At 45.4% G+C, this 57,671-nt stretch carries 46 protein-coding genes (2 of these 46 running past the window's edge); 6 read left to right on the top strand and 40 right to left on the bottom strand.

The genetic code is table 11. The features are described from left to right. From ON006_RS30450 to ON006_RS30415, 8 genes are all read right to left on the bottom strand, one after another. Positions 1-1,599, bottom strand: the start of a protein-coding gene (locus ON006_RS30450; protein WP_310590205.1) for a TonB-dependent receptor. Its footprint begins 1,737 nt before the window's first position; 1,599 of the gene's 3,336 nt are visible here — the first part of the coding sequence; the start codon lies at positions 1,597-1,599; its stop codon lies beyond the left edge, outside the window. Positions 1,600-1,801: 202 nt separating this feature from the next. Continuing rightward, on the bottom strand, positions 1,802-2,923 hold the full coding sequence (locus ON006_RS30445) for a FecR family protein (RefSeq protein ID WP_244822095.1): 1,122 nt from the start codon (positions 2,921-2,923) through the stop codon (positions 1,802-1,804). A 118-nt stretch (positions 2,924-3,041) separates the two neighbouring features. Beyond that, positions 3,042-3,650, bottom strand: coding sequence for an RNA polymerase sigma factor (locus ON006_RS30440; protein ID WP_244822096.1), 609 nt, complete (start codon positions 3,648-3,650; stop codon positions 3,042-3,044). 100 nt (positions 3,651-3,750) lie between these two features. After that, on the bottom strand, positions 3,751-4,785 hold the full coding sequence (locus tag ON006_RS30435) for a T9SS type A sorting domain-containing protein (protein WP_244822097.1): 1,035 nt from the start codon (positions 4,783-4,785) through the stop codon (positions 3,751-3,753). Positions 4,786-5,147: 362 nt separating this feature from the next. Next, on the bottom strand, positions 5,148-6,689 hold the full coding sequence (locus tag ON006_RS30430; RefSeq protein WP_244822098.1) for a sulfatase family protein: 1,542 nt from the start codon (positions 6,687-6,689) through the stop codon (positions 5,148-5,150). A gap of 58 nt (positions 6,690-6,747) precedes the next feature. Further along, the gene (locus ON006_RS30425) at positions 6,748-7,686 is read right to left on the bottom strand and encodes a beta-propeller domain-containing protein (RefSeq protein ID WP_244822099.1); all 939 of its coding nucleotides are present in this window, start codon (positions 7,684-7,686) and stop codon (positions 6,748-6,750) included. Next, positions 7,686-9,134 carry a DUF1501 domain-containing protein gene (locus tag ON006_RS30420; protein WP_244822100.1) on the bottom strand — a complete coding sequence of 483 codons (1,449 nt, stop codon included), beginning with the start codon at positions 9,132-9,134 and terminating at the stop codon, positions 7,686-7,688. Before ON006_RS30420 ends, ON006_RS30425 begins: the two co-directional genes overlap by 1 nt. Before the next feature lie 7 nt (positions 9,135-9,141). After that, positions 9,142-12,126 carry a PSD1 and planctomycete cytochrome C domain-containing protein gene (locus ON006_RS30415; RefSeq protein WP_244822101.1) on the bottom strand — a complete coding sequence of 995 codons (2,985 nt, stop codon included), beginning with the start codon at positions 12,124-12,126 and terminating at the stop codon, positions 9,142-9,144. Positions 12,127-12,254: 128 nt separating this feature from the next. On the opposite strand from ON006_RS30415, the gene ON006_RS30410 reads away from it, so the two are divergent. After that, positions 12,255-12,710 carry a DUF6934 family protein gene (locus ON006_RS30410; protein ID WP_244822102.1) on the top strand — a complete coding sequence of 152 codons (456 nt, stop codon included), beginning with the start codon at positions 12,255-12,257 and terminating at the stop codon, positions 12,708-12,710. A 17-nt stretch (positions 12,711-12,727) separates the two neighbouring features. Next, a complete protein-coding gene (locus ON006_RS30405; RefSeq protein ID WP_244822103.1) occupies positions 12,728-12,889 on the top strand; it encodes a hypothetical protein in 162 nt (53 codons plus the stop codon). 64 nt (positions 12,890-12,953) lie between these two features. Here ON006_RS30405 and ON006_RS30400 read toward each other — a convergent pair whose 3' ends face one another. The 16 genes from ON006_RS30400 to ON006_RS30325 all read right to left on the bottom strand — a co-directional run bounded on the left by ON006_RS30400 (position 12,954) and on the right by ON006_RS30325 (position 37,383). After that, a complete protein-coding gene (locus ON006_RS30400) occupies positions 12,954-14,117 on the bottom strand; it encodes a cellulase family glycosylhydrolase (protein WP_244822104.1) in 1,164 nt (387 codons plus the stop codon). 21 nt (positions 14,118-14,138) lie between these two features. Beyond that, positions 14,139-15,206, bottom strand: coding sequence for a family 43 glycosylhydrolase (locus ON006_RS30395; protein WP_244822105.1), 1,068 nt, complete (start codon positions 15,204-15,206; stop codon positions 14,139-14,141). 23 nt (positions 15,207-15,229) lie between these two features. After that, positions 15,230-17,323: a CehA/McbA family metallohydrolase domain-containing protein gene (locus tag ON006_RS30390; protein ID WP_244822106.1), complete on the bottom strand. Its 2,094-nt coding sequence runs from the start codon at positions 17,321-17,323 to the stop codon at positions 15,230-15,232. Continuing rightward, positions 17,317-18,171, bottom strand: a complete 855-nt coding sequence (locus tag ON006_RS30385; protein ID WP_244822107.1) for a sugar phosphate isomerase/epimerase family protein — start codon at positions 18,169-18,171, stop codon at positions 17,317-17,319. Before ON006_RS30385 ends, ON006_RS30390 begins: the two co-directional genes overlap by 7 nt. 105 nt (positions 18,172-18,276) lie before the next feature. Then, positions 18,277-19,392 (bottom strand): Gfo/Idh/MocA family protein, encoded by a 1,116-nt coding sequence (locus ON006_RS30380; protein ID WP_244822108.1) that lies wholly within the window; start codon positions 19,390-19,392, stop codon positions 18,277-18,279. An 89-nt stretch (positions 19,393-19,481) separates the two neighbouring features. Next, a complete protein-coding gene (locus ON006_RS30375; protein ID WP_244822109.1) occupies positions 19,482-20,204 on the bottom strand; it encodes a ThuA domain-containing protein in 723 nt (240 codons plus the stop codon). Positions 20,205-20,315: 111 nt separating this feature from the next. Next, positions 20,316-23,855, bottom strand: a complete 3,540-nt coding sequence (locus ON006_RS30370; protein ID WP_244822110.1) for a PVC-type heme-binding CxxCH protein — start codon at positions 23,853-23,855, stop codon at positions 20,316-20,318. Positions 23,856-23,905: 50 nt separating this feature from the next. After that, positions 23,906-24,607, bottom strand: coding sequence for a DUF3823 domain-containing protein (locus ON006_RS30365; protein ID WP_244822111.1), 702 nt, complete (start codon positions 24,605-24,607; stop codon positions 23,906-23,908). Positions 24,608-24,633: 26 nt separating this feature from the next. After that, positions 24,634-26,523: a RagB/SusD family nutrient uptake outer membrane protein gene (locus ON006_RS30360; protein WP_244822112.1), complete on the bottom strand. Its 1,890-nt coding sequence runs from the start codon at positions 26,521-26,523 to the stop codon at positions 24,634-24,636. 15 nt (positions 26,524-26,538) lie between these two features. Beyond that, positions 26,539-30,018 carry a TonB-dependent receptor gene (locus ON006_RS30355; RefSeq protein WP_244822113.1) on the bottom strand — a complete coding sequence of 1,160 codons (3,480 nt, stop codon included), beginning with the start codon at positions 30,016-30,018 and terminating at the stop codon, positions 26,539-26,541. A gap of 215 nt (positions 30,019-30,233) precedes the next feature. Beyond that, positions 30,234-31,382 (bottom strand): FecR family protein, encoded by a 1,149-nt coding sequence (locus tag ON006_RS30350; protein ID WP_244822114.1) that lies wholly within the window; start codon positions 31,380-31,382, stop codon positions 30,234-30,236. 88 nt (positions 31,383-31,470) lie between these two features. Then, complete coding sequence (locus ON006_RS30345) at positions 31,471-32,088, bottom strand: RNA polymerase sigma factor (RefSeq protein WP_244822115.1); 618 nt, start codon at positions 32,086-32,088, stop codon at positions 31,471-31,473. A 123-nt stretch (positions 32,089-32,211) separates the two neighbouring features. Continuing rightward, complete coding sequence (locus ON006_RS30340) at positions 32,212-33,132, bottom strand: RpnC/YadD family protein (protein ID WP_244822116.1); 921 nt, start codon at positions 33,130-33,132, stop codon at positions 32,212-32,214. A 71-nt stretch (positions 33,133-33,203) separates the two neighbouring features. Then, positions 33,204-34,277 carry an aminotransferase class V-fold PLP-dependent enzyme gene (locus tag ON006_RS30335; protein ID WP_244822117.1) on the bottom strand — a complete coding sequence of 358 codons (1,074 nt, stop codon included), beginning with the start codon at positions 34,275-34,277 and terminating at the stop codon, positions 33,204-33,206. A 74-nt stretch (positions 34,278-34,351) separates the two neighbouring features. Then, positions 34,352-36,259, bottom strand: a complete 1,908-nt coding sequence (gene serA, locus ON006_RS30330; RefSeq protein ID WP_244822118.1) for a phosphoglycerate dehydrogenase — start codon at positions 36,257-36,259, stop codon at positions 34,352-34,354. A 143-nt stretch (positions 36,260-36,402) separates the two neighbouring features. Next, on the bottom strand, positions 36,403-37,383 hold the full coding sequence (locus tag ON006_RS30325; protein WP_244822119.1) for a YheT family hydrolase: 981 nt from the start codon (positions 37,381-37,383) through the stop codon (positions 36,403-36,405). Between the two features lie 114 nt (positions 37,384-37,497). Here ON006_RS30325 and ON006_RS30320 point away from each other — a divergent pair, with 114 nt between their 5' ends. Next, positions 37,498-37,689 (top strand): cold-shock protein, encoded by a 192-nt coding sequence (locus ON006_RS30320; RefSeq protein WP_026630672.1) that lies wholly within the window; start codon positions 37,498-37,500, stop codon positions 37,687-37,689. Positions 37,690-37,753: 64 nt separating this feature from the next. Here the strand turns inward: ON006_RS30320 and ON006_RS30315 are convergent, their stop codons facing one another. From ON006_RS30315 to ON006_RS30265, 11 genes are all read right to left on the bottom strand, one after another. After that, positions 37,754-38,686 carry a polysaccharide deacetylase family protein gene (locus tag ON006_RS30315; RefSeq protein WP_244822120.1) on the bottom strand — a complete coding sequence of 311 codons (933 nt, stop codon included), beginning with the start codon at positions 38,684-38,686 and terminating at the stop codon, positions 37,754-37,756. A 14-nt stretch (positions 38,687-38,700) separates the two neighbouring features. Continuing rightward, a complete protein-coding gene (locus ON006_RS30310) occupies positions 38,701-40,020 on the bottom strand; it encodes a DEAD/DEAH box helicase (RefSeq protein ID WP_244822121.1) in 1,320 nt (439 codons plus the stop codon). 112 nt (positions 40,021-40,132) lie between these two features. Beyond that, on the bottom strand, positions 40,133-40,513 hold the full coding sequence (locus tag ON006_RS30305; RefSeq protein ID WP_244822122.1) for a co-chaperone GroES: 381 nt from the start codon (positions 40,511-40,513) through the stop codon (positions 40,133-40,135). Between the two features lie 99 nt (positions 40,514-40,612). Further along, on the bottom strand, positions 40,613-42,070 hold the full coding sequence (locus ON006_RS30300; protein WP_244822123.1) for an MBOAT family O-acyltransferase: 1,458 nt from the start codon (positions 42,068-42,070) through the stop codon (positions 40,613-40,615). Positions 42,071-42,074: 4 nt separating this feature from the next. Further along, positions 42,075-43,019 (bottom strand): glycosyltransferase family 2 protein, encoded by a 945-nt coding sequence (locus ON006_RS30295; RefSeq protein WP_244822124.1) that lies wholly within the window; start codon positions 43,017-43,019, stop codon positions 42,075-42,077. 74 nt (positions 43,020-43,093) lie between these two features. Continuing rightward, a complete protein-coding gene (locus tag ON006_RS30290) occupies positions 43,094-44,803 on the bottom strand; it encodes a hypothetical protein (RefSeq protein WP_244822125.1) in 1,710 nt (569 codons plus the stop codon). Then, complete coding sequence (locus ON006_RS30285) at positions 44,790-46,223, bottom strand: DUF6056 family protein (RefSeq protein WP_244822126.1); 1,434 nt, start codon at positions 46,221-46,223, stop codon at positions 44,790-44,792. Before ON006_RS30285 ends, ON006_RS30290 begins: the two co-directional genes overlap by 14 nt. Beyond that, complete coding sequence (locus tag ON006_RS30280; RefSeq protein WP_244822127.1) at positions 46,216-47,166, bottom strand: glycosyltransferase family 2 protein; 951 nt, start codon at positions 47,164-47,166, stop codon at positions 46,216-46,218. The genes ON006_RS30285 and ON006_RS30280 overlap by 8 nt, the downstream gene beginning before the upstream one ends. An 83-nt stretch (positions 47,167-47,249) precedes the next feature. Beyond that, a complete protein-coding gene (locus tag ON006_RS30275; protein ID WP_244822128.1) occupies positions 47,250-48,173 on the bottom strand; it encodes a DMT family transporter in 924 nt (307 codons plus the stop codon). 1 nt (position 48,174) lies between these two features. After that, the gene (locus tag ON006_RS30270; protein ID WP_244822129.1) at positions 48,175-49,257 is read right to left on the bottom strand and encodes an LptF/LptG family permease; all 1,083 of its coding nucleotides are present in this window, start codon (positions 49,255-49,257) and stop codon (positions 48,175-48,177) included. Between the two features lie 13 nt (positions 49,258-49,270). Then, positions 49,271-49,933, bottom strand: a complete 663-nt coding sequence (locus ON006_RS30265; RefSeq protein ID WP_244822130.1) for a metal-dependent transcriptional regulator — start codon at positions 49,931-49,933, stop codon at positions 49,271-49,273. 154 nt (positions 49,934-50,087) lie between these two features. On the opposite strand from ON006_RS30265, the gene ON006_RS30260 reads away from it, so the two are divergent. The 3 genes from ON006_RS30260 (at position 50,088) to ON006_RS30250 (ending at position 55,779) form a co-directional block, all read left to right on the top strand. Beyond that, positions 50,088-51,440, top strand: a complete 1,353-nt coding sequence (locus tag ON006_RS30260) for an Nramp family divalent metal transporter (protein ID WP_244822131.1) — start codon at positions 50,088-50,090, stop codon at positions 51,438-51,440. Positions 51,441-51,529: 89 nt separating this feature from the next. Next, a complete protein-coding gene (locus ON006_RS30255) occupies positions 51,530-53,476 on the top strand; it encodes a KUP/HAK/KT family potassium transporter (RefSeq protein WP_244822132.1) in 1,947 nt (648 codons plus the stop codon). A gap of 92 nt (positions 53,477-53,568) precedes the next feature. Continuing rightward, on the top strand, positions 53,569-55,779 hold the full coding sequence (locus tag ON006_RS30250; RefSeq protein WP_244822133.1) for an alpha-galactosidase: 2,211 nt from the start codon (positions 53,569-53,571) through the stop codon (positions 55,777-55,779). Positions 55,780-55,782: 3 nt separating this feature from the next. Here the strand turns inward: ON006_RS30250 and ON006_RS30245 are convergent, their stop codons facing one another. The 5 genes in view from ON006_RS30245 to ON006_RS30225 are tightly spaced (at most 52 nt apart) and all read right to left on the bottom strand, a layout consistent with a single transcriptional unit that may run on beyond the window. Then, the gene (locus ON006_RS30245) at positions 55,783-56,109 is read right to left on the bottom strand and encodes a type II toxin-antitoxin system RelE/ParE family toxin (protein WP_244822134.1); all 327 of its coding nucleotides are present in this window, start codon (positions 56,107-56,109) and stop codon (positions 55,783-55,785) included. Then, positions 56,099-56,332: a hypothetical protein gene (locus ON006_RS30240; protein WP_244822135.1), complete on the bottom strand. Its 234-nt coding sequence runs from the start codon at positions 56,330-56,332 to the stop codon at positions 56,099-56,101. Before ON006_RS30240 ends, ON006_RS30245 begins: the two co-directional genes overlap by 11 nt. Positions 56,333-56,374: 42 nt before the next feature. Then, complete coding sequence (locus ON006_RS30235) at positions 56,375-56,893, bottom strand: phosphoribosyltransferase family protein (protein WP_244822136.1); 519 nt, start codon at positions 56,891-56,893, stop codon at positions 56,375-56,377. A gap of 52 nt (positions 56,894-56,945) precedes the next feature. Continuing rightward, positions 56,946-57,653: a glutamine amidotransferase-related protein gene (locus tag ON006_RS30230; protein ID WP_244822137.1), complete on the bottom strand. Its 708-nt coding sequence runs from the start codon at positions 57,651-57,653 to the stop codon at positions 56,946-56,948. Positions 57,654-57,659: 6 nt separating this feature from the next. Further along, positions 57,660-57,671 carry the end of an aldehyde dehydrogenase family protein gene (locus tag ON006_RS30225; protein WP_244822138.1) on the bottom strand. The gene runs 1,380 nt beyond the window's last position, so the window shows 12 of its 1,392 coding nt (coding positions 1,381-1,392); its start codon lies off the right edge, out of view — the gene reads right to left on this strand; it ends in the stop codon at positions 57,660-57,662.

Raw genomic sequence — 57,671 nt, 5'->3', positions numbered from 1 at the left:
AATCACATTGGAGCCCCAGGCATATGCTTCGGCCAGTTTCGAATAAGAGCCATCAGGCAATGTGGGAGCGATAGTTGGGTAGCCGGATAGCATTGCCGACATCAAAGTTCCTCCGCGGTTTCCCTTGTCAGAATTCTTACGGTCGGAGTCAATGCGGCTTAATATCGAACTCAGGTCAAATTTAAATTTCTTGCCAATATCTGAGCTCAGGTTGAAACGCAATGCATTGCGGACATAGTTGCTTCCAATAATGATCCCGTCCTGATTGAAATTGCTGGCCGAAAGCGAGAATCTGGTTTTATCAGTACCGCCGCTCACCGTAATGGCGTGGTTCTGAACAGGCGCTTTCTGAAAAACAAGGTCTTGCCAGTCAGTTCCCTTTCCGAAACCATTGATCTGATCTTGCGTAAAATGCGGAGCCAGGCCATCATTAGCAGCTTGTTCATTGTAAAAATTGGCATATTCAGTCGCATTCATCAGATCAAGCTTCTTCCTCACCGTTTGCGTACCGTAATATCCTTCGTAGCTTACATTAACGCGGCCTGCTTTCCCTCGTTTTGTAGTGATCAAAACTACACCATTGGCTCCCCTCGAACCATAAATCGCCGTCGCCGAAGCATCTTTTAATACTTCAATGGATTCAATATCTGCATTGTTGAGTAAGGTAGGGTTACCGGAGTACGGAAATCCATCAACAACATATAATGGCTCATTACTTCCCTGGATCGAATTCGTTCCCCTCACCCGCACACTGATCGGACTTCCCGGCGCACCCGTATTTTGAGATACATACACACCCGCGGCCCTGCCCGCAAGCGACTGCACGAGGTTGGTCGCCGGATATGCATTCACATCCGCAGCTTTAATAGACGCCACAGAGCCGGTAAGGTCACTTTTCTTCACCTGGCCGTAACCTATCACGACAATTTCCTGCAAAGATTTGTCTTCCAGCACCATATTAACGATCAGGCTGGTTTGGCTGCCCAACACAATTTCCTGTGACTGGTACCCCACGAAACTGAACACGAGTACCGAATTGGGGGCCAGATCTTCGGCCATTTCCATCTGAAACTCCCCGTCCGGATTAGTCGTGGTACCCGTCTGGGTTCCTTTCAATACAATGCTCACACCAGGTAAGCCGCCGCCCGTTTCGTCCAGGACTTTACCCGTCAATTTTCGTTTGGGCGCGGTACCGGAGGGAGCTGTCTCTGCCGGTGGGGTTACCAGGGGACTGTTTTCTGATCTTCTTAAAATGATGATTTTACCAGAAACTTCATATTCAAGTCCCAGCGGCGTCAGAATTTCGTCCAGTACCTCATACAGAGGTTTGTTCTGAGAAGAAACCGTTACTTTTCGCGCAGATTTTATAATTTTTGAACTAAAAACGAAGCGAACATCCACCTGCTTTTCGACCTGATTCAGCACCTTCTTCACTTCGCTGCCGTTGGCAACTATTGTTATTTTCTGTGAAAGCAACGACTGGGCGTTACCTTCATGGGCATAACCGGTCCCGATAAACCAGACCGCAAGCATCAATTGTATAGCAGTTATTCGCATTGTCCAAATTAATACCTGGTGGTATTTAAAGGGTTTTTTCATAGATTTGATTGTTTTGTTAAGTTGAAAATTGGCAAAACGATCCCTGCCTCCTTCACGGAGGAAAAATGGCGACAACCAAAAGGGATAAACCGAGTCGGTAATGCGGGAACATTGCCGGCTCTTTTTTTAAATCATTCTTTCTGTTTCGTTTTCAGAGGGTTAAAGTCAACAAATTGATATACTTTATTAAGCGTTTGTAGATTCAGTTTTTGCAGCCTTTGCTATGCACTACGATCTGCCCGTCCAGAATTTCATAGTTAGCTTCCACTGCTTTGCAAATGATCGACAGCTTTTCATGAAGCGTCTGGTTATCGAGTGTCGCCGTTAACGGACAGCCTTTCAATAATTCTTCGTCAAAGAGGATATCAATCCCATAAGCTTTTCCGATCGTTGTGAAAACTTCACTGGCAGGCGTGTCTTCGAATTCAAACTGTGGGGTTTCTGCTTTGGAAACGACTATCTCAGGTTTCTCCACCAGCGTTTTCACCATTCTCACTTCATCCCGTGCGTAGATAATTTTCTGATTTGGATTTAGTACCACACCTTCCAGCTCACGATTGGATGCCTTTTCCTTCACATTCGGATCAGACTGGGCGAACACAGAAACCCTCCCCGTTTTTACCTCGACGGTTACCTCATCCGAAAAATCATAAGCTTTGATCCTGAAACTGGTACCCAGTACTTTGGTGATAAGGCCATTGGAATAAACCAAAAAAGGGCGGTCCGGATCTTTGGCAATGTCGAAAAATGCCTCTCCTTCCAGACGTACCTCGCGTCTCGCCAAAGAAAACTTATCCGCATACCTGATCTTGCCTTTCGGCGCGAGTGTAATGTGGCTGCCATCTTCCAGGCTAATGACAATGGCTTTGTCGGTCGTGTTGACCTTTTCCGTCATCGCACCATCATTCAATATCATTGAATTCTCAGTAGCCGCCTGCTGCCGCGTTTCCTTTTTGATAAGGAATGCATACGCAACCCAGCCTAGCAGGAGGATAACCGCGACGGACGCGGCAAATTGCAGCCAGGGAATGGAGAATACCGGCAACTTGTATTTGGAATGATCGCTGCCAGCAAGTGGCTGCCCGATTTTCGTAATGGTTTGCTTTACGACCTGGTTAATCTCGTCGTCGCCGATTTCGGCTTCATGCAGGCGCAGCGAAAGCACAATGGCTTGCGCCTGCTGAATTTTTTCAAGGATTTCGGGATTACTTTCTATCCAGTCATTCCAAACCATGTCCGTTTCCCGGGTAGGCGATAAAACCCACTGGCGAAAGAATGTGTCCCAGACAAAATCCTCAACCGAAAAATCAATATAGCGATCCATACAAGATATTTGCGTCTAAGGTATGATAGACATAAACCTTTACCGGATACCAATAAATTTTAAATTATTTCTAAAAAAAAGAATAAAGCCCTGGGCCGTATAGGATTATAACCCGGCATTACATGAATAAATGGATCAGAAAAAAGGTAAGGAATTCTGCCTTCCAGTGCTTTTTTAGCTGTCCAATGGCGATTTGAAGAAGGTTGGAAACGGTCTGCGGAGAGATCGCCATGATCTCCGAAATCTGGTCGCGGTTGAGCTCCTGAAAATATTTGAGGTAAACGACTTCTTTTTGTCTCTTGGGCAACTCTTTCAATAATTTTTCAAGCTGGCGGGCGCGTACCAATTTTGATTCCTGGTCAATGTACTCCTGCTCTACTGAAAATTCCAGTTCAAAAACACCTTCTTTTTCTGCCAACGCTTCATTACCTACCCAAGATTTGGCGGCGATGCTCCTGTGCATCAACCTGCGTAACGAGGCCATCAGGTAGGGCTTCACAGCTGCATTGGAGTTAAGGTTTTCACGCTTTTCCCAAAGCAAAAGAAAGAGGTCCTGAATGCTGTCTTTGATGAATTCCTTGTCTTTCGAGAACTTGCTTCCATACTGAAAAAGCGTGCGAAACTGGCTGGACATCAGATACTCGAAAGCCTCTACATCACCGGTCAGAAATTTCTGCCATACCAACTTATCATCCGAAGCTCCTGAAAAATGAGAAGGTAATTTCATAACATGCCGAAAGGGAAATCTAAATAACTCAAACTTAGCGGCAAAGCCAACTTATTTTAAAAGATTAGTTTAATTTAATCCAATTTTCATCCTATCTGATTTATTCCACCATTACCCGCACTGATTTCCTCTTACCCAGCCGGTTCCGAAAGGATAGTACATATATTCCCGACGCCATTGGTAACTGAGGATAAATTTCAATTTGATCCATTGAAACGACCTGCCTTTTTATAGAGATCCGGCGACCTTTCAAATTGACCAGTTGGATCGATAACGGATCGACATCCAGCGATTTCAGCCTGATTACATTGTCTTTGATTGGATTAGGTGTAACCATTACCTCCCCCGGTTTCAGGTCAGACGCCGCCTCTCTGATCAGGATATCGTAAATGCGGATCTTGCCGATACCATTGCGAAACCGGATCTCAAAATTGGAAAGCTTTGATTTCGAGAACATTGAATTTCCCGGATAGGCTTTACTATTACGGCTTACCGGCTCATGGTCCACCCACAAGTCGAAGCTTCCCGGCAAGGTAATGTACTCGTCCTGATCCGATGGAAACAGCTTGTAAGTGTGGAGCTGGTCCGAATTATTGAGTACCCAGGTCAATGTCACATCCTTTTTTGTTTCAATGCTTTTGCTCGTCGCGAGCGTGCCCATGTCTTTCAGGTTAAAAGAATTGCCTTGAAAGTTAATGGCGCATTTGGCAAACATCAGGGCATTGCCTGGAAACGAATTGTGTTCCGGGTCGAAATCCTCGCCGGCGTAAAAGTAAATCGCATTCACAGATGTGGATTGGATGCTTTCAGCGCTGAGCTTAATCTGAATGAACAGTGTTTCAGGATTGGGAGTAAAAGGAGTAGCCCGCATCGCCCTGATGATCCCGCCCGTGGCGGAATCCTGCTGGGTACGCACGAGGTCCATATGTCCTTTGTAAAACTTGGAATAGGAAAGAGCCGGAACAGTCTGTATGATGTGGCTGAACTGCCCGGTATCAGGCTCTGCATTCACAAAAGAACGGCTTTGGGAAAAATCCTGATGAAAGTAAGTGACCTGGGCAACGCCAATTTGAGGGAACAGCAATAAAACAACGGCCCAGAATTTGGCGAAAGTGGAAAGGTGACGTCTAAACATAAACAGATAGCGGTTTATGTTTAGACGTTACAAATTTGTAATGGTCACTTTATGGTTGGGATAAATTTGTAATAGTTTTTTTGGAATGGTAATGTAATCGGATTTAACCTGGCGACGTCTGGCGACGTTGTCGCTACTACCGATATTACATCCCTACGGAATTTACTATTCAGTCCCATCGGGACGTAACATCGGTAGCAATTGCAAATTCCGAACATAAAAGTGCCGTAGGTACGTAACATCATCAAACTAATGCCCCCTGGATCTATATTCTTTAAAGTATACCGAAAACATACCCTAGTTAATGATAAAGTTTGAAGTGTACTTCAAACTTTATTAAACAAAAATACATTGAGCTCAGATTACCGGCTCCGCCCGCCGTCGCGAATCCTCTCCAACTCCGCCGACATCGCTTTCACTTTTGCAGGATACTTATCAGCCAGGTTGGTTTTTTCGCCGAGATCTTTGCTCAGGTCGTAGAGTTGTGGCTTGGGATTGTTACCGGTTTCGGTGTTTGTTAATTCTTGTATGGCTTTCCCCTCGCGCGGTTCAATGTACTTCCAAGTTCCCTGGGTAAGGGACAATGCACCTCCCTGTTTTACCAGAAATGTGCGACCGGTTTTTGTTTTGCCTAACATCGCATCCATTACATTGTAGCTATCTACGCCATCATCAATTCCTATTTTTTGCTGGAAAAAATGTGAGAACGAAGCCATCAGGTCAATCTGGCAGATCAATGCGTCCGACTCTGTTCCTGGTTTGATCGCCTGCGGCCAGCGCGCCAGCCACGGCACCCGGCTTCCGCCCTCGAAGGCGCTATATTTTCCGCCTCTCAATGCACCGGCGGCTTTGTGGCCTTTTGAAAGTTCCACAGCTTTGTCGGCATAGCCATCATCGATCACCGGACCATTATCGCTGGAAAAGATGAGCAATGTATTATCCGCAATTTTCAGCTCGTCTAGTTTTTTCAGGATCTCCCCCACCGTCCAGTCCATTTGCAGGATCACATCTCCCCGTAATCCCATGCTACTTTTCCCTTTGAATTGTGTACTGGGCATTCGCGGTACGTGGATATCATTCAGAGAAAAATAAAGGAAGAATGGATTCTTGCTGTTTTGTTCAATAAACTGCTCTGCTTTGCTTAAAAATACATGAGCGATCTCCTCGTCGGTCCAGCGCGCCTGCTTACCACCGGTCATCCAGCCTATGCGCCCTATTCCATTGACAATGGTATTGTTATGGCCGTGATTCGGTGACGCGGGCAACTTCAAAAGCTCAGGATTTTCCTTTCCGGTGGGTTCATTACCAATCTTTTTGGAATAATCTACCTCAATTGGGTCCTCCCTATCCAAGCCCAAAACATCGTGATTTTCAATAAAAACAGTAGGTACGCGATCCGAAGTAGCCGGGAAGAAAAAGGCGTAGTCGAAACCCGTTTCGTTCGGGCCTTTATTGATTGGCTTGTTCCAGTTAATCTGTTTGTTATTTTCTCCGAGACCCAGATGCCACTTTCCTACTGAAGCAGTTTTGTATCCCGCGTCCTGAAAAACTTTGGGAAGCGTCAAATTTTCGGTCGGAATGATCAGCGATGCGTCACCTGGCAAAACGCCGGTGCCTTTTTGCCGCCAGGGATATTTGCCTGTCATCAAGGCAAAACGCGATGGTGTGCAAGTCGCGGAAGTTGCGTGGGCATTGGTAAACCGGATGCCCTCTTTCGCAAGCCTGTCAATGTTCGGCGTGCTGATCTTGGTGGCACCATAAGAGCTCAGATCGCCATAACCAACATCATCGGCATAGATAAAAATGACATTGGGTTTCTGCTTTTTTTGACCAAAAACGATCGTTGGAATGCTAAGAACTGCAATTAAAATGCAGGCCAAAAATTGGAAGTACTTATTTTTCATAAAATGGTTTAGGATAATGCCGTCGCGAAGATATTCATTAAAAGTATCTGCAAACCGGTCATTTAAGAAGTTTACCAGTCAATGGTTTTCCATTGGTAGTTAAAATTTGCAGTTCGTGTGCCCGATGGCCCATGTATGTCCACACGATCTTTTTGTCACGGGTTACCTCAAAAATCTTGATCCCTTTTTGCGCACCGTAGCTGGCTATCACCGTGTTTCCATTGGGAAGTCGCTGAATACCACAGGGATCCTGAAAAGGTTTTTCTGCAAAATCATCATTCGAAATCTTCCAAACTATATTCCCTTTTGGATCAAACTCCACTACTTTATTGCCATGGGTAAGGCTCACCAATGTATTTCCGTTACCCAGCACAATAGCAGTAAAAGGCCAGTTTTCGGCTTTGATACCACCCAATTCTTCGGTATCTGTTTTGAATGTCTTCACTACCTTACCCTCAGTATCGTATTCCTTGACTGCAAAAGCCAGCAAATGCGGCACTATATAATGGCCATTTTCGAGCTTCCGTGCCATCCTGGTCTGCATATGCACATTATCCGTTTCAGGAAGTAATGGAATCTTTTTGATGATTCCCCCAGAACCGTCAACTTCCAGCAAACATGGATTTTTACCTGATTCGGTAATCAATGTATTTCCATTCCTTAACCGAACAGCAGTACCAAGTTCCTTCCCTTCCGAATCACGTTTGAAAGTGAAAACGACTTTCTTATTTTGGTCAAATTCCAACACTTCGTCCGCCCAACAGATCAGTATATGTCCGTTTTGTAACACAAAACCGTCCCGCGCAGCGGCCTTTCCTGCATTCCAGACCTCTTTTCCGTCCTCTCCGATGATACCGGTAAAATCCGGTCCCGCTATGAAAAAAGAATGCTGTGCCTTCTCTTCCAGGTTTTCAGTCACGATTTGCCTTCTTGCAAAACCGAACAAACAACCGACAACAACAAACAATAGGGATACTTTTTTGATCAGATTCATCATCAGGAAAGGATTTGTTTTATAACATTTCCGTGTACATCAGTTAGTCTGAAATTGCGACCGCTAAATGGAAAGGTGAGGCTCGTATGATCAACACCAAGCAAATGCAGCATGGTAGCGTGGAGATCATGGATGGTCACTTTATTTTCCACGACCCGGTAGCCATACTCGTCGGTCTGACCAAAAATAGTACCGCCTTTGATACCCGCACCCGCCATCCACATACTGAATGCAGACGGATTGTGGTCGCGGCCATCGGTTCCCTGAGCAAACGGCGTACGGCCAAATTCGCCAGTCCATACAACCAATGTCTGATCGAGTAAACCTCTTACTTTCAAATCTTTAAGCAATCCAGCAATCGGCTGATCCACTGCATGTGCATTGTCCTCATGCCCTCGTTTGAGTTCGCTATGCTGATCCCAGCGGTCGGCATTACCGCCCACTCTCGGGCAAGTCAATTCTATAAACCGGACTCCCCTTTCGATAAGTCTTCTGGCCATTAAACATTGCGCACCATAACTCCGGGTGTAGGGGTCTTTGGAAAAAATACCGTACAAATTCTGCGTCGCCACCGACTCCCCGGCAAACTGAGTGAGCTCGGGGATCGATGATTGCATTTTGTAAGCCAGTTCATAATTGGTAATAGCTGCCTCTACGTCATCCGCATGCCCCAAATCCGTCACCAGGCTGTTATCCATTTCCTTAATAAATGCCAGTTTCTGATTTTGCAGTTCCTGCTTTTCCATCGGCTTAATGTTCGCCACCGGTTCAGCGCCGGTACGGAGCATTGAGGCCTGGTAGGAAGCCGGCAAAAAGCCATTTTTGAAATTGTCCAGCCCGCCTGGCGGAATCAGGCCGCCGTCCAGTACCACGTAACCGGGAAGGTTATTATTCTCGCTGCCCAATCCATAATTGACCCAGGCACCCATGCTTGGCCGCCCCTGCAACCCGCTGCCGGTATGCAGGAAGTAATTCGCGTTGGTATGTTCCGGGAAATTGGAGGTCATGGAACGTATCAGCGCAATGTCGTCCACGCAGGTAGCAATGTGCGGAAACAGCTCGCTCACAGGCATACCACATGCTCCATACTGCTTAAATTCCCACGGGCTTTTCAGGATTTTACCTACATTATTAAACTGAGTATCATCTACTTTGAATTTCTTGTTCGGGTCTTCCCCATTCTCTTTTTCCAGTCTCGGTTTGGGATCAAAAGAATCCACCTGGGAAACACCGCCGTCCATGTAAAGAAAAATCACGTTTCGTGCTTTCGGAACAAAGTTGGGTAACTGACCCAATCCTTTGAGCTGGGAAGCAGGATCAGGCGACGTGGTGCAGCCGGGCAAACTTCCAAAAAGGCTCATAAACGCGAGTGTTCCAAAACCTCCTTTGCAGAGGTTCAGCATTTCTCTCCGGCTCAATGGCCTATGTTCGTGATGTTTACAAACACCCATATGCTACTCAGATCAGGTAAATGAATTCTTTCAGGTTAAAAATAGAATGGCAGTAGTCTTTCCATATGCCGGGATCGGTCATGACTTTATTGGCCGATATCTTTTGCAGCGAAGCCAGTTTATTGATAAAATCCTTCCCGTTTTTCAATTCTGCTTCGGTAGCGTTTCTGGAAAGCGTGCGCTTGTAAATCCATTGCAACCTTCCATTCATGTCGAGGTTTTTATTGGCCAAAAGCAACTTTGACATGATTTCAGCCTGCTTAATGACGAAAGGATCATTCATCAGGATCAATGACTGGGCTGGTACATTGGTTACGTTTCTGTTTCCAAATGTCGAAAATGGCGCGGGTCGATCGAATGTCATCATCATAGGCTGCATAAAATTCCGCCTCACTTCCTGGTAAATGCTACGACGTCCCCCACCATCCAGCGGTCCTGATTTGGAGGGTTTTCCACGTCCCTGCATGAATTCCGTCACATAAACCGGGACCGGCGCGCCATACATCGTCAGGTTTAGATTACCTGCGGAAGCCAGTAATGCATCCCGGATATCCTCCGCTTCCAGCCTCCTTCGTGGAAAACGGGCTAGCCACAGATTTTCGGGGTCTTCTTTTTCCACTTCTTTGGTGGTACCAACACTTCTTTTGAATGCGTCCGAGCTGACGATAAACCGTATCATTTTCTTGGTAGACCAGCCTTCTTTTTGATATTTGATCGCCAGATAATCCAGCAATGCAGGGTGTGACGGCAGCTTACCCTGCAACCCGAAGTTATCCACCGTCTCTACTATCCCTTTTCCAAAAAGGTGGTGCCATATCCGGTTCACCATCACCCGTGAGGTCAATGGATTCCGCGGGTTCACCATGGCTTCTGCCAGTTCCATTCTGCCGCTGCCAGGAGATTTAAAAGTAGTATTACTGATCGGAATCGCCGAAATGAATCCTCTCGGAACCTGCTTATCAGAGATTTCCAAATGACTGCCTCTTTTAAAAACAGGGCTATTTATTCCAAAACCTTCGTAAACAGCATTGTAAAATGTGGTGTCCGCCAGTTTCGCGGTCAGTTGCTCACTACGGTCCAGCCAATCGACCATTTGCGGGAATTGTTTTCTAAACTTCTTCTTTTTTAGCAGATCATTGAGCACGCTAATTTGCGCGGGATTTGCTTTACCAGCGGCCCATTCTCCAACCGCCTCAGCAATGGTAAATGTTGCCGAAGAGGCCAGCTGGGCAGGTTCAATCCAATCTTTATCAAAACCCAGAGCATACTGAACGTCGACATAGGCATCACCCGGTAATTTGTACACATGGTTTTCATATACGCCCGGCATGATCTCAACATAGGCTTTGTGTCCCTTCCAGCCAGCCACATTGAATTTGAAATTATTCCAGGCCCCGACATTTACTTTCTGGTCCATTTCACCATAAATCGGGTAGCTAATCAGCTGAAAATTATCGATAATGATCCGTATCGATGCATTCTTCCCTCTTGCCCGTACACCAATAAAGTCATTTGAAATCACAAAATTTGGAGAACGCAAAGCTCCAAAAACACCCATACTCAGCATCCTGCTGGAAGCCATACCATCCTCCAAAGCCACTATCTCCTTCTTTTTCGGGTCAAAAACCGGTTTGCCCAATGTCGTGTTCTGACCAAAAGCACGGCCATCGCTCTTCCATCCCTGCAAATCTCTCGCGCGAAAATCTCCGATCAGCTTGTAATCAGTCTGCTTTGAAGGCTTTCCTTTGGCTGGTTGAGGTAATGTGATAGTAATGCCCCTATTTTCACGCTCCCATTCATCAGCAACCGTTTTCCTGATATAAGTTTTCAGCTCATTCAATTGTCTGAAATCCTTTTCCTTCTGCGTCGTGATTGCAGCGGGCACCGGAGAGAATCTTGTGCTTTCCATTACACCATACAGTGCATAGTAATCTTTGGTCGTAATCGGGTCGAACTTATGATCGTGGCAGCGGGCGCAGGCTACTGTCAGGCTTTGGAATGTTTTGGTAGTAACATCCACCATGTTATCGATTCGATCGGCCTCGTCTTTTCTGACGTCTACCGGACTGTGTGTTCCCTCTCCAAAAGCGTAAAAAGTAGTCGCAATGCGTGATTCGTTCAGGCCTGTGGCGGCGTCTTTTCTTGGTACCGGCAGCAAATCACCAGCCAAATGCTCCTTCACCAGCTGGTCGTAAGGTACATCTTTGTTAAACGCCCTGATCAGATAATCCCGATAGCGCCAGGCCCCCAGAATGGTATAGTCGAACTCGTGCCCTTTTGTTTCAGCGTAGCGCACCACGTCCATCCAATGCCTGGCCCACCGTTCTCCGAAACTTGGTGCGTTCAGATAGCCGTCCACCATTTTATCATAAGCATCGGGGCTTGGATCAGCGACAAATTGATCAACTGCTGCCGGTGTTGGCGGCAAGCCCGTCAGCAAATACGAAACTCTTCTGATCAGTGTGTTTTTGCTGGCGACCGGAGATGGTTGAAGCCCGAACTTGTCCAACTTTTGATTGATAAAAAAATCGATTTCATTGCCGGATTCGGGTACTTCAATGTCCGCAGGTTTTGGCTGTATAAATGCCCAATACGGTTTATACTTGGCACCCTGGTCAATCCATTTGATCAGAATGTCTTTTTCAGACTCAGTTAGTGTAAGATGTGACTCCGGCGTGGGCATTACAAAGTCAGGATCTTTCGACAAAATCCTTTTCACCAGTCCGCTGCTATCCGCATGGCCGGGCACTACGGCTCGTCTACCCTCTTTAAGCAATGCAGTAGCGCCTTCGTACGTATCAAACCGTAAGTTGGCTTTACGGCTGCCAGGGTCAGGGCCGTGGCACAGGAAGCATTTCTGAACCAATACCGGCCTTACTTCAAAGTTAAAATCTACCAATTCCTCGGCAGATGGCGCATTGCCCAGATTGCCACATGCAGTTGTGGCAAAAATAAAAACGAGGACCAGGAAAAGATTGAGGATTCTGCCCATTCTTCTTGAAATCAAACACTCATCAAGCGTAACTTAATAGAATAAAGCCCGTTACCCGTGCTTTATATTCATGTTTTGGTGAGAAAGAATATTAGCCTTAATATTGCCGCACACACATTATAAAATCCATGGATCACCCCTCGTACGAATTGACCGTGCTGAAAGAAGCACATCGTTTTGATTTTGTAAGTATCGGCTGGACAGCTATTCACAAGGCTGTTATTTTCTTTACAACCAAAGCTCCCGGATTGTATAACCTGGTATTAGCCGACATCTTGGCTGACGGCGAATTAGATATCTATTCCGTTAGCGATAATGGCGATATGAAATTTATTTTATCTACTGTTCATCAAACCATTATTCATTTTCTAACATTAAATCCCAAAGCCGTGATCTGGTTCACGGGCAGCACTGAAAGCAGGACTAGATTATATCAAATCGCTATATCATCAAACTTAAAAGCGCTCGAAGAAAATTTTAATGTGTTTGGAATCCTCAAGAAGGAAGGTTCTTCGGAAGCATTTCGTAAGGGAAGCATTTATGAGCACTTTTTTATTTGCAGAAAAAATGTGAGATTCGTGTAGCACTAACATACATACAAATGGAATTTACAATAAAGCACGACAGGCCACCCCGCAAACAAATTAGGGAAGGAACATTTCGCACGGTCGAAGAACTTGGCAAGTTTAAAAATGACAAACTCATGGCTAGTTTAGAAAAAGCAGGGATCTCCATTTTTGACCTGATGAAAAATTTTCAATAAAAATCCCCATCGAGTTGATTCGATGGGGATTTTTATTGAATAACTAAATTCAGAAAACTTCCGACTACTTCGCAGCAGTCAGCTTCTTAATCAAATCAGTCTCTTCCTTCTTATACGGCGTTCCGTCTTTTCTGAAAATATCGTGGAACCATAGATCTGGCTCTTTGGTATAGGTTTTCTTCCAGCTATCCCATGGATAAATCGTTTGCGACTTACCATCCACCAGTCCCCAGTTGATCGCTCCTACATTGTATTTCTTTGCGATTGGAAGGGAACCTGAGAAAAAGCTTCCATTGCCGCGTGACATATATTCTGTGCAAATGATCGGACGGTCGTATTGCTGCAATTGCTTGATGCGCTTTTCAAAATCAGCCGCATCCTCGTAGTTATGGAAAGTAATGATATCAGATTGGTCGATCATCACTTTTTCAATAGGTTTCAAAGTTTCGTGAGATGTCCAGTCACCCGCCCAAACTCCGGCTGTAAGCGGCTGTGCAGGATTCACAGACCGTGCCCATGCAAACGCATTGGTCATCAAAGGCAATACATAATCCACTTTATTGGGTAATTCAACTTTTCCATAAGAGCTGTTATTGGTGTTATCCGGCTCATTCCAGATATCCCAGGCCAGTACACGGTCGTCATTTGCGAAAGCAGCAACGGTACCTTTCACATATTTTTCCAAACGTGGATATTGCGTGCTGTCTTTTAAGGCATCGAAGCCCGGGCTTTGCACCCAGCCCGAATTATGTACGCCCGGCTTTGGGGCACGCTGCGTTCCCAATCTAGGAAAAGGGTCCCAGCAGGAGTCAAAAAGTACCAGTACCGGCTTGATTTTATGCTTTTGGGCAATGTTCAGGAACACGTCCAGACGTTTTAAAAAGCCAGCCGAATCCTGCTGATACAACAAGTCGTGCAGGTAAACGCGCATCGTATTCATGCCAATTTCTTCTGCCCAGCCCAATTCTCTGTCAATTGTTGCGGTGTCGAAAGAAGCTTCCTGGAACATTTCAAGCTGGTTTATCGCCGTACTCGGCAAAAAATCCGCTCCTACCAGCCAGCCTTGCTTGGCATACCAGTCTTTTGCTTGCTCCTTAGTCCAGATTTCACGGCCAGACGATTGCTCGCCAGCCGCAGCTTCCTCTTTTTGTTCCTCTGTCTTTTTCGCACAATTTTGAAATGAAAGGCAAATAACAATTGCCCACAAAGTCGTTTTTAAAAATTTCATTAGTTAAGGATTAATTGTTTGCTATTTAAAAAGTGGTGCGGCAGTATTTTCTATGCTCGGTTCCGCATTTAAAATTTCCGGCCAGCCGTTTTCCCAGGTAATTTTATCAAGCATCAAAACACGCCTGTTCGCGCCTGTTGGAACATAGGGCGTCATTCTGTCGATAGCATGGTACAACAGCCAGTCCGTACCCGAATCGTCCGTGATCCACCTAGAATTATGCCCCGGCCCTGCATACTTAGCATTGGGTTGAATCAAAACAGAACCCGTTCCCCGTTCTTTCAAATCCTTCCCGTCTTTGTCGAGAAATGGCCCGAAGATTGTCTTCGAACGTCCTACTCTAACGTGGTACTTGCTTTTTGCACCTTCGCAGCAGCTTTCTTTCGAACCCAGAAAGTAATAATAGTCCCCTTTTTTCTGGATCATGACCGCTTCAAAATCGCCTGCTGCTACCTTGAATTTTTTGGACAGATCGGGAATGGATTTTCCATCGGCCGACAATTCAACACCGTAAGTACCTTGCGTTGGCACATTGCTGAAACTTCCCCAGAAAACGTACTTTTTGCCATTCTCTTCCAGATAAAACGGATCAATGGAGTTGGGCACATTCACTTCCGAACTAAGGAAAAGCTTCCCATTGTCTGTAAAGGGCCCGGCAGGCGAATCTGCGATGGCCAGCCCAACGCCCGGATTCGGGTCTCCCCAGGTAGAATAGGCATAGTACATGTGATACTTCCCATTCACTTTCACCACTTCCGGCGCCCATATCCCTCCCTTTTCCTTCCAGGCAGGTTTGCTCAGAAATGCGTCTTTAACATAAGTCCAATGCACAAGATCCTTCGACCGTACAACCGGGATCAAATGTGCGCCTTTTCCATCACCCCAATTGTCCATCGTGCCGTACGCATAAAACCAGCCATCATCGGCTTTCACGACCGTCGGATCAGCCAGTATCGGTTCGAAAACCGGATTTTTGTATTTGGTGGAATCTTGCTTGTCTTGCATGACGGCTGGATCGTTGCTGCTTTTGCAACATCCCGTTCCAATAACCGTCAGAGACACAAGTAGTGAAAAGAGTATTCTGATCATAGGAGTTTAGTTTTTAAACATCATTATTCGAGCCAGACAATCTGGGTAAATGCGCCATTGGAAGCCACGTCCCACACTTCAATCCGCACCCATTTTCTATTTTTTAAATTTTGCGTAAACCTGAAATCCTTTTGACCGAAAGCTTCAGTATCATTCAGATTGATCACATCATGAAAAATCTCTTTACCATCACCCGAAATAATTTCAGCCCGGTTCAGCGGGAATGTCCATTTTACATTCAAATTGATATCCACATTACCCTTCGCATCCACTTTGGTTACCTCACCTGCCCCAGCATTATTCACTTTAAATGAAGGTAACAGTACCTCACCGGTGGAAACGAAAAATTTGCCTTTCCGCATTACATCCAGTATTGGCTGCCAGCCTTCTTCGAATCGTGGTAGCTCGTCCAACTGTAAATAATTGACATTCAAATGTCCGTACAGCTCATAGTTGGGTTCAATGCGAAACAAGTCAGCCTCGGCGATCACGTACTTTTTCTGACCCCAATTCGCCATATCGTCCATTAAATCCAGCACACGCTTGCCTAATTTAGGTTGAGAAAGATCCGCCGGCATGGCTTTCCACGCTGCCCCCAGAAATCGGTCTGATTTGTAGAATGCTTCATCTTTATATTTGTCAGGAAACCCGGTGGAGCCCTTGGTTCTGGCATGTGCCGTCCAGGCCAAGCCATTTTCCAGTTCCAGCAGTTTCAGCATTTCTTCTTTATTCCCAATGCGATAGACCTTACCATACTCCTTCGTTTCCTCCACAAAAGGCTGGTCTTTTTCACGGGACATCAGCCAGTACACGGGTTTTGGAAAAATATTCATCCAATGTCCGCCTAAGAAATTATTAGGTTCCTCTCCCGGTAACAGCAAAAAATTCCCACCCGAAAGCCTGGCACATTCACTGAACATGGTTTTTAGCTCCGGCCAGCGCTTAGCCTCAGGACCACGCGGACTACCCGGGCCATGAAACTCAGCCAAATGCACAATGTTAATGCCCGTATTGCGAAAGGCCTTTACAAAGCCGGGCATTTCAGGCAATGGTTTTTTGGTCAAAACATCATCAACATGCTCCTGATGAAAGTGGCTCGACATCGTGTAATAACCCGGCAGCGGCTCGTAGGTATCATTATGAGTAAATTCCTTTACCTTTTCCAGCACTTTTCCGTCCTTTTCACTGCTTAGCAAACAGAAGAAATTATAGCGCTGCTGCGTGTTGGGAGGCGCATTGAACCACGGTACCCACCGCCGGTCACCCAGCAAATCATGACGGATTCCTATTCCAAAACCGGGAACTAGGTTCCTGTAATTTTGCCCGTACCAGATGTGTTCCAGGTTGTAGCAATTATCCAACGGATAAAAGTACTGATGTGGCGCAGGAAAAACTGCCAGACTCGCTTCCTTGCTCTGCCCGATAATGGTCCGGTATTTCACAGCCATCATTTCAACAGTATCCATTTTGGAAACCTTTGCATTACGGATGTAATTCTCAGTGTCCGACCAGAATAGCTTTTCCCAGGGCGTTTGTTTGCTAACCAACCCTGCATCATAAATTACAGCCAATGAATCGACCATGGTCGACATAACAGCAGCTACATTCATCAGCGGGCTGCCGTTATAAAGGGTAAGGTTAATTGATCCTGTAAATGATCCTGCAGTAGCGCCCGAAACAATGATCTCGGTTTGAGAACCAGATGTTACCACCTTCACGGCACTTTTATCCAGCGTAACCGGATAGCTGTTGTGGGGCAAATAAGCTGTTTTATCAAAGAAAATATTCCAGCCGTTTTGCGAAACGAGATCTCTTTTCCCAACGGTCAAAATAATAGCCGGATCGAGGTGATCGGCTATGGTTTTGAATTTAGCATTTGCCCCGATTTGAAGGCTACTGATCAGCGGCTGACTTTTATTCAAGTCAATAGTGACGCGCCCCGATTCTGATTTCCCAGCCGGCCATTCCACCAGCAGCTTATCCCCGTCAACAGTGGCCTGAGCCCCTTTTTTCTTATCAAATCCTTTCAAATCCACAGGTACCTGCGCTTGAAGCCATGTGGGTAGCACGCATAAGACAAGAATAACAATTTGACGCATCTCTTTCAATATCAGCATGGTGAGAACATTTTCCTGTAAAAAGCAAGTCCTTCGGTTGCCAGCTCATCGGCACTATTGGCGAGTGGCCGCCAAATGCAAGCTGCTCTCGCCAGTTCCTTGGATGGCTGCCCGAAAGTTTCAATGACAACGGCCCCCTCATACTCAATTTCAGTCAACGCCTCACGGATTCCTTCCCATTCCAAATGCCCGGTGCCGGGCGTACCGCGGTCACTTTCATTGCCTTGTACATGACAAAGCAAATCCTTCCCGATTTTCCTTATGGAAGTCGGAATGTCTTTTTCTTCGATATTGGAATGAAAAGTATCCAGGACAATTTTAAGATTAGGACTCGAAACCTCATTGACAATGGACAGTGCCTGATCGACCGTATTAATCATATCGGTTTCGAAGCGATTAAGCGGCTCCAAACCTACTACTACACCATAATCTCCCGCGATCTGACCGATCTCAATTAATGTTTCCACACACCAATCACGCTCCTGCTTTTTTTGCTCTTCCGAAACAATGCGCGTCTTGCCGACCGCCGAATAAACCGGTCCGCCAAAAATGGGACTACCGACATTCTGTGCAATTTTGATACAATCGATAATGTACTGCTTTCCCAGTTGACGGTACTGCGGTTCAATACTGGAAATGTCCCTTTCCGCTCCAAAAGCACCACTAATGGTAATTTTCAGGTCCAGGTCACGGGCAATGTCTTTGATTAATGTCCAGTCAATGATACTGGTGTCTTCAACGGCTATTTCGATAATGTCATAGCCCATGTTCTTTACCTTGGTAAGAAGGTCAATGTTCGCCGTGGAAAACGGTGAGACCCATATAAAGGTGCTTGCTCCGAATAGCATGATGCTGATTTGAGGTTGTTTGGACTTGGCAAGTTTTTTTCAAACTTACCAAGTCTTCCTATTTAACAAGACTTGGCAGGTTTGAAAAAAACCTACCAAGTCCATTTATTCAAAACTTGGAACATTCACACGAATACCGCCTTTCATGGCTGACTCGTGTGCGCATATACCGGCACATGTGTAGTTCGCCGCGAGCGCAGCGTCCACTGCCGAATCTCTGCCTTCAATGATCGCAGCTACGAATTCCTGTACCAAATGTGGATGTGAACCGCCGTGGCCTGCTCCCTGCAAGAAAGAAACGTGATTAGGGTCGTCGATTTTTTCACGTTTAGTGAAATGTTTGATCGGCTCGATCAGTAATTCGTCCGTGTCAGGCACATCAATGCGTTTTGCATTTTCACCACCGTCAAAAATGATGTGACTTTCATCCTGCAACTGCTCCCATTCGAATGACATCTTGGTACCATACACATCATAACTTTCACGATACTGGCGCACCACATCAAACAATGAACGTGTTGCTTCTGCGACCACGTCTGTGTTTTTCAATGTAAATGTGGCTGTTTCTACCGCAAATGGTGAACCATAGCGACTCGCCAGGTCTTCACTCAACCTGCCTGATCCGTGACATACCACAGTTTCCGCAATGGTATTATTGATTTTTAAAAGCGGGGAAATGGCGTGCGTTCCATTCAGCATGGGCGGGTAACCTTTCCAGTATTCGCCCCAGCCTTCCATGCTCATATCCTGAATGTGCGAGCCACGAACGAACTGAATTCGGCCCAATTCACCGGTTTCTGCCAATTTCAATCCGTATAAAAACTCACGCGTGTACAACGCGGTTTCCATCATCATGTACACTTTATTGGCGCGGCGCTTGGCTTCCACAATGGCTGTGCAATCTTCCACCGTCATCGCCATAGGAATGGTACAGGCAGTGTGTTTTCCCGCATTCAGTGACGCTAGGGTCATTTTCGCGTGCTCGGGAACGGGCGTCACGACGTGGATTGCGTCTACATCGTCTCTTTTGGGAACATCCTCAAAATGCTCGAAAACCAGATTTGGGTCCAGATTGAATTTGGCAGTCAGTTCATCACGGGTTTCCTTGCTGCGGGTACAAATCCCTACGGCCTTGATGTTCGGGTGACTTTGGTAGATGGGGATAAATTCTTTTCCAAAACCCATACCTACGATTACGACTGTGATTTGCTTCTGACTCATTTTGTTTTTTTGTTAGTCCCCGGACTGAAGTCCGGGGTTAATGGATAATGATTTTGTTTCTGTCTCTAGCCCAGGGCTTAAGCCCTGGGTTAACGATCCCCTGCCGCCCAAACGATGGCGTTCCTCAGGATCGTCTGGTAGGGTGCGATTGTATGTGACGCGGCGTCGTGGCCAAGTGCGATCCCTAGAACTCTTCCTTTTGGATATTTTACGATAAAAATGCTTGGGAAAACTTTGTCCGATGTGGCCGCTTTTGCCGTTGCCAAAACTTCTATCGGCGATCCTGATTCGTCAGGAATTTGGTAATATAATTCATCATCCAAATGGAATGTTTCCGGCACATTCTTCGTCACCGGATGCTTTTTTGTGATCGTAACATCAAACGGACCGTATTTGTCATGTCCTTTTGAACCCCCGCCAACAAGTTTTTGATTGTATTCCGGCCAGTCTTTCCAGTTGTACCAAAGCGCAGGATGTGCGAGCACGAGGCCTTTTCCAGCATCCACGAATGCAAAAATGGCCTTGCGGGTCGCGTCGTCTGCGATTGGCTGGTTATTTGCCAGAAGCAGCACGTCAATGTCTTTCAGTTTAGACAGAATAGTAGTCGGGTCACTGGTGTATTCTACCATTGCCAGGCCGCCTTTTTGCAAAGTCTGGACATCTTCCTGTTTGTACCATTTATCAAAATCGTGGGAAGCTCCTCCTCCAACCAACAGAACACGAATGGGCTTTTTAGCAGTGCTACCGGGCTCCGCCATCGCGGTAAGACCCAGTACCGCGACGATCAAGAAAGAGAGAAAGGCTTTGGACATAGTTTTTGTGAGGTTATGAGCTTTTATATAAAATAGAAATGAAATATTTACTGGTTCTGAGTCGATGAGTTGGTTTCGGAACTTTAACTCATCAACTCTAAACTCATGAACTCACCTGCTAACCCGCATAATGCCATTCATACCGCGCCAGTGGCCAGGGAATGTGCATACGTAGGGGTAATCGCCCGGCTCATTGGGAACTGTAAATTCCAGAGTCACGGTTTCACCAGAGTTCACAAGTTTAGTGGAGTAAAGTACTTCGGCGATCTTGGGTACATACTGCATTTCGGCAGCCTTTGGATTGCTCAGCAGCTCGTCCGCTGCTTTTCCAACCTTCGGCAAAGAACCTGGTTTAATGATCAAAAGGTTATGCTGCATACCATCCGGGTTTTCGAGGTTGATCACCACTTTTTGCCCTGCTTTCACCGTAATCAGTTTTTTGTCGTACTGCATGATTTCCTTTTCAACTTTCAGCTCAATCACCAAAGCGTTCGACGATGCCAATGAAGTGGATGAAGTCGGTTTCGGAGCAGAGGCAGTTTCTACATTATTGCCTTCCGAAGGCTTATTCAGTTCCAATGAGGCCTTTTGAAAATTACCTACAAACCCAAACCTGCCCTCATAGGAACCTATTTTATCATCACCTTCCACATCCTCACCGGTACGTACAGAGTTGCTCAGCGGAGCGGCGAACAACATATGTGCTTTACCTTTTGCAGCCTCTTTTCCATCGATTTCAATGCTGATGTCTCCGCCTTTCGCCAATTTGGCTACTATGTCGAATTTCTCAGGGAGTGGCTCACTAGTTGCAGCCTGACCCACGGTACCATGCTGTTTCACAGCCATAATCACTTTTCCATCCTGAATGTAGAGTGCGTAACCGCCGTCCTTACCACCTTGCCCTGCGATAAAACCTTGCAATGCTCTGTCTTTCGCTTTGGTAACACTAGCGCGGATCGTGATTTCCTTGCCGGTCACATCCGGCGGGAATTGTAATGTATTTCTCCTGCCAAGCGGATACACTTCCTTGCCTAATGCCTGTGCAATTTGCTGGCTGAATCCAGATTTCGAAGACTGTGTCCGAGAAGCTGCCAGGAATCCTTTTTCATGTTTGATGGCTGCCGCCAGGATAGCTTTGGATAACCAGGGATCTTTGGCATTTTGCTCATCCTGCGAAGCTTGGTAGACTGCCTCCCCTACTTTTTCGGACGATGGCAATTCCATCAAAGCCACAAATACACCTAACCTTGTGTTCAGGCTTGGGTCTGTCAATGCTTTTTGCAGCATTTCAAAACTCTGTTCATTTTTTGGTAAAACACTGGCTGCCGCTTTGCGAACACCGGCCGCAGGATGCGTGAGCGCTTTGCCTACAACCTGCAATGCTTCCGGGTTCGAGCCGTCGAGTACACCCAGGCCGTGCAATGTCCACAATGCGTGAACCGCAGGACTGTTCAATCCGATCTCGTCTACTTTTTGATTGTTGATGATTTTGTAAAGATCCGGTACTACCGAAAGTTTTTTGGATTCTACCAAAAGTCGCTGAGCGGTCATGCGCCAAAACATATTATCGTTTTCCAATGCCGCCACCAGTCCCGGTAAGTCATCTTTTGATAATTTCAATGCTGGCGATTTCTTACCGTTTTTGTAAATAACCCTGTAAACACGGCCATGGTTAAGGTCACGCATCGGGCTGCTGAATGCATTACCCGGGCCGTGCGGCTGCTCTTTGAATGGAATGATAAATTCTGCGGGAGACTGCGCCGGAACGAATACATTGTGTTGAATAATGAAGTTATACCAATCCGCCACCCACACAGCTCCATCGGGGCCGGTTTCGGCTTGTACCGGACCAAACCATTCATCCGAACTAGCCATAAAATTCCAGCCGTCTTTTTCCTTAAAGCCCGCACCATCCGGTTCCAGAATGGCTTTGTGTACCAACCGAATTGTAGGTTCGGATACAAATGCTATGCGGTTCCAGTACTCTTTTGGGAAACTTCTCGCTGTATAAAAACGGTGTCCGGCAGCAGAAGTAAAACCTCCCACCACATCCACCTGGCGCAAATTAGGTGTCACAGCATGCGCATCATAATGTCCGTCGATCTTTTGAACGGCTTGTATCGAAGGCTGATCTTCGCCAAGCGAGCGCTGCAAATATTGCCCCGGCATGGAATAGAATGCGCTATGGGTGTTATTTGCAGTGGAAAGGAACACATTGTTGTCCTCCGTCACGCCAAGTCCCCAGGTATTATTGCTGCTGTTTCCAAGAAACGCAAACTCTTTTCCGTCTGGTTTGAAATGATAAACACCTTGCGAAAAATTGAATTTCTTACCGTTAATTGTACCATTAAAACCTGAATAACCCAGTACTCCCCAGATTTTGTTGTCGAAACCATATTGCAGGTTCGACGGCCCGGCGTGGGTATCGTTTTTACCCCAGCCCGTCATGATCACTTCGCGCACATCGGCTACGTCGTCGCCATTGGTATCTTTCATAAAAAGAAAGTCCGGTGCCATCGAAACAATAATCCCGCCATTTGAAAAAACCATACTGGTCGGAATGTTCAGCTTATCGGCAAAAACAGTGAATTTATCGGCCTTGCCATCCCCATTGGTATCTTCACAAATCTTGATCCGATCATTCGCAGCACCGTCGGTTTCCTTGAATGTGTTGGGATAATCCACAGACTCTACCACCCAGAGGCGCCCGCGCTCATCCCAGGACATCGCGATAGGGTTCGTAATGTCGGGCTCCGCTGCAAAAAGCTGGATTTCAAAATCGGCAGGGACCTGTGTCAGTTTATTGGATTCGGCTGGCGACAGTGACTCCTGGATTTTGGGTACTACATGCCTTTTGGTATAATGTGAAATAGTGTCCGACTGGTAAATGTCCACGTTGGGTAATTTCAATGCGGCAATTTCAGCTTTCACCTGGTCGCCCATCGCCCATAGCACCCCGTTTCTTACCAGGTCCAAAAATCCATTGTTGGTCCAGGTACTGTCTTCATGACCATAAGCGGTGTAAAAAACGCGTCCTTTTCCTTCATTGCGCACCCAGGTGTAGGGTTCATGCACGTCACCTTCCACCCGCTCACCAAGCACGGTTTTGTCGGGGTTCAGGTTTTTGTGCACGTAAGTTTCATCCCAGGTCTGAAAGGCAGTAATGCCTTCCATGACCTGGTGTTCCGGTTTTAGTATTAAATTTTTAAAGCTGCCTGCTTTATGAGAAGCAAATTGTCCGCCGATAGTCTTAATGTACCAGGCCGAATTGCGAAAGCATCCGGAAGCTGAATGAATTGGGATCAAACCTTTTCCTCCTTCCACGAAGGCCTTCATAGCGCTTTCCTGGTTCGGCGATAATGAATCGTGGTTGGCATAAATGATAAGTCCATCATACTTTTTCAGGTTTTCAGGGTTCAGCTCATTCAGATCAACGGTGTACGACATGTTAATGCCGCTTTTGAACAATTTCACTGAAAGCCAGGGTGCATATTTGCCGGAATCATGATGCTTGCTATTATGGCCCAGGAACAAGACTTCCGCCCTTCTCCCCTTCGTTTCACCTGTCTTCCCGCCCGACGAACTCATTTTGTTTTTTGCACAGGCAAGGGCAATTAGCCCGACAAATAACATCGCAATGTACTTCCTCATTCAATTGAATTTAAAATAAGATTAGGTAAGAGTTTAGGATTAGTTATTCTTTACAACTGCACTTTTTGAACCGGTGAAAAAACCATATCCTCCACGTCCTTGATCTTTACGCCCACCCTTGCAAAAACATAGTTTTGGGTCGGCATCAGCGCGGGGACATTTGTAGTAAGGCTAATCGCATTCAAATCCTTGATATCTCCGCCGGGTATTTCGGCAGTGGCAATGTTGGTGGAGCGGGAAACGAATTCTGTCTTGTTGACATAAAGTGTTACTCTTTCCACATCTTTTGCATTCACGTCCTTAATGATCTTTTCAAGTTTCAATGCAACAGAAACTTTACTTTCTCCGCCATTGAACTGTGGCGTACGGATCATATAGTAAGGCATCACTTCCACATCCACTGTCTGGTTGCCCTCTAATTTGACAAACAATGTGTCCTTCGCAGTCGCATCTTTTTCCAATGTCTTAAACGGCCCTCTGCCTTTTGGAAAAACCATTTTGTAATTACCATTGAAAAGCATCGCCGAGTAAGACCCGTCCTGCGCAACCTGTGCGTCGATCGCGGCCAATTTTCCGAAACCAGGTTGCCACAATTGCAGCCTTACCTGATTATATTCTACGCCAATGGGTTCGCCATTGTAAACAATTTGCCCTGATAATACGGATTTGGGGGCCGGATAGTTATCTTTTTCGCATGAAGCAAAAAGGATCATAATGGCCAAAATTGGTATGAAATGAAATCGCGTTTTCATAATATCTGATCTTTGAATGTGATGGGCTAGTGATTTGGATTTCTGACGATCTTCGGGTTATTGTTCACGATATCGTCTCCGATGTAGGAATAATAATTCCCCAGCTGGAAGCGGTCGGCTCCCGTCACACGGCTTAATTTCACAGGCTTATAAATCCATTTTCCATTATTGGCTGTGCCCGGCGCGTACACTTTGTAAGACCAGAGCGCCCAGGGCTGGGTGTTTCTTTTGGTTGCTTTTCCAAGATCTTTGGATATTTCACCAGCCGAGATTGCATTACCGTCCATGATCAGGTGGGCAATGCGCCATCTTTTCATATCGTAGAGATAATGTCCTTCAAAAGCCAGCTCCACGCGACGCTCGTGTACAATGCGGTCGAATGTGATCTGTGCTGCGGTTAATGGTGTCACCAGACCTGCACGCGCACGGACTTCGTTCATGTATTTCGCGGCGTCGGCTACTTGTCCCAGTTCAAAAGCTGCCTCAGCTGCATTGAGCAACACTTCGGCATAACGATACCGTACAAACCACATTTCGCTTTGCACCCCGCGCTGGCCTGATCCCACAACGGGATCGAGGTATTTGCGAAGATAAAAACCACTTTGCGCTGTAAATTCGAAACCGTCGATCGGGCCGTCAAAGCCTACTACCTGTTCCGGTACGGTCTTGCCCGGTAGTGTTTTTTGCGCACCGCGGTCGTCTCCGCTGATAATACTTCCATTGGCCAGCTGGTATCCGGCCCAGATATCGACGGTCCTGCCTTTGAAAGCAGTACCCGGTAACATCACTGTTCCAGCCAGCCTCGCATCTCTTCCTGCGAAAATGTCGGTTTGCTCATTGTAATAAATGGGTTCACCAGCCGCATTCGTAGTTGGGATCGGAGCAAAAGTATTGTCGAGTTTTTCAAAGGCTTCTACCAGGTTCAGTGACGGATTAATACGCCCGCCTTCCTCTTCCTCAGCACCATACCTTGGTTGATTTGAAATCGTAAAACCATGTACCTTACCACTTTGCAGTTTGAAATCTTCTGCAAAAATCACCTCAGGATTATTGGCCTTATCATAAAATATGCTCGCAAAGTTTTCCGACAAGTCCGGCTTTTTGGTATACAATGCATAAGCGCCAGCCTTACCGCTGATCAGCTCCTTAGCTGCACTCAATGCTTTGGTATAATAACCCGTGGCAAGATTGGCCGGGATACCCACTTCTCCACCAGACAATGCTACCTGAGGCGTATTCACACCATATTTCGCAATGGAACCGGCATATAAAGCTGCTCTCACTTGCATTGCCAATGCGGCTGCCTGCGTCACCCGTGATTTTTCTCCGACATTCACAGGCAAGCTAGCTTTGATCTCTTCCGCTTCTTTGATTACAAAATCATAAATTTCCGACTCCTTGGCCCTTGGATGTTGCAAATAAGTAGGGTCTCCGCTGAAATCATAGGTCATCGGTTCCAGAATTAGCGGTACACCACCCATTCGTTTCACCAGTTCGAAATAATAGGATGCCCTTAAAAATTTAGCCTCAGCCAAAAACCGGTCACGAACTGCGGGTGTCAGCTTATCTGCTGCGGTACATTTTTGAATAAACAGGTTGATCTCGCGAATGTAACCGTAGTCCCAGGTAGCCCACGAATTATTTGCCCATCCACTGTTTTGAAAATCTCCATAGCTCCCTGCGTTTGAAAAAAACGCTTCATTGAATCCTGACAATGACGGCCAGTCTTTTACGGAACCAATGTCGTAGTAACGGTTGTATAAATTGCCAAGTACCGACAGTACCTGCCCTTCATCACCCCAAACCTGTTCTTCCGTGAGGATATTCGTTGGAGGCCTGTTCAAAAATTCATCATCATTGCAGCCCCAGCTAAGCAAAAGCATCAAAAACACTGGTATATATAATATCTTTTTCATCGACCTATTTGATTATTAGATTGAAAGATTGATCCCTATGTTGACAAATTTGTTTTGCGGATACTGCAAACCGTTGTCATCGGCGATTTCAGGATCCACTCCAAATTCTTTCAGGTTATCGATAGAGAACAGGTTATAGCCGTTGATATAAATTCTGGCACGTTGCAGTTTCACTTTTTCCAGCAAGGATTTAGGCAAAGAATACCCAAGTTCAATCGTTCTTGCACGAATGTATTTCACATTGTGCAGCCAGAATGTTGAGTTCTTGTTGTAATTGCTGTGGCCGCCATCATTGTAGCGCAATGCCGGATACTTGCCTGGTATCCATTCGCTGTTCAGGTCAAAAGGATCGGCGCGGCGCCATCTGTCGAGGAATATTTTGTTCAGTGCACCGTCGTTCTGATAGGCCCATCTTTGCTCCCAGTTCTGGTTCCATGAATACATCGCCCCGCCCGAGAAGTCGGCATTGAATGAAATACCCTTCCAGTTTACCGCGAAATTCAATCCAAAGTTGATGTTCGGTTGACCGCTGGTTGTATAGCCAATGGGCCTCTCATCCAGATTGTTGATCACATTATCACCGTTAACGTCTTTATAGATCAGGTCGCCCGGAAGTAATGTGCGGTTTCCCTGGCCATCAATGTTGACAGGATATTCATTAATCTGCTGTACCGACTGGAATTGACCGACCGTTTCGTATCCCCAGAAAATATTGTTATAACGGTCTTCAATGGAAGCTCTGTATTGATCCCACGAGTTGTTAAAAATCGGCTTATAGGACGAGATAAATTTACTTCTCGAAAAAGAAACATTACCTCCAATGGAGTAGCTAATGTCACCATGCTTGCCGTTGTAGGTCAATGCACCTTCCCAGCCTGACTGCGAATCGCTGTTTACATTTTCGTCAGGAAGACTATATCCTAATTCGCTAGGCACCTGCAAATCGTATTTCCGGCCTCTCAGCCCCGTACGAAGGCGGTAAAAGTAGTCAACTGAACCAATCAGTTTGGTGCCTAGTAATGAGAAGTCAGCGCCGATATCGGTGATCTTACTTTTGAACCAGGAAATGTTATTAATGATCTGACCTTTATCGCGCGAAGTAACAACCGGTGTTCCACTCAGGATTGCATTACCCTGGTTGTAGTTATAGCCGGGCAAGTAATCGTAGGCTCCTATACCAATGTCATCGTCTCCCAATACCCCGTAAGAACCGCGAATTTTCAGATCATCCAGAATACTTCCGCCACCCAAAATCCGCTTGACAAATTCCTCTTCCGTAATCCTCCAACCAGCCGACGCCGAAGGAAAATAGCCAACCCTTCTATCCGGTGCAAACTTCCAGGACGCGTCTCTTCTGGCGGATAATTCCACATAATATTTCCCGGCGTAGTCATAATTCACTCTACCGATATACCCTATACGTGCCAGCTCAGTATCGAAATCGTCATAGGTGTCCATTGTTGCAAAGTACATCAGCGGCAGCACATTGGTTTTGGGAACAGAATGCGCCCATTGTTCCTGGCTTCTCTCTTCCTGCCTTTCTGCCACGAACACGGCTCCCATTGTATGCTTGCCAAATGTATTATTGTAATTCAACTGCCCCTGGTACACATTCCGCATGATTTTACGCGTGCGTCGCTCTCTCCAAGGGTTGGTACTCCCGCCTGTCACTTTATAGGAATCATCGGTCGGATTGTAAGTATAAGCCTGATAGGTGTATTCATGGCCGTTCAAAACACGGTCGGCGATATAGTACGAGTACATTCCCTTTGCTACCAAACCTTTGACGCCCGGAATTTTGTATTCCGCATTCATATTAGTTTGCAGCACGCGCCAAATGTCAGTTTGATACCCGCCAAGCTTTTTGTTGTTATATGCCCAATTGGTTTCGTTGTGCTTGATATCATTGAGGTACAACGGGTTATCATTTGCATAAGGACGCTCAAAAGGCCTGTTACGCAAAATTGCAAAACGTGGCAGCCAGTAGTCATCACCACCAGGAATACCAGGCTGATCTCTGGTTTCGATCCGTCCGTTGATCTGAACCCCTATTTTCAGGCCGTCGGTGATTTTAGCATCGACATTGCTCTGAATGTTATTTCTTTTGAATGTGAACTCCCGGCCCAGTACTGAGTTCTGGCCCAGACGTGTCGCAGAAATGTAGTAAGTGATTTTATCCGAACCTCCCGTCATATTCAGGTTAACGGAGTTCAATGGCGAGTTCTTCTTAACGATAAAATCCTTCCAATTAAAGCTCTGGTAGCCCATTTCTGTGCCGGCTTTGTATTTGTCGAGCTCAGCCTGTGTGATGGATGTTTTGCCGAACTGGTTCATTTCCGCCTCGGCTTTCCCCATCATCCACTGGTAGGAGTCATTGACTACATTCGGAAACCTCGACCAGTTTTGCCAGCCGGTATAAGCGTCGAGATTCACTGTATTTTTAGTGCCGTTTTTACCTCTCTTCGTAGTAACTACAACAACCCCGTTAGCAGCCCGAACCCCGTAAATCGCCGCAGAAGCGTCTTTCAGCACCGTAATGCTCTCTACGTCATTAGGCGAAAGGTTATTAAACTGCCCGGCGTCCTGCTGAATACCATCAATTACAAACAATGGATTTCCCATGTTCCTGATCTGTACCGTAGCGCTCGCGCCAGGACGACCGTCGGGCATGCGGAATGTAACACCCGGGATTTTCCCTGCAAGTCCCGAACTCACCGTTGACCCACCGTGAACCCGTTCCAGGTCTTTACTGGTCACGGTAGAAATAGCGCCGGTTAACGATTCTTTTTTCTGAGTACCGTAACCGACTACTACCACTTCTTCCAATGCTTTATCGTCTACTTTAAGAGTCACATCAAAGGAGCTTTGTGCGGTCGTTACCAGTACTTCCTGGGATAAAAACCCTACAAAAGAGAAAATCAGGGCGGTTTCGCCGTTTGGAACGGTAATGGAATATTTTCCTTTTTCGTCGGTCAATGTGCCGGTTTGCGTTCCTTTTAAAACAACGCTTACGCCAGGCAATCCCAGACCGTCCTCGTCTTTCACGATACCTGCAATGGTTTTTTCAATGGCCAAAGCCGATTCGGTCACAACAGTTTTCTCAGGCTCTTCTGCTACTTCTTTTGCAGGCGCGTGATCTGGTTTGATGACGATCAGATCATTTTTTACTTTGAAATGCAGCTCCATTGGTTTCAGTAATGCATCCAGAACATCAGTTAATGTGCTGTTCTGGGCCTTAATGGATGCTCTCCTGCCCGATTGTATCAGTTTGGAGCTAAAAACAAACTTCACATTGGTCTGTTTTTCAAGCTGCGCAAGGATCGTTTTAATTTCTTCATTTTGAATATCAACCGTTACTTTCTGGCCCAATGCAGATTGGGCCCTACTATCATGTGCCCATGAAATGCCCATGAAAAGGCCTGCCAGGATGCATTGAATTAGTGTTATTCGCATGAGCGTAATGAGAAAGTCTTCAAGTCGTCGAACTTTTTTCATATTTTTGAATGAATTTGTTGTTTAAGGAGATTATTCAACGAAATCTTCCCCGTTCATTCATTGTCAAATGAATGTGCAGTAATGTCAGTTACTTTGAGGGAATCAGAGATCAGTCATGCTGGAACATGGCTGGTCTTTTTTTATAGCAATACAGGATAGCTCTACGTCATAGGCAGCTGTTTAGGATAAAATATAGTTTGTTATTTCTGAGTCACTCACTTACATCCTTTTCCAAGGATCGTCACCTGGTTATCCACAATGTCGTATTGGGCATCCAGTGCATTACAGATCACGTCAAGTTTTTCCCTGAATGGCTGGCCTATCAGGGTTGCGTTCAATGGACAGCTGCCCATTTTATCCTTATCATAAATAATCTTCACGTTGTAAACATGTTCCAGTACCCTGAAAACCTCTGATACAGGCGTTTCGTCAAACACAAACCGTTGTTTTGAAATGTCCTTGTCGGACTGCGCTAGTTTGCCAGGTTCTGCCAGCCTGACGATTTTTCCATTCTCGCGGGAAAAAGCGATCATTTCATCGTGGGTTAATGTCAAACCCTGCAATTCAGGCTTGTCCAGTTCTTCGCTCGTCTTTGCCTTGTCCAGATTGTTAATCGAGAATACCGCGACGGTACCCGTTCTCACCTCCACCTTAATGTCCTTGTTTTCCTCAGAAGCGTCGATCATAAAGCTGGTACCGAGTACTTTGGTAGCCAACCCGTAGCTGTATACCAGAAATGGCTTCTCTTTGTTTTTTACAATTTCAAAAAATGCCTTGCCTGTCAAGGTTACCTCTCTTCTTCTTTTATTAGAAGCCTCCGAATAGCTCAAATGACCGCCGGGCTGTAACACTACCGAACTTCCGTCACTAAGAAGTATCATCATGGGCTTATCCGTATCATTGCTTTTCTGAATAGCTCCTGCGCCTGGCAGCGTTTCCTGCGTTTCAGCAATGTTGTCTCTATTACCGTTTGTGTTCTTATAATAAAACCAGTAACTCACCGATCCAATGCTCAATATCAGCGCGGCCGAAGCTGCTACCCTCACCCACCTCCATCCGGAAACGGTTCTTGCCTGAACCAGCGGCATTACATTCTCCTCAGCCGACGGCACGGATTCGTGCATACGGCTTTCCACAGCACTCCACATGCGATCGCTTTGGTTTTTGGTTGGCTGGTCCCTGCCAGTATCTTTCGCCAACAGTATGACATATTCCCTGGCCGACTCAACGGTTTGTCTCTTAGCCGGATGTTTTTCCAGAAAAAGCTCCCACCGCCTGTCACTCAGCGCATCCGGATGCATTACCCATGCGATAAAGTCATCATTTCTGATTAGCTCCGTCAGAGAATAGGGATCATGCTTCATGTGGGGTGCTTTTATCGTCCTTCAAAAGTAAAGAGCGACGAAACCGAAAAATGACCCCTTAGAAATGAAACTTTTTTTAAGAAAAATTCTAAAAAATAAATAACAGGCAGAGAATCAGGGTAGAAATGATCAGCGTCTGGCGATTCTGACGGAGGGAAGTGAGGGCTTTGTAAATGAAGTTGCGCACAGATTTCTCACTGACGCCCATAATGTCGGCAATTTCTTCAATGCTGAAATCGTCGAAGTAACGTAAAGTCAATGCTTCCATTTGTCGGTCGGGAAGCTGGGAAAGCATTTCCTGTATTCTACGTGCACGCATGGATGACGACTCGTCGTCGATCAGGATCGTTTCGGAATTGGAGAGATTGGACGGTATTTCCTGGTCGCCAAGCGATGTAATTTCTTCGGTAATGGGAAACTTGTCCTGAGCCAGGTGGATTCTCCTTCTCAGGGCCCGGTAAAGGTAAAACTTTACAGAGGTAACGTTTTCGGTAAGGTTATTTCTAAGCCTCCATACATCAATAAAAACGTCCTGTACCGCATCTTCGATGATAGCGGAATTCGTGGATAGCTTGCTTCCGTAGTTGTATAAAGTCCGGTGGTATCGCTCAAAGATATTGGTGAACGCCTGCTCGTCTCCCGCACGAATCCGTTGCCACAATTGCTGGTCCGTTTTCTCCCCGGTTAAGGACTCAAAATTGATCACCGCTTGTCTGTTTTTGGTAACAAAGCATAAAGCTAAATATTTATTCTTAAAATGCCATTTAAGAATTTCGGCTTTCGCTCTGCAAACACCCGATAACAGCAGACCAAAAAGTACGAAGCCGCTTTACATTGTCGCCTTGACATTCTGCACAAAACTGACTGAGACACCGACTAGACGAGCCACTTCTTCTATGCTAAAAGAAGTCTCGCTGAGAAGTGTTTGAGTAAACGATATATTTCTCTCAATGCGTCCTCGTTGTACGCCCTGCTCTATACCTTCCTCTTTTCCCTCCTCCTTGGCTTGGTGCAATAAAAATTCTTCGATCCCCATCGTCTTACTTGTGTTATTTGTAAGTGTTTTTATTTCAAATTCAAATTTTTCATTCAATTCATCACTTTCCAATCTTATATAAAATTTCAAAAAAATCATCAGTTTTCCAATTTTGTACTTTGGAATTTGCTTGGAAAACAATCTTCTGGCAAGTTGTACTTTTAGGGAGAACAAATCCTCATCATCCAGTGACTTATCCCGCAATGCAGTCATTACTGTCAAAATAACTTGTGCGAATAGATTGTCGCTTTCTGACAAGGCGTCTTCTGACTGATCCAGTATCTTAAATGAGTTAAATTCAAAAACCAATTTTGTTCCCAGGAAAGATTGCTCGAAATGTGTCGGTCTAAAATTTTTACTTTCATCTGTTAAGATCGCAACTGCCGTTGTTCGTTGCCGATATTTATCCCAGATTCTATAATAGTAAGTAAACATTCTATCTGCGAAAAGGTGATCCTGGTAACCTTGCACTTCAACGTGCACCAGAATCCATTCTTCCATCCCAGCTTTGGTATAAACTTTAATGAGTTTATCGACGTACCTGGGTGCATACTGATGCTTTTCCGGGGGAAAGAGTTGTTCCAGTTCTTTGTCAAGATATTCGAATTGCCTTGAGTAATCGAACAATTCATCTGCACCGGGAAAGAAAAACTTTAAAAAGTCTTCAAAGACATCTTCCAATATGGACTTCCAGAGATTATCATTTCGTTTCACAAATAAAAAAAGGATGTTAGAACATTGATACGTTCTAACATCCTTTTGGTCACTTATCTTAAAAATATCAACTACAAACTTCCCAATTCATGGATCAGTTTCTCAACGTCTTCCACGGAGGTTGCCGGGAAGTTGGCGATGCGCAGTTGGGTAGCTTTGTATTTGCCATAACCGCTCCCTACCACCATTCCTTTTGCCTTGATGTGCTTGATAATGTCAGCAGAAGGCATTTCGGTGTTAGTTACTACCACCGTTTGTGAGCGGTTGGCTTTTTCTTTGACGAAAGTGGAAAAACCGGGTTGCTTTTCAATGAATTTATAGATCAATGATGCTTTGTGCTCCGTTTCCTTACGCAATGTTTGCACCCCGATCTTGTTAAAGTCCTCGGCAATCTTACCCAGCAGATAAATCCCCATTACATTCGGGGTAGCAGGAGTTTCGTTGTTCAATGCATTCTTCCAAAGCGTTGGCAAGTCATTATGTGCGCCAATCGAATATTGATTTCTAATAGACTCAGCCTTTTGCAAACATTTCTCACTGACGATCCATACACCCAGTCCGGCAGGTAATCCAAATGCTTTTTGCACCGAAAAAAATGCCGTGTCGATCAGGCTATAGTCGAGCTCGGGATACGGAGCTGACGATACCATATCCACGGCAATAAACTTGCCCGGGTTTCTCTGTTTAAGTTTATGGATTTCGGCAACAGGCATTTGCACGCCTGAACTGGTTTCGTTGTGCGTCGTACAGATTAGCTCGGCATATTCCGGTACTACTATTTCCGAAGCCACAAAACTTTCGCCCATTGGTTTTTCAAACAGGTGGGCATATTTGTTCAGGGCGTTGGAACAGTCGTAAAACTTCTTCGAGAATGATCCATTCACCAGGTGAAAACTTTCCAGCTCCACGCAGCTAAACAAGATCCGCTCCCAGGCTTCCGAAGCGGAGCCCAAAAACAATATAGCATGGGAATCCGGAACATTTAGTAACGTCCGCAGTTGATCCACGGTAAATTTATGCAAGTCGCGGTACTGCTGGCTTCGGTGCGAGATCGATCCCAGCTGCTCGCTTACGAACGTTTGTAAGTGTTTTTCAAATGTAGGATAGAGCTGGGCGGGGCCTGGTGTAAAAAAAGTGAATGACATGATGATCGGTGGGCGAATTATGGACGATAAAAAAAGTGAACCTGTTACAGTTCACTTTTTGATTTCAACAAAGCCTAGTAAAGCATTCTGAACCGGATGGTTCCTTCCAGTTCTTTCACTTCCTGAATAAATTCCTCAGTGTAATCTTTTGCAATATCCACGATTACATAACCAATATGCTCATTGGTTTTGAGATACTGGCCTGTAATGTTAATGTTATTCTTGCCAAAAATGTGGTTCAACTTCGCAAGCACACCCGGCACATTGGCGTGGATATGCAGCAAGCGATGAGAATCTTTCAGTTTAGGCAACTGAACTTCCGGGAAATTCACGCTTCCATAAGAACTTCCGTTGTTCATAAATTCCAGCAATTTGGAAGGAACAAAATGCCCGATATTTTCCTGAGCTTCTTCTGTACTTCCGCCAATGTGCGGCGTCAGTATTACGTTCGGTAAGCCCAGCAATTCGCTTTCAAACAACTCATCATTGGTTTTAGGCTCTTTCGGGAATACGTCCACACCAGCACCAGCCACTTTTCCGCTCTTCACAGCCTCAGCCAATGCCTGAATGTCCACCACGTGCCCGCGTGACAGGTTCAGGAATATTACGCCGTCCTTCATGAGGTCAAACTCGCGCTTTCCGATCAGGTTGGTATTTTCTTTCCGGCCATCCACGTGCATACTGATCACGTCCGCAAGTCCCAGCAATTCTTCCAAAGAATTTACTTTTCTGGCATTGCCGATTGACAATTTCTCTACCGCATCATAAAAATAAACCTCCATTCCCAGCGCCTCTGCCACCACAGAAAGCTGGGTACCGATACTACCGTAACCCACCATTCCCAGTTTTTTACCCCGAACCTCAAAACTACCATTGGCTGATTTGTCCCAGATTCCCTGATGGAGCTGGTTGCTCTTACCTACGATATTACGGATCAGGAGTATCATCTCACCGACCGCAAGCTCTACAACGGAACGGGTATTACTGTACGGCGCATTAAAAACTGCGATACCACGCTTGGCAGCTTCGTCAAGATCAATTTGATTGGTACCAATACAAAATGCCCCGATAGCCATCAAACGATTGGCATTTTCAAGAACACGTTTTGTAATATTCGTTTTGGAACGGATACCTATAATGGAAACGTCCTTAATTCTTTCGCAAAGCTCATCTTCATCTAATGCACCTTTTACAAACTCTACATTAAAGCCTTGTTCTTCAAAGGCGCGCAGCGCTGCTGGGTGTACATTTTCCAGCAACAAAACTTTGATGCGGCTTTTTGGATAAGATTGGCTTCTGCTCAATTTGTTATCGTACAAGAAGTCGTCAAAAGATGTCGCAATATGGTCTGCAACCGCCATCACGCGCGGCCGCTCTATATTTTCAGTGAAGGCATAAAAACGATTTGCCAGCCCCGAAGCTTTCAATTCATAATCCGTATAACCATCTCCGATCGCATAAACTTCACCCGCAAGATTGAGCGTAGAAAGGATCTTGATCTTTCCGCCGTCTGTTGAAAGCTGGTTTTCTTCGTCGACGCCAATAATGTTACCTTCCTCGTCAAAAACGAATTCGTTGGCATACACGTGATCTTCACGAACGCCCATTTCCGTCGCTATCGGTACAATAAACTCTTTAAAACCGCTCGAAACAATAAATATCTGGTCTGCATTTTCAGTCAAAAACTGTTTGTTTCGCTGAAAAGAATCCGAAATCTTGGTCCTCAGAAAAGAAACCAGGTCGTCGATATGGGAACGGTTTGCTTTCAGCAAAGCAATTCGCTGACGCAGCCCATCCGCAAATGACATTTCGCCATTCATTCCCTTGTTGGTAAGGTCCGATATCTTTTGAACGATCAGATCTTTTTCCGGATGACCTTTCAAGGCAATCGCAGCGAGTTCGTCCAATCCTTCTACTTTCGTAAAAGTGCTGTCGAAATCAATGATAATGTACGGTGGTGGATTGAGAGTTAATGTGGACATGAAGCGGGAAATAACTTAATAATAATCGAGTTGACGTAATTTATATCTCTAAGGGTCCGGTGTTTCTTCAATTACGGTGCAAAATTACGAATCCGTTAGCTATGACGCTAACAAAATATTCTTTGGATGAGTTTTATTGCGGTTTAAGTTTCCCTGACTAAAAACTCCACAGCCCGTTTTTCCGACCAATAACAGCCATCGGCGACCTCAGCCGGCCTGAAACCACAATGTCCACCGTCATTGGTAGCAAGCAGATGAACATTCGAATGGGCCTTCAATTCCGTTAATGGCAAACTTTGGTAAGGTACGATCGGATCATTTTTAGCATTAATGACCATTGTTGGAATTGCAATGTCCTTGATGAAGAATTGGGAGCTGCATTGCTCGTAGTAGTGGTCCGCACTGTTGAACCCATGCAGCGGAGCCGTAAAAATGTGGTCAAAGTCGTAGAGCGTACGCACATGCTTTTGGTCTGCTATATTGATACGCTCAGGAAAATGTACTGCTTTCTCATTCACTTTCGGTCTCAGAGATCTTAAAAACCGATGCATATAAACCCGATTTTCAGGTTGAATGATAGCCAGGCTGCAAGCTTTGAGGTCCATCGGGACGCTGAACACCAGCGCACTCTTGATGCACGCATTAATGCGAGCACCCGACTCGCCCAAATATTTAAGTGTGAGGTTACCTCCCAAACTAAAACCAAGCAGATGAATACTGCTGTATTTATTCTTTTCAAAAGCATGCTTCACGACCAGATCAAGATCTTCGGTCGCTCCGCTATGATAAAAACGGGCAGTCTTGTTCATTTCGCCGCCGCAGCCACGGAAGTTCCAGGCAAGACAATCAAATCCGTGCTGGTTCAAAACCTTCACCATTCCTAGCATATACTGCCGCGTACTGTTACCTTCCAGACCGTGAGAAAGAATAACCAAACGTCCTGATCCCGCGTCATTTCCGTAAGACCAGTCCAGGTCCAGGAAATCTTCATCAGGAGTTACAATTCTTTCTCTATTATATTTTACCCCATTTACTTTTCGGAAAAGTGCCGGGTAAATACTCTGAAAATGCCCGTTTGGGAGCCAGTAAGGGGAAATAGTCGATGCGGTTTCAATCAAGGGCATGCCACAAAGTTTAATTAATTAACTAGAATAATTCTAAGCGATTTTAAATTTTAATCTTGTTTCTATTTTTTTTCTATATACATTTGGTTTTTAAAAAATATAAGATCAATACTAATGGCAGAAGGTACAGTAAAGTTTTTCAATGATTCCAAAGGATTTGGATTCATCCAACCATCAACTGGTGAGAAGGACATTTTCGTTCACGTTTCAGGTCTTCAAGACGATATCCGTGAAAATGACAAAGTGTCTTACGACGTAGAAAATGGAAAAAAAGGTCTGAACGCAGTTAACGTTCGCGTTATCTAAGTTTAGGCATAATAAGACATTTCGAAAGCATGCTGTACTGCATGCTTTTTTTATGCCCATACTTTTATTTTGCCTTGCTCATTTCTTCGTAAGCTTTCTGAATGTCTGCATTCGTAGGCTCGGCGCGCATCGCAGCCCGGCGTTTGTCTACATCTTTCATCCAGCGGTAAATCCACGAAAACCCACCATTGCCGTAATAGTAATCTTTCGATTGATAAACCGGATCAAGCATTGCTTCTTTTAAACTGATCATTTTGTAACCCTTTTTCTGCAACTGGCTGATCAACACAGGCAAGTAGTCGGCATTCAAGCGGTTATCGTGGCACAAATAAATTTGTTTCACCGGCTTCCCGTAGAGCGCGACTGAAAGATTGTCAAAATGGTCAAAAAGCGCCAGTGAAAACTGTACGTACTTTTCGCCAATGGTTTTGGCAGATTTATAATCCTTTTCCCTGAGAGCTTTCTCGTACAGTTGAGTGTATAGCCAATCCTCACTCTCGACTGTGAATGGCGTAACAATGTAATTTTTGCTGTTCAAAAATTGCTTCATACTGGCTTGCGCCGCACTATCCTTCCCCATTCCATTGAACGGAAATCTGAAATATTCGAGCCTTTTACCCGATCCTTTGAGAATTTCACGAGTCAGCGTCTCTCCTTTCACAACATTTTCTTTGAATGCATCAAAACCGATATCACCATAATTGGGATGTGAGTAACTGTGATTGCCCACCGTGATATGATCATTCAAAACCCAGCTTTTTAGCAGCTCCTTGTTCTTATCGAAAGATTTGGTCTGTTTGAGATTGCCTTCATTAATGAATATTGCAACAGGCAATGCAAGCGAATCAAGCCTTTTCAGCAAAATAGAAGAGTAACCATTTGCCTCAAACAACTGCACATTCGGCACATCGTCGATGGTAATGGAAACGCTTCGCTGCTGGGCGAATGCCGTCGTATTGATTAAGAGTAATGCGAGTTGGAGGATCGCCTTTTTCATGATCGGTCTGGATTCTATCTGGCAATTTCTATTTTATATTTCTTTCCTTTCATCTTTTCTGTTGCAATGAGGCTGAGCATTCCTTTCACTTTATTTCGTTTCACAGCGGCAAAAGAAATGTTGTCTTTCACCTCAATAAGCCCCAGGTCCTGTTTTTCAAGCTGCCCTTTTTGAATCAGAAAGCCTACAATGTCCATTTTGTTAAGCTTGTTCTTCTTACCTCCGCTGATGTACACGGTTAGCCACTCGGAAACTGGTGGTACCGGCGATTTTGCCGGGAGATCAAGGGTTTTGAGTCTGGCCGGAATGTAATCCGGTAATTGCTCGTCCTGGTGGGTGAGAATGTACGCGGTACCTTCGGCCATCATACGGGCTGTGCGGCCATTGCGATGTGTGAATTCGTCCGCTTTCATCGGTAGTTCAAAATGGATCACGTGCCTTACGTCGGGAATATCCAGCCCACGCGCGGCAAGGTCCGTCGCAGCCAGGTACCGCACCGATCCATTGCGGAAGCGGAGTAATGTTCTTTCGCGATCTTCCTGTTCCAGCTTGCCATGAAAAAATGCGCAATCAATGCCTTCCTCTTTCAATATTGCACTGATTTGCTCAACGGAATCTCTTTGATTACAGAATATTAGAGTGGCTTCTGCCCCCAAAACGCCCAGTAATTTGACAAGTGCGGGAATTTTATCTTTTTTGTCCGATAATACCTGAACCAGCGTCAATCCGCTTTTCTCCCTTTTTTCATTGACATAATCAATAACTACCGGTGCTTTCAGTCCTGCGAATGAAGGGATTTTAGCATTGGTAGCCGATACAAGAATACGCTTTTTAAGGCCTCGGAGATTCCGGATAATGTCCGTCATTTCCTCCTGAAAACCCATTTCCAGCGACTTGTCAAATTCGTCGAGTATCAGTGTGGAAATTTCCTTTCCCGTAAAAGATTTTCGTTGAATGTGGTCCAGAATACGTCCCGGGGTTCCAATAATCAATGCGGGGGGCTCTACCATACTGCGAATTTCTGTGGGCATGTCGTGCCCGCCATAACAGCAGGTTACCTTCAAACCAGTTGACATTTTTCGCCAAACCTGCTCGATCTGAAGGGCTAGTTCCCGGGTAGGGACCACGATCAGGCATTGCACCTGTTGCACGTCTGGTTTCAAAATACCTGCAATAGGAAGCAGGAAGGCCAGTGTTTTCCCTGAGCCTGTGGGAGATAGGAGTACTACTTCATTGTTTTGCAGAATGGCGTCATTTGCTTCATTTTGCATTGCATTCAGTTCAGCAACGCCTAGCCCATCAAGATTAACGGAACGATTTTCGGGATTTATCATGCCCAAAGATACGCTACTTTGCTACCGATGACCACGCAGGTCACACTTTTCTGATGCGCTGACATTAAAACAGAACCGAATGCTTTGCTGCAAATGATTACAGGATTTCAGATCAGTCGAACAAATCCTCTGAGCGTTCCAGCATGAGAATCGAGGATTGCGGAACGATCACATACTTCTGCCCGTCATATTCCAGATCGATGGCGTTGCGTTGCAGATAAATCGCAAGATCACCTTCCTTGGACTGCAAAGGCATATATTTCACTTTTTCTTCGGTCTCTTTCCAAGGCTCATCTTCCGCCGCAACGGGAATGGGATAGCCCGGCCCCACCTTGATCACATAGCCGCTTTGCACTTGTTCCCTCTCGGTAACGGTGGGAGGAAGGTATAAACCGCTATTGGTTCTGTCGCTCGGACTTTTGGGGCGGATCAATACCCGGTCACCTACCACTATCAAACTTTTTAACCGGTTGTCAGACGTTACTTCGTACATTTTATTGAAAACTTTAATCTGTATAGAAGGGCTGGAATTGCCCTTTGAACATGGGTAACAAATATTTAAGAGCAAATGTTTGCCTATTTATCCCTGCTTTTAAAACTGGAAGTATATGAATTGATTTTCAGTGAGCACACCCAGAAAATAAGTCAGAAAGGCAATGATAGGGAACAGGATAAAGAATACGGTCGTGTTCCGGGTAGGGATTTTTAAATAATAATGTTCCTTGATCAACAGGAAAACGATCAAGAAAACGCAAAACCACATTTCCACCGAATTGAGGGGGGTAAGTATCTTGTCTGAAAAGGACAGATTGGCAATTTCTTTCAAAATAACAACTGATCTGCCAATAGAATTCCGGAAGAAAACCCAGGCAAGCGTCACTAACATGAAAGTCAAAAAAACATTAATCGACCTGAAAAAGAGGTTATCGGGTACATTGATATTGGCTTTTCTCATCCATTTTTCCCTTATAGAAGCTAGTACCTGGTATATGCCATGAAGCCCTCCCCATATCACAAAGCTCCAACTGGTACCATGCCACAGTCCACTTACCATAAAGACAATCAACTGATTACGATATTTCATCAGTTCACCTTTCCGATTTCCTCCTAATGGAATGTACAGATAGTCCCTGAACCATGTGGAAAGCGAAATGTGCCATCTTCCCCAAAATTCCGGTATGGATTTGGCTTCATATGGCGAACGAAAGTTGTCCATCAGCGTAAAACCCATTACCCGCGCCGCACCGATGGCCATGTCGGAATAACCCGAGAAGTCGCAGTATATCTGGAAGGAATAAAATACGGTCGCCGTCAGTAATGTGAGCCCGTTATGCTCCGAAGCAGGATCGTAGGCATAATCCACAACCATGGATAACCTGTCGGCGATGACCATTTTCTTAAAAAGCCCAAAAGCCATTTGCATTAATCCCTGCTTCACCTGCTCAAAGTCGTATTTGAAATACGAATGAAACTGGTACAGCATATTCTGAGGCCGCTCGATGGGACCGGCTACCAACTGGGGGTAGAACATCACATACAGGGCGTAAATCCCGAAGTGCTTTTCTGCGGCCTGGTTACCACGGTACACTTCAATGGTGTAGCTCATCGCCTGAAAAGTGTGAAATGACAGTCCGATTGGCAGGATAACATGTCCCGCTTCGGTTATCATTTCGGCTATTTTCACTGGCAAAATTCTCGTCAATGGCGGAATACCAAACCGCAAGTCCATGGAAGCGAGGATATTGTTGATAGAATCCTGTAAAAAGTCGTAGTACTTGAAAAAAGCAAGGATACCAATGTTAGAGATCAAACTGATGATCAGCAGTAGCTTTTTTTGCTTTGCATCTTGCGATTTTGCTATCCAGATACCCGCGTAGTAGTCGATGACGATGGTCCCGAATAGTATCAGTATAAAAACCGGCTTGAAAACCATGTAAAAATAGCAACTGGTTGCCAGTAAAAGCATCCAGCGGCCACGCCAGGACAGACTGAAATAAGCCAGCGTAACGACAATAAAGAATAGGATGAATTGGATCGTGTTAAACTGCATCAGATCAAATGTACTCGCGGTTGACTATTTCCTCTTTGATGATAAATAATGGACGGTTTTTGGATTGGAAAAATATGCGCAGCACGTATTCCCCGATAATTCCGAGGGCGAGCAGCTGCACTCCGCTGAATAATATGATCACAAAAAGCAAGGAAGTAAAACCTTCAATGACGTGCGAGAAGAACATTTTCTTGATCACAACAGTCATGAAATAAACGAGCGAGATCAGGATAGCGGTAATTCCTACCCGGCTCATGAACTTTACCGGAAATTCACTGAAATTGAAAATACCATTATAAGCCAGCTGAAACAGCTGCTTGAATGAGTACTTGGATTCTCCGGCAGCCCGGGCATCTCGCTCATACTCGAAGCCGATCTGCTTAAATCCGATCCAGGAACGCATTCCCCGCAGATAACGGCTTTCTTCGGGCATTTTATTAAGCACATTCACAACCCTGCGACTGATCAGCGCGAAGTCACCACTGTCCAGCGGAATCTCGACATAGGAAATGGAACGAAGGATCCGGTAGAATAAATGGTAACCGGTTTTCTTGACAAAACCTTCCTTGCGCTTTTTGCGGACTGCATATACCACGTCATTTCCGTCCTTAAGCAGCTTGTAAAACTCAGGAAGCAGCTCTGGCGGATCCTGCAAGTCTCCATCAATGACAAAAAGTGCCTCGGTACCTCTTGCCGCAGAGATACCAGCCGTCAATGCCAGCTGGTGGCCGTGATTTCTGGATAAAAACACACCGTGGTACCGTTCATCGGTCAATGCCAGCTGCCTGATTTTGAGCGCAGTATCATCCCTGCTACCATCATCGATCAGCACTACTTCTATTGCCAGCGGACTGGAATCCATCAACGCATTGATACGCTTCACCAGCAGAGGAAAAGACTCGGACTCGTTATAAAGCGGCGCAACAATGGATATCTGAGGGGTTTTCAATATGATACTGTTTTCAATTGGACCTATGGCGGCAAAAATACACCTTTCAGTGCATTATCGAAATATTCATTTATTTAAGGTATTGTGATTTTTCTAAGAATGCCTCCCGTTGTCTGTCCATTCCGAACGCGGATTATTCCCAGATCGTATGTGCCCGGTAGCAGTGAAGTGAATGGAATTTCAACATCTGAACCCTTGTCATACTGCCGCAAAACATTCCGCCCGGAGTACTTGTGCGGCTCCATTTTGAAAAAGTAAAGCTGTTTATTATTTCTGACAAATGCATATTGACCACTTGCCCGGTTGAACGACATTGGACTTACCGAATCGTCGATATAGAACGCCTTTTCACGGTCAGTAATGGTTATTTCCTGCTGAAAAGGAGCATTCCCTTGCACGGAAGCTGTTTTGGCGACCAGCGCGGACACTTCGGCAGGGTACTTATAAACTCCCAAACGCACCATGTCCTTCATCAAATCATCCACATATCCGGCGCTTTTTGAATAGGGAACATGTCCCAGCCCAAATCCATTGTGCTCCTGATTGTAGCCATTTACCATTAAGTACTTATGCCTTTCGGAGATTACCGGCAAATAACTGTAAATCGAAATGCACCAGATAACAATGCCGGTGACACAAGTGAGTTGAAATGCCCGTTTCTGTAAACTTTGCCGGTTGGTTGAAGCTATGAATGTCAGGTAGGCAATGGTCAGGAACAATGCTGGGTACATTTTATAGTTGCTGACGATCATCACAAAAAAGCCAAATCTGGGCCGCAGCAGACCGATGATTAATGCATTGACTAATAAAAATGTCAGAATCCCCAACAAAAACTTTTGAAATGCTTTGGTTTCAATGTCGGTTTCAAAACTAGAACCTGATATACCGGAAGCATTACGTGGCCAGCCTAATGTTTGAGTCAGCCAGGGAGTGAGTTGACGAAGAAGCCAAATTACAATCCATATCATCACCAGAAAACCCATCATTACCGGCAATGCTGAGCGTACGACGATGGTTTTCTCCGGGAAAAAGTCAAATAAACCGCCCAGAAAAGCAAAAAAGCCCAATACTGATAAATGTGGATACTTCGCAAAAAACGCCAGACTGGATTCGTTACCCTGTGCCGACAACCCATAAAAATAGAAGCCAACAGCTAATGCCCCCGCCACACACCATACCGCCAGATGCTTGTAACGAAAGCTCAGTAACAATACGACCACGCCCGCAGGCCAGACAAATATTCCGTTACTCATCGCATAAGTAGCGCAAACCGCCGCCAGCACTGCCCATCCAAAACGGTTTTTGGATAATAAAAACATGGACAGGCACACGAAGAAAACCACCGGCTGATGCTGCAAACTGCAAATGGCCCAAAGGAAAACCAGGTGATATTGTAATTGGAAAAGCAAAAACGGTACCGGCAGAAAATACCACCAGCTGAGCTTGCTCTTTTTAAATGATTGCCAGAAAATCGCAAGTGTACCTAATGTAAAACACGCGCCCGCAATGTGAAGGAAAGTAAAATTAAGGTGCCCGGTAATCCAGTAGTAAATCAATGTTACCAGCTTTCCGACGATCATTCGATGCTCATTATTAGGCTGAAATAGTAGTTTCAGCCGGTCGGATAGCGATGCGTCGGTGATCCATTTGTGCAGAAAATCCGGGAACGGATCGAAATCGTCGTACCAGGGCAGATTGATGGAATAATATAAAATGACAAATACCCAGAGTAGAACAGGTACCGTCATTCCGGCGACAATAAGAAGCTTGCTATTTCTGTTCACCTTCACTATTTTTCATATAAATGGCCTTTTTGCCATAATAGCCCGCGAGGCACTTATTCCACCAATGGTCTTTGTTTGTCTTGATATCGTCATCGTAAAAAATCGACAGCGGTTTTGCCATAATTGGTGGCAGATAGACGACATCTTCTTTTGAATTTTTTAGTGTTTCATAACGCGAAAACATTTCCCTGTCAAATGCGGCTGCACGGCCTTTCAGTAAATCGGTGTACATCATTCGCACATTGGTGCTTTTGAAAAAAGACAATGCAATGGAAATCACCAATATGCCGTACAATGCTCCGTAACGCGCCATTGAGAAATGTAACTGCCCTGTTTTCACTTTTCGGAAATAATGGAATACCACACCGACCACATAAAACCAGCCAATCAGGAAGAAGAAATAAACGCAGTTAATGATCCGTGGTGATGGATCGATGCCGACTCCGTAGTAATTAGGAAAAAGTTGAGCGGCAAGTACTCCTATAAACAGCAATACTGCATACCAGACAGGGATCGAAAAGTAATTTCTCGCGCCTTCGGACAACCGGGATAGCACCACCAGCCAGGCCACAGAGAAGAAAATCAGGGGCGTCTTGAAAATCCAGTCATAGCTCAGGAATGCAAGCTTTTTGAATGATGAAATGGCCGAAAACGGAATGTTGCCTCCCAGAGGATTAGTACCGATCCGGGCACTGTTCCCGGGTGCGCTGAAATAGAAATAGCACGAAAGCAGCGAGACCGCGAGCATCGCAATCATGAAACCATCGACTTTCCGATGGTAAAGCAACCTGTAAACCCACCATGCGCCGATCAGCAACATAATCGTCAAAAGTGTTGATTCACCACTGCCAACCACCGCAAAAATCATGAAACCAGCCAAGCCCCCGATGAGAATTCTGGCAGACTGCGTATCCTGGCGGTACCAGCGCAAAACCAGCACGATCCAAAACAGAATAAATACACTGGGAATGGTGAAGGTTACAAATGATGCCATCCAGTAAAATGCCTCAGCCATACTTGCCATTTTCAACGCATACAAGAAGAAAACGACCCCGGCAAAACCGATATGCGCCATCCTCGACAATGTGGGGGTCAAGTGCCGGAACAGGCTGTACAATGAAAACAGCACCGTCAGCAACAAGATCGCCGGCAGTACTTTAAATCCTGTGATGGAATGAAATATTAACGGATTGCTATGGTTGAGGAAAATACCAAAATAGCGCCCTGTCCAGCCGGAATAGTAATAATTCATGGCTTCGAGCCAACCAAACTTGAATACGGTATCAATGTAACAATAATCGTCGGCGGGGGATGGGTGATTGAAATACGAAAGTGCGAGCAATGGTACAAGCACGGTCAGCATCAGGATAATGTTAATCCAGTTACCAACGATCCTGTATTTTCTATAAAATCTATTCATTGACAGTTTTTTCAATAATGTAACGTGGGCGGCCTTTTACTTCTTCATAAATTTTACCAATGTATTCCCCGATCAGGCCGAGTGCCATCATATTGGAGCCGCTGAAAAAGGTGATCGGCAGCATTGTGGATGTCCAGCCGGGGACGGTGTAGCCTACCAGGTATGAGAACAAAATGTATACGACAATGGCCATGGCTACCAAAAAGTTAAAAAAGCCAAAGTAAAGCACCAGCCGCATTGGAAATGTAGAAAACGAGGTAATTCCGTTCCAGGCAAAGAGCAGCATTTTGCTCAATGGATATTTGGTTTCACCAGCCTCACGTTCCAATCTGTTGTAAAAAACCTTATCATTTTGGAAACCAATCAGCGGCACGACGCCCCTCAGAAAAAGGTTGATTTCTTTATAATTGCCCAGTTCCTGCAACACCCGGCGGTCCATCAGCCTGAAATCAGCGTGGTTGAAAACAACCGGAACGCCCATTTTTTGCATTAAAATATAAAATCCTTCCGCGGTAGACCGTTTAAACCAACTATCCGAACTTCTGTCGCCCCGCACGCCATACACCACCATTGCGCCGTCCCGATGTTTCTCGATCATGGCAGTAATGGCATTGATATCATCCTGCAAGTCAGCATCAATCGTGATAAAGCAATCGAAATGATCCATGTGTTTTTCAAGTCCGGCCATGATGGCGCTCTGATGTCCGAAGTTTCTGGACAAGCCTACCCCGATCACATTAGGGTCCTGGCGGCAAAGATCTTCAATAATATTCCAGGTCCGGTCCCTGCTTCCGTCATTCACAAAACATATTCTGCTATCCTGAGCGATAAGCCCTTGCTGTTTGATGCCGTTGAAGTAGATGTTTAATTTAGAATAGGTCAGATACAATATCGCTTCCTCATTGTAGCATGGTATTACTAAAAGTAAACGGGCTGGATTCATATATATCCTTTTGATTGAGCGACAAAAATAGCAGTAATAAGTTAATATGCTCCTTTTCCTTATCCGACCCGGCTCAATAAGGTCTATTTCTTCATCTCAATTATTTTCCGGTCACGTTTCCCAAAGGTTGTCCTCATCAGCAATGGATAAAGCAACACTGCAAGCAAAATGAGCAAGGTACCCAGATAAAATTCTTCCGTCATCCGCTCTTTTTCACCAAAAAAGAAAAAAGCAAGCGCGATACCATACACCGGTTCGAGATTGATAGTGAGATTGATCAGATAGGCCGAAAACTGCTTCATGAGCTGTGTAGCCATTGTACTGGCATACACTGTACAGATCAATGCGAGAAACAATATCCAGACCCAATCCTTGGCAGCGGGAATATAAGGCTCGCCTCTCGTCCAACCCTGCCATTCCGAAATCCCCAGAAACACAAACGAAAAGGCAGTAGCGCCGATCATTTCGTAAAAAGTAATGGTGTAAGCACTGATCCGCTGAACAAGTTTGCTGTTTGCGACCGTAAATACAGCTGCCAGCAAGGCGGAAGCCAATGCCAACGCGAGTCCCAGCGCGTGGTCGAATTCAAATTTGAAGACTACGTATAAACCTGCAAAAGCCAGAATCCCTAACCCTACTTCCAGCAGACGAACCGGCTTTTTGCTTACCAATGGCTCGATCAGGCTGGTCCAGAGGGAGGTGGTTGCCATTCCTGCGAGGCAAACGGAGGCGGTGGATATCCGCGCCGAAGCAAAGAAAAGCATCCAGTGAGCTGATAATACAAACCCCACGGCAAGCATTCTGATGAGGTCTGCGCTGTCGGTTTTAAATGTTTTTTGTTTGAAAAAAATAATAAACCCCAGTCCTGCCGCCGCGAAAAGTGTACGATAAAACACCAATGCGACCGGAGAAATCGTAACCATTAGCCCTACAATGGCCGTAAAGCCCCAGATCATCACCAGGAAATGCAAATGTAAGTACGACCGCAGGCTGGTGGATGAAAACATATCAGCGGGGCAATGTTTTGTATAAAACCACTCCGATCAATGAAAAAACAATGTTGGGCAGCCATACTGCGAACAATGTATTGATCGTACCTGCTTCCGCCACACCTTTTGACAAAAGAAAAAAGAGAATGTATATAAAGGCAAGCATGAAGCCAAGCGCAATCTGCCACCCTACGCCTCTCCGGCTCTTACGGGCGGACACAATCACCCCAATGGCCGTGAGGATCAAAATCGCGAAAGGCTGCGTAAAACGAATGTATTTTTCAATGAGATACACTTCCAGACCATCAGCTCCACGGCTTTTCAGCAGATCGATATAGGCATTCAGCTCGGGTAATGTGAAAGTCTCGAACAGGTTATAATCGCTTTCAAAATCCTTGGGGGAAAGATTGATCGTCGTATCGATCTCCATCCCGCTGCTTAGCTTTTCCCCTAAACTATCCAATGTTCTCACCTGGTAATTTTGCAATGTCCATTTGCCTTTTTTGGGCTGCCAGACGATTTTATCGGCATAAAATTTTTGTACAAGCTGCGTGCCTTTGATGGTTTCCATCGTAAACTTATTCCCGGTTTTAGTACCGGTGTTATAGCTTTCCAAATAAGCGTACACGTCGGGAGCGATGGTAATGTGTACATTATGTCCGCTGAAATAGAATTCCTGCTTGACGTAGGTCTTCTCGAAATTGTTACGGATCTTATTCGCTTTTGGTAAAATCCATCCTACCTGCAAAAATGTAACCGCACCGAGGATCACCGCGCCTACCATATAAGGCAGCAACATGCGTCCAAAACTGATACCGCTGCTGAGCATCGCAATAATTTCTGTCCGGGCGGCAATGCGGGATGTAAAAAATACGGTCGCAATAAATACCATCAGCGGACTGATGTAATTGATCCAATAGGGAATGAGATTGAGGTAATAGTCAATGAGGATCTCATTGAGAGGCGCCTTTTTATCCAGAAAGTCATCTACTTTTTCCGTGTAATCGATCATGCAAATGATCAGTACGATCACGAACGCCACGAAAACATAGGTTATCAGGAAATTTTTGATCAGATAGCGATCCAGAATTTTAAATCTCATGGCTGGGTTGGTCTCATCGGCGCTGTACCAATAAATTTTTAGATACCTCGAGACTGATAAACAACGTTTGACCGCCGTTTATTTGTACAGAAGCGGACTTATCATATTCATTAATTTCTTTGACCTCCAAAACTGCACCCAATGTAATTCCCGAACGGTCCAGATGTTGTAAAAATGAAGGAGCGTGATCCAGTACGCCCATCATCAGCACTTTTTCGCCGATCTGCGCATCCGTCAGGATACGATAATCTGGTTCAGTGAGGTTTCCTTTTGCATCAGGGATGGGATCGCCGTGCGGATCGAATTTGGGATGACCGAGAAAAACATCCAGTTTTTCCACGAGAACTTCCGATGGTATATGTTCCAGCTCTTCGGCAATGTCGTGTACTTCATCCCACCCGAAACCCAGCTTTTCAACCAGAAACACCTCCCAGAGCCTGTGTTTGCGGATCACCTTGATCGCCACTTTCTCACCCAGCTCGGTCAGCGTTACGCCCTGGTATTTTTTGTAATTGATTAATCCTTTTTCCGCCAGCTTACGTAACATATCTGTAACGGATGCCGCGCGGGTCGCTGTGCTCTCAGCAAGCGCATTGGTACTTACTTCTCCACCGTCGCGTCCGGAAAGCGAATGAATGATTTTTAGATAATTTTCTTCTGTGAAGGAGTTCTGCATTGCAAGTTGGCATTAGCTGCCTGATCTGATTATTACAAAAGTACGATTTACAAATCATAAAATAAAAAATTTAGACTAACCTAAAAATATATTTAAGAATTTCTGTATCTTTGTTTTCGGTAAACGAAATTGTTTATTTCGAACGCTCACAAAAATGATAGACAGCCTAAAAGAAAATAGATCATTGCGAAATAAGATATTAGACGATACCGACCGTCTTGCCTCTTTGTCAGAAGTTCATTCATCTATTCCCGTTCCCGAAGGAGCAGGATTTTGGAAAAAATTGATGGCTTTCGCCGGGCCCGGCCTGATGGTATCGGTCGGCTATATCGATCCGGGAAACTGGGCCACCGACATTGAAGGAGGTTCACGATTTGGCTATGCATTACTATCGGTTATCCTGATTTCCAACCTGTTTGCAATGCTTTTGCAGCATCTTTCACTCAAATTGGGGATCGCATCCGGCCGCGATCTTGCGCAAGCCTGCCGCGACTATTATTCCCGTCCTGTATCTTTTGTGCTGTGGGTTCTCTCTGAAATTGCCATTGCTGCCACAGACCTCGCCGAGGTGATCGGTTCTGCTATCGCGCTCAATCTGCTATTTGGCCTTCCGCTGCCGGTTGGGGTTGTGTTAACCGCTTTTGATGTACTCATTGTCCTTTACTTTCAGCAAAAAGGTTTCCGCATTATTGAAAGTATCGTCGCAGGCCTGATGACCATCATTCTGCTGAGTTTTCTGTACGAAATGATCGTATCCCAGCCTTCTGTTTCCGGTATGCTGGGTGGATTGCTGCCTAAAAAAGAAATCGTCACCAACCCGGGAATGCTTTATATCGCGATCGGAATTTTGGGCGCGACAGTCATGCCGCACAATTTGTACCTGCATTCCAGTATCGTACAAACCCGTGCATTCAAAAGAACCGAAGAAGGTAAAAAATCGGCCATCAAGTTTGCTACCATCGATTCAACGGTTTCTCTTGCACTTGCTTTCTTCATCAACGGATCTATCCTGGTATTGGCAGCCACTGCTTTTCACGCAAATGGTCACCTTGAAATTGCTGACATTACCGACGCCTACCATTTACTCGACCCGATTTTGGGTGTAAGCCTTGCGGGCATATTTTTCGCATTGGCGTTACTCGCTTCCGGCCAGAGCTCTACATTAACAGGCACATTGGCCGGGCAAATCGTAATGGAAGGGTTTCTGAACATCCGCCTGAAACCCTGGCTTCGCCGCCTGATCACCAGAGGAATTGCCATCGTACCGGCACTGATCGTTTCTTATCTTTATGGAGAAAGAGGTACCGCCGAGTTGCTGGTTTTCAGCCAGGTTATCTTATCGTTGCAGTTGAGTTTTGCAGTCGTCCCACTCGTACTTTTTACTTCAAATAAGGGAATAATGGGCAGCTTTGCCAATTCCAAAATGGTAACTGCCGCCAGCTGGGTAATCACATTGACGATCATAGGCCTCAATGGCTACCTGCTTTTCAACACTTTTACCCGCTAATTTGCTGGTTGACAAATTAAATTTGTCATTGAGGGTAACTTCTTTGCATGCGGTTTCCTAACTTTCGCCGTTTTTTCGATAAAAGGTGAATGGAATCCAAGCATAATTTAGACAAAGTAACGGCCGCAGGCATACTGGTTGCGTTCGGTATCATTTACGGAGACATTGGCACCTCGCCTCTGTATGTAATGCAGGCCGTTATTGGACCTGAAAAAATCACAGAAGAAATTATTTATGGCGCATTGTCCTGCATTTTCTGGACACTCACCTTACAGACTACCGTTAAATATGTGATTCTGATCCTGCGTGCTGACAACCGGGGTGAGGGTGGAATCTTCGCACTTTATGCGCTGGTTAGAAAACATGCAAAATGGCTGACAGTCCCGGCAATTCTGGGGGGAAGCACGTTGCTTGCAGACGGTATCATTACTCCGCCCATTTCAGTTTCATCGGCCGTTGAAGGTCTCAAATTGCTCTATCCTAATATACAAACCATTCCGATCGTCATCGGGATACTGACGGCGATCTTCCTGATACAAGCTTTTGGAACAAAAATCGTCGGAAGGGCATTCGGTCCTTTAATGGTCACCTGGTTTGTGATGCTTGGCGTTCTGGGGCTTGCGCAAATTATGCAGCATCCGGCCATTTTTAAGGCTTTCAGTCCCGTTTATGGATACGAACTGCTTACCCAACATCCCGGAGGTTTTTGGATGCTGGGCGCTGTTTTTCTTTGCACCACAGGAGCCGAGGCTTTGTATACCGATCTCGGACATTGCGGACGCGGAAATATCAGGATCAGCTGGATTTTTGTCAAAAGCTGCCTGCTTCTTAACTATTTCGGACAAGGTGCCTGGCTCTTGTCGGAAGTCGGAAACCTGCTCGGCGGACGTAAGCCTTTTTATGAGATCATGCCCGAATGGTGGCTCCTTCCAGGTATTATCATTGCAACGTCGGCGGCGATTATTGCCAGCCAGGCGCTGATTTCAGGCTCATTTACACTCATTTCAGAAGCCATACGGCTCAATTTCTGGCCAAAAGTCAGGCTTATTTATCCAAGCGATCAAAAAGGGCAGCTATATGTTCCCAGTATCAACTGGTTGTTGTTGTTGGGCTGCGTAGCCGTTGTTCTTTACTTTAAAGAATCTGCCAATATGGAGGCCGCCTACGGTTTGGCAATTACGCTGACGATGATCATGACCACTATCCTGATGTCATATTATCTGTATGTCAAAAGGGTTAACCTGTGGATTGTTATTGCATTCATGCTCTTGTATCTATCGATCGAAGGGCTGTTTTTGGGAGCCAATCTGCTGAAATTTACGCATGGTGGCTGGTTTACTATCCTCGTCGGTGTAATGGTAGCAGGACTAATGACCGTCTGGTTAAAAGCATTTTACATTAAACTTCGTCTGACCGAATACACCAAACTCGAAACGTACCTGCCTGCATTGCATGAGCTGAGCAGGGACATCAGTATTCCAAAATACACGACGCACCTGGTATTTATGACCAATGCCTCGCGTGCTACCGAGATCGAAACCAAAGTCATTTATTCTATTTTCCAAAAGCGGCCCAAGCGCGCCGATGTGTATTGGTTTATCCACGTAGACATTACCGATGATCCGTATACAATGGAGTACAAAGTCCTTTCCGATGATGATAACAATGATAATGTGATCAAAATCAACTTCCGCCTCGGGTTCCGGGTGGATCAGCGGATCAATATGTTTTTCAGGAAAGTGGTAGAGGATATGGTAATGAACAAAGAGGTGGATATTACCAGCCGGTACGAATCCCTGAGCCGCCAGAACATTACCGGGGACTTCCGTTTTGTAGTACTGGAACGCTTCCTTTCATTTGAAAACGACCTGCCGTTCATAGAGCAGCTGGTCATGAAAACCTACTTCTTCGTGAAAGATTTCACCACGCCGGAGGATAAATGGTTTGGCTTGGACAGCAGTTCAGTGAAAATCGAAAAAGTGCCACTGATTATTCGTCCCGTGGAAAATATTAAGCTGAGAAGGGTTCTTTCCTGATCACACTGGTTACCAAAAGGATCAATATTGCCAGTAACATTGCAATCATTGATCCTTTTGCTTTATAAAATTCCTATTCAACTTCCGTTATAATGATCTGCCTGCGCCGATTCCCCCTAGTTGCCATAGTTCTTCTGCTCCTATCCTGCCACCGCGGTTGCGCGCAAAACGGAGTCACCATCCCCATCGAAACCAGAGAGAATGCGTTGGTCATTCAAATGGACAAGGACAACCATCCAGGTATTATTTACTTTGGGAAGAAGCTTAGTAAAGCCTCCGACTATGCATTGATTTCTTCACAAAGCCGCCAGAGAGATGGCAATGCCGGTATTTATAATTCTGCTTACACGCCAGCAGGTTCCTGGAATGTGTCCGAACCGGCGCTTCAAATAACCCATTCAGACGGCAATCCTTCCCTCGACCTGATTTACGTTAGCCATAAGGCGGTCAAAGAAAATGACAACACGACATTGACCAGCATCCAGTTGAAAGATCCTGTATATGCTGTTCAGGTGACTTTGCATTACAGGACATTCGCTCAGGAAAATGTAGTGGAACAATGGAGCGAGATCAAAAGTGCTGAAAAAGGGCAGATCACGTTGCAAAAGTACGCCTCCGCCAACCTCTATTTTGTTGCAAAAGATTTCTACCTGACCCATTATAACGGTACCTGGGCCAGGGAAATGAATCCCGAGGAAGAGCATTTAACTGCCGGGATCAGGGTTTTGGATTCCAAACTAGGCACGAGAGCGAACCTCTTCCAGCCACCGAGTTTCATGGTTTCTTTCGATAAACCCGCTACTGAAACCGAAGGAAAAGTAATGTTGGGTACACTGGCCTGGTCCGGCAACTTCCGTATGGATTTTGAGGTTGATTCTTACCATAATCTGCGCCTCATTGCCGGGATCAACAATTATGCTTCCGAATATCCACTCAGTTCCAATCAGGAATTTAAGACTCCTTCATTCATTTACACATTCTCAGAAAACGGCAAAGGAGAGGCCAGCCGCAACCTGCACAACTGGGCGAGAAAATACAGGATTCTGGACGGAGAGGGTTCACGGCTTACATTGCTCAACAACTGGGAGGCTACCTATTTCGATTTCAATGAAGAAAAGCTTTCGGGATTATTCAAAGATGGCAAAAAACTGGGCGTGGACTTGTTCCTGCTCGACGATGGCTGGTTTGCCAACAAATATCCTCGCAATAACGATGGCGCAGGACTGGGTGACTGGCAGGAAAATGTCAAAAAACTGCCGCACGGCATTGGATACTTGGTTAAAGAAGCCAAAAACGCCGGCATCAAATTCGGTATCTGGGTAGAGCCTGAAATGGTCAACCCGAAAAGTGAATTGTACGAAAAGCATCCCGACTGGGTGATCAAGCAGCCGCAGCGCCCGGAACATTATATGCGTAACCAGCTTCCTCTTGACCTTTCCAATCCGGAGGTACAGACCTTTGTTTACGGCATTCTGGATAAGCTTTTTACCGAAAATCCTGAAATCGCTTACATCAAATGGGACTGTAATGCGATCACATTCAATGCATATTCTGCCTATTTGGAAAAGAGCAAGCAGAAGCAATCGCAGCTTTACGTGGATTATGTAAAAGGCCTATATAAGGTCTTGGAAAAGCTGCGGGCCAAATATCCGAAGGTTCCGATGATGCTTTGCTCCGGTGGCGGCGGTCGTGTGGATTATGAAGCATTGAAATATTTCACAGAATTCTGGCCAAGCGACAATACAGATCCATTGGAAAGAATATTCATGCAGTGGGAGTACTCCTACTTTTACCCGGCCATCACACACAGTGCCCACGTCACGGACTGGGGCAAACAGCCGCTCAAATTCCGTACTGACGTGGCGATGATGGGGAAATTGGGGTATGACATTGTAGTAAGTCATTTGAACGAAAAAGACCTGAAATTCAGTCAGCAGGCTGTTGCTACCTACAATTCGATCAAAGATGTGGTATGGCAGGGCGACCTTTACCGGCTGGTTGACCCCAAGCAAAATGATTTCGCTTCCCTGATGTTCTCGACCAAAAACAAAGATCGGGCGATCCTGTTTTCATACCTCACCGGAAACCGCAATGGCGCAGGTTCTGACATTCCTTTCAGATTACAAGGTTTGAACCCTGCCAAGCAATACAAGGTAAAGGAGCTGAATCTCTATCCGGAAACCAGAACCGCAATCAAAGAAGACCAGACCTACTCCGGCGAATTCCTGATGACAGCAGGTTTCAATCCCGCAGTAAGCGCGAGACGGACGAGTGTTATTATTGAGATTGTGGCTGTGGATTGAGTATTATAAAATCATGCTGAAAATGTCATCCAGCTCCCTGTCAGTTATATTTTCTTTCTCTGATTTATCGTAAATACTCGAAAGATATACTGTGTTTTGAAGAATTTTTACATAGGTAATGATTCTTACTCCGCCAGATTTTCCTTTTCCTTTTGAGGAAAAGGCCCAGCGTATTTTGTAAAAATTATTACCCAGTGGTGTACCCTCATCTGGTTTGGTTTCAAGATGTGAAATCAAATCGGCCAGGTCCTTTTTTAAGGATGGATGTTTCTTTGCAAGTCTCTTAGCTTGCTTGTCAAAAAGTGGGATAGAGAGTATGTTATAACTCATTCAGCAGATCTTTTGCTGAACGGGCTTTTAGTTTCCCTTGCTCAACCATCTTCAATTGAACAAGTGCTTCTTTAATTTCAGACAGAATTTGTTCTTTCGAAGGTTCCTCATATTCCAGAACTTCAAGATCCTTGTATTGTTTTTTTAGATCATTCCATTCATTGATCGGAATGTAAACTCCCGTCGTCTTCCCCTTGCTGTCGTGTATGACTTGTAGTCTCATGGTCGTTTCAGTTCGTTTCTCCAAGTATCAAAAAAATACTTCCTATTTCAAATAAACCCCTTCTTCTTCCGGCCTGCTTAGTACTACCTGAACGTGTTCCGTCAGTGTGGTGCTGAGCGAATATCCTACGTAGTCAGCATGGACCGGAAACAGGTGATGGCTACGATCTACGACCACCGCTACCTGAACCTTTTTCATACGCACTTTCAGGAATGGTTCCAATGCGAAAGCTAATGTTCGTCCGGTATTTAGCACATCATCAGCCACGATAATGACCTGATTCTCGACATTAACCTCCTTATCGAACAGAATGGGGCTTTGGAAATGTATATTTTTATCAAAACGCAGTTCGATCAATTGAACGTCTAGCGGAGAAATGTCCATCAGTTCTGTTGCCAGCCGTTGAGCAAAAGCATAACCTTCCCCCGCAATTCCAGCTATAATGATGCCGGTTTCTTCGAAATTCTGCTCGTAAATTTCAAAAGCGATACGACGAATTTTCTGGCCCGTCTGATGAGGGCTGAGTATCTGGCGCCGCGAAATAGTGCTGTTATCGGTCATTGAATGCATTCGTTGATAAATCAGGGTAAAGATAAAATTAAGAATAGAATCTCTACGCTATTGACTCAGCAAAATTCTTCAACCACTGCGCCATTACCAATTCATGTGTCCGTAGTTCAAGGCTCGCAATGCCCAGCGCCACTTTGGTAGCTCCTATCCGCTCGACGCGGAGCTCCATTAAAGCCTGATCGTATATTTTGGGAAATTCAGGGTGCGCCTGTACACCAACCATTCGCGCACCAACCTGAAACATCGCAACGGGACAGTCAGGCGTGGAGGCCAGCAATGTACTATCGGGAGGCAGCTTCATAACCTGGTCCTGGCACATCATCAACAAATTAACAGCCGGTAATGCAGGTACCATCCAGCTGCGATGCTGTACCATTTGAAAAGTATGAACACCTACACACCAGCCCACTTCTGATTTTTCAACCTTGCCGCCCAATGCTTCTGCAAGCATTTGATGACCAAAACAGACACCCAGGTATACTTTATCCGATTGATGGATTTGTTTCAAAAAATCCTTCAACTCCGAAATCCATTCTTCATCATCATAAACCGACGACTTTGAACCCGTGCATATATACACATCACATTCGCTCACGGAGGCAGGAAAATGTCCGTTACAAACATCGTAGAAACTAAACTCCCATTCCGGCGCGACAACCGAAAACAATGCCGGAAACATCTCTCGATAATCTCCGGCAATATCCAATAATTCGCTTCTCACATGGTCACATTCCAGCAGCCCTACTTTCATGCAGAATTATGCGTTGAT

This window comes from Dyadobacter pollutisoli (assembly GCF_026625565.1).
In the GTDB taxonomy this organism is placed as follows: Bacteria; Bacteroidota; Bacteroidia; order Cytophagales; family Spirosomataceae; genus Dyadobacter; species Dyadobacter pollutisoli.
The sequence above is the reverse complement of the archived record's forward strand: the minus strand, read 5'-3'. Positions and strand labels throughout refer to the sequence as shown.

Bases quoted from the DNA above. Each gene is read 5' to 3' on its own strand.
- ON006_RS30415 (WP_244822101.1), bottom strand. From the start codon at position 12,126: ATGGGCAGAATCCTCAATCTTTTCCTGGTCCTCGTTTTTATTTTTGCC.
- ON006_RS30240 (WP_244822135.1), bottom strand. From the start codon at position 56,332: ATGAGACTACAAGTCATACACGACAGCAAGGGGAAGACGACGGGAGTT.
- ON006_RS30305 (WP_244822122.1), bottom strand. From the start codon at position 40,513: ATGTACGAAGTAACGTCTGACAACCGGTTAAAAAGTTTGATAGTGGTA.
- ON006_RS30235 (WP_244822136.1), bottom strand. From the start codon at position 56,893: ATGACCGATAACAGCACTATTTCGCGGCGCCAGATACTCAGCCCTCAT.
- ON006_RS30270 (WP_244822129.1), bottom strand. From the start codon at position 49,257: ATGAGATTTAAAATTCTGGATCGCTATCTGATCAAAAATTTCCTGATA.
- serA (WP_244822118.1), bottom strand. From the start codon at position 36,259: ATGTCCACATTAACTCTCAATCCACCACCGTACATTATCATTGATTTC.
- ON006_RS30385 (WP_244822107.1), bottom strand. From the start codon at position 18,171: ATGCTATTCGGAGCAAGCACCTTTATATGGGTCTCACCGTTTTCCACG.
- ON006_RS30445 (WP_244822095.1), bottom strand. From the start codon at position 2,923: ATGGATCGCTATATTGATTTTTCGGTTGAGGATTTTGTCTGGGACACA.
- ON006_RS30425 (WP_244822099.1), bottom strand. From the start codon at position 7,686: ATGATGAATCTGATCAAAAAAGTATCCCTATTGTTTGTTGTTGTCGGT.
- ON006_RS30300 (WP_244822123.1), bottom strand. From the start codon at position 42,070: ATGCAGTTTAACACGATCCAATTCATCCTATTCTTTATTGTCGTTACG.
- ON006_RS30280 (WP_244822127.1), bottom strand. From the start codon at position 47,166: ATGAATCCAGCCCGTTTACTTTTAGTAATACCATGCTACAATGAGGAA.
- ON006_RS30380 (WP_244822108.1), bottom strand. From the start codon at position 19,392: ATGAGTCAGAAGCAAATCACAGTCGTAATCGTAGGTATGGGTTTTGGA.
- ON006_RS30310 (WP_244822121.1), bottom strand. From the start codon at position 40,020: ATGATAAATCCCGAAAATCGTTCCGTTAATCTTGATGGGCTAGGCGTT.
- ON006_RS30410 (WP_244822102.1), top strand. From the start codon at position 12,255: ATGGATCACCCCTCGTACGAATTGACCGTGCTGAAAGAAGCACATCGT.
- ON006_RS30245 (WP_244822134.1), bottom strand. From the start codon at position 56,109: ATGAGTTATAACATACTCTCTATCCCACTTTTTGACAAGCAAGCTAAG.
- ON006_RS30260 (WP_244822131.1), top strand. From the start codon at position 50,088: ATGATAGACAGCCTAAAAGAAAATAGATCATTGCGAAATAAGATATTA.
- ON006_RS30315 (WP_244822120.1), bottom strand. From the start codon at position 38,686: ATGAAAAAGGCGATCCTCCAACTCGCATTACTCTTAATCAATACGACG.
- ON006_RS30250 (WP_244822133.1), top strand. From the start codon at position 53,569: ATGATCTGCCTGCGCCGATTCCCCCTAGTTGCCATAGTTCTTCTGCTC.
- ON006_RS30285 (WP_244822126.1), bottom strand. From the start codon at position 46,223: ATGAATAGATTTTATAGAAAATACAGGATCGTTGGTAACTGGATTAAC.
- ON006_RS30255 (WP_244822132.1), top strand. From the start codon at position 51,530: ATGGAATCCAAGCATAATTTAGACAAAGTAACGGCCGCAGGCATACTG.
- ON006_RS30325 (WP_244822119.1), bottom strand. From the start codon at position 37,383: ATGCCCTTGATTGAAACCGCATCGACTATTTCCCCTTACTGGCTCCCA.
- ON006_RS30320 (WP_026630672.1), top strand. From the start codon at position 37,498: ATGGCAGAAGGTACAGTAAAGTTTTTCAATGATTCCAAAGGATTTGGA.
- ON006_RS30440 (WP_244822096.1), bottom strand. From the start codon at position 3,650: ATGAAATTACCTTCTCATTTTTCAGGAGCTTCGGATGATAAGTTGGTA.
- ON006_RS30275 (WP_244822128.1), bottom strand. From the start codon at position 48,173: ATGTTTTCATCCACCAGCCTGCGGTCGTACTTACATTTGCATTTCCTG.
- ON006_RS30435 (WP_244822097.1), bottom strand. From the start codon at position 4,785: ATGTTTAGACGTCACCTTTCCACTTTCGCCAAATTCTGGGCCGTTGTT.
- ON006_RS30265 (WP_244822130.1), bottom strand. From the start codon at position 49,933: ATGCAGAACTCCTTCACAGAAGAAAATTATCTAAAAATCATTCATTCG.
- ON006_RS30405 (WP_244822103.1), top strand. From the start codon at position 12,728: ATGGAATTTACAATAAAGCACGACAGGCCACCCCGCAAACAAATTAGG.
- ON006_RS30360 (WP_244822112.1), bottom strand. From the start codon at position 26,523: ATGAAAAAGATATTATATATACCAGTGTTTTTGATGCTTTTGCTTAGC.
- ON006_RS30365 (WP_244822111.1), bottom strand. From the start codon at position 24,607: ATGAAAACGCGATTTCATTTCATACCAATTTTGGCCATTATGATCCTT.
- ON006_RS30390 (WP_244822106.1), bottom strand. From the start codon at position 17,323: ATGCTGATATTGAAAGAGATGCGTCAAATTGTTATTCTTGTCTTATGC.
- ON006_RS30400 (WP_244822104.1), bottom strand. From the start codon at position 14,117: ATGAAATTTTTAAAAACGACTTTGTGGGCAATTGTTATTTGCCTTTCA.
- ON006_RS30230 (WP_244822137.1), bottom strand. From the start codon at position 57,653: ATGAAAGTAGGGCTGCTGGAATGTGACCATGTGAGAAGCGAATTATTG.
- ON006_RS30355 (WP_244822113.1), bottom strand. From the start codon at position 30,018: ATGAAAAAAGTTCGACGACTTGAAGACTTTCTCATTACGCTCATGCGA.
- ON006_RS30370 (WP_244822110.1), bottom strand. From the start codon at position 23,855: ATGAGGAAGTACATTGCGATGTTATTTGTCGGGCTAATTGCCCTTGCC.
- ON006_RS30420 (WP_244822100.1), bottom strand. From the start codon at position 9,134: ATGGGTGTTTGTAAACATCACGAACATAGGCCATTGAGCCGGAGAGAA.
- ON006_RS30350 (WP_244822114.1), bottom strand. From the start codon at position 31,382: ATGAAGCATGATCCCTATTCTCTGACGGAGCTAATCAGAAATGATGAC.
- ON006_RS30395 (WP_244822105.1), bottom strand. From the start codon at position 15,206: ATGATCAGAATACTCTTTTCACTACTTGTGTCTCTGACGGTTATTGGA.
- ON006_RS30335 (WP_244822117.1), bottom strand. From the start codon at position 34,277: ATGTCATTCACTTTTTTTACACCAGGCCCCGCCCAGCTCTATCCTACA.
- ON006_RS30375 (WP_244822109.1), bottom strand. From the start codon at position 20,204: ATGTCCAAAGCCTTTCTCTCTTTCTTGATCGTCGCGGTACTGGGTCTT.
- ON006_RS30430 (WP_244822098.1), bottom strand. From the start codon at position 6,689: ATGAAAAATAAGTACTTCCAATTTTTGGCCTGCATTTTAATTGCAGTT.